42 protein-coding genes are annotated in these 50,156 nt (G+C 58.8%); 30 read left to right on the top strand and 12 right to left on the bottom strand.

Annotated features, from left to right (window positions below; genetic code table 11):
- The 9 genes from IJL83_05925 to IJL83_05885 form a co-directional block, all read right to left on the bottom strand.
- Nucleotides 1-791: NAD(P)H-dependent oxidoreductase subunit E (locus tag IJL83_05925; protein ID MBQ6553135.1), on the bottom strand; the 791-nt coding region annotated here is incomplete at its 3' end.
- Nucleotides 792-855: 64 nt separating this feature from the next.
- The gene (locus tag IJL83_05920) at nt 856-1,227 is read right to left on the bottom strand and encodes a (2Fe-2S) ferredoxin domain-containing protein (GenBank protein MBQ6553134.1); all 372 of its coding nucleotides are present in this window, start codon (nt 1,225-1,227) and stop codon (nt 856-858) included.
- Nucleotides 1,228-1,250: 23 nt separating this feature from the next.
- Nucleotides 1,251-1,814 carry a sensor histidine kinase gene (locus IJL83_05915; GenBank protein ID MBQ6553133.1) on the bottom strand — a complete coding sequence of 188 codons (564 nt, stop codon included), beginning with the start codon at nt 1,812-1,814 and terminating at the stop codon, nt 1,251-1,253.
- Nucleotides 1,811-2,545: a PHP domain-containing protein gene (locus IJL83_05910; GenBank protein MBQ6553132.1), complete on the bottom strand. Its 735-nt coding sequence runs from the start codon at nt 2,543-2,545 to the stop codon at nt 1,811-1,813. The genes IJL83_05915 and IJL83_05910 overlap by 4 nt, the downstream gene beginning before the upstream one ends.
- Nucleotides 2,542-2,868 (bottom strand): hypothetical protein, encoded by a 327-nt coding sequence (locus IJL83_05905; protein MBQ6553131.1) that lies wholly within the window; start codon nt 2,866-2,868, stop codon nt 2,542-2,544. Before IJL83_05905 ends, IJL83_05910 begins: the two co-directional genes overlap by 4 nt.
- Before the next feature lie 17 nt (nt 2,869-2,885).
- Nucleotides 2,886-4,223: a 4Fe-4S dicluster domain-containing protein gene (locus IJL83_05900; GenBank protein MBQ6553130.1), complete on the bottom strand. Its 1,338-nt coding sequence runs from the start codon at nt 4,221-4,223 to the stop codon at nt 2,886-2,888.
- A 34-nt stretch (nt 4,224-4,257) separates the two neighbouring features.
- Nucleotides 4,258-4,683: an ATP-binding protein gene (locus tag IJL83_05895; GenBank protein MBQ6553129.1), complete on the bottom strand. Its 426-nt coding sequence runs from the start codon at nt 4,681-4,683 to the stop codon at nt 4,258-4,260.
- Nucleotides 4,680-5,033: a hypothetical protein gene (locus IJL83_05890; GenBank protein ID MBQ6553128.1), complete on the bottom strand. Its 354-nt coding sequence runs from the start codon at nt 5,031-5,033 to the stop codon at nt 4,680-4,682. Before IJL83_05890 ends, IJL83_05895 begins: the two co-directional genes overlap by 4 nt.
- A 25-nt stretch (nt 5,034-5,058) precedes the next feature.
- A complete protein-coding gene (locus IJL83_05885) occupies nt 5,059-5,562 on the bottom strand; it encodes an NAD(P)H-dependent oxidoreductase subunit E (GenBank protein ID MBQ6553127.1) in 504 nt (167 codons plus the stop codon).
- A 354-nt stretch (nt 5,563-5,916) separates the two neighbouring features.
- On the opposite strand from IJL83_05885, the gene mraZ reads away from it, so the two are divergent.
- The 20 genes from mraZ (at nt 5,917) to tig (ending at nt 28,059) form a co-directional block, all read left to right on the top strand.
- Entirely contained in the window at nt 5,917-6,390 is a 474-nt protein-coding gene (mraZ, locus tag IJL83_05880; GenBank protein MBQ6553126.1) for a division/cell wall cluster transcriptional repressor MraZ, read from the top strand.
- A gap of 3 nt (nt 6,391-6,393) precedes the next feature.
- Nucleotides 6,394-7,326 (top strand): 16S rRNA (cytosine(1402)-N(4))-methyltransferase RsmH, encoded by a 933-nt coding sequence (gene rsmH / locus IJL83_05875; GenBank protein ID MBQ6553125.1) that lies wholly within the window; start codon nt 6,394-6,396, stop codon nt 7,324-7,326.
- 2 nt (nt 7,327-7,328) lie between these two features.
- Nucleotides 7,329-7,733, top strand: a complete 405-nt coding sequence (locus tag IJL83_05870) for a hypothetical protein (protein MBQ6553124.1) — start codon at nt 7,329-7,331, stop codon at nt 7,731-7,733.
- 201 nt (nt 7,734-7,934) lie between these two features.
- Entirely contained in the window at nt 7,935-10,148 is a 2,214-nt protein-coding gene (locus tag IJL83_05865) for a PASTA domain-containing protein (GenBank protein ID MBQ6553123.1), read from the top strand.
- A 36-nt stretch (nt 10,149-10,184) separates the two neighbouring features.
- Nucleotides 10,185-11,624, top strand: coding sequence for a UDP-N-acetylmuramoyl-L-alanyl-D-glutamate--2,6-diaminopimelate ligase (locus IJL83_05860; protein MBQ6553122.1), 1,440 nt, complete (start codon nt 10,185-10,187; stop codon nt 11,622-11,624).
- A 21-nt stretch (nt 11,625-11,645) separates the two neighbouring features.
- Nucleotides 11,646-13,007 (top strand): UDP-N-acetylmuramoyl-tripeptide--D-alanyl-D-alanine ligase, encoded by a 1,362-nt coding sequence (locus IJL83_05855; protein ID MBQ6553121.1) that lies wholly within the window; start codon nt 11,646-11,648, stop codon nt 13,005-13,007.
- 21 nt (nt 13,008-13,028) lie between these two features.
- Entirely contained in the window at nt 13,029-14,018 is a 990-nt protein-coding gene (locus IJL83_05850; protein MBQ6553120.1) for a phospho-N-acetylmuramoyl-pentapeptide-transferase, read from the top strand.
- Nucleotides 14,019-14,035: 17 nt separating this feature from the next.
- The gene (gene ftsW / locus IJL83_05845) at nt 14,036-15,172 is read left to right on the top strand and encodes a putative lipid II flippase FtsW (GenBank protein ID MBQ6553119.1); all 1,137 of its coding nucleotides are present in this window, start codon (nt 14,036-14,038) and stop codon (nt 15,170-15,172) included.
- A gap of 25 nt (nt 15,173-15,197) precedes the next feature.
- Nucleotides 15,198-16,310: an undecaprenyldiphospho-muramoylpentapeptide beta-N-acetylglucosaminyltransferase gene (gene murG / locus IJL83_05840; protein MBQ6553118.1), complete on the top strand. Its 1,113-nt coding sequence runs from the start codon at nt 15,198-15,200 to the stop codon at nt 16,308-16,310.
- 66 nt (nt 16,311-16,376) lie between these two features.
- Nucleotides 16,377-17,681 (top strand): UDP-N-acetylglucosamine 1-carboxyvinyltransferase, encoded by a 1,305-nt coding sequence (murA, locus tag IJL83_05835; protein MBQ6553117.1) that lies wholly within the window; start codon nt 16,377-16,379, stop codon nt 17,679-17,681.
- Nucleotides 17,632-18,549 carry an FtsQ-type POTRA domain-containing protein gene (locus tag IJL83_05830; protein ID MBQ6553116.1) on the top strand — a complete coding sequence of 306 codons (918 nt, stop codon included), beginning with the start codon at nt 17,632-17,634 and terminating at the stop codon, nt 18,547-18,549. Before murA ends, IJL83_05830 begins: the two co-directional genes overlap by 50 nt.
- Before the next feature lie 30 nt (nt 18,550-18,579).
- Nucleotides 18,580-19,782, top strand: a complete 1,203-nt coding sequence (gene ftsZ, locus IJL83_05825) for a cell division protein FtsZ (GenBank protein ID MBQ6553115.1) — start codon at nt 18,580-18,582, stop codon at nt 19,780-19,782.
- A 78-nt stretch (nt 19,783-19,860) separates the two neighbouring features.
- Nucleotides 19,861-21,138 (top strand): galactokinase, encoded by a 1,278-nt coding sequence (locus IJL83_05820; protein MBQ6553114.1) that lies wholly within the window; start codon nt 19,861-19,863, stop codon nt 21,136-21,138.
- A gap of 18 nt (nt 21,139-21,156) precedes the next feature.
- A complete protein-coding gene (gene obgE, locus IJL83_05815; protein ID MBQ6553113.1) occupies nt 21,157-22,422 on the top strand; it encodes a GTPase ObgE in 1,266 nt (421 codons plus the stop codon).
- On the top strand, nt 22,400-22,810 hold the full coding sequence (locus tag IJL83_05810) for a ribonuclease III (protein MBQ6553112.1): 411 nt from the start codon (nt 22,400-22,402) through the stop codon (nt 22,808-22,810). The genes obgE and IJL83_05810 overlap by 23 nt, the downstream gene beginning before the upstream one ends.
- Before the next feature lie 31 nt (nt 22,811-22,841).
- Nucleotides 22,842-23,765, top strand: coding sequence for a YitT family protein (locus IJL83_05805; protein MBQ6553111.1), 924 nt, complete (start codon nt 22,842-22,844; stop codon nt 23,763-23,765).
- 93 nt (nt 23,766-23,858) lie between these two features.
- A complete protein-coding gene (locus tag IJL83_05800; protein MBQ6553110.1) occupies nt 23,859-24,593 on the top strand; it encodes a YebC/PmpR family DNA-binding transcriptional regulator in 735 nt (244 codons plus the stop codon).
- A gap of 85 nt (nt 24,594-24,678) precedes the next feature.
- Nucleotides 24,679-25,386, top strand: coding sequence for an ABC transporter ATP-binding protein (locus IJL83_05795; protein ID MBQ6553109.1), 708 nt, complete (start codon nt 24,679-24,681; stop codon nt 25,384-25,386).
- On the top strand, nt 25,383-26,966 hold the full coding sequence (locus tag IJL83_05790; GenBank protein ID MBQ6553108.1) for a hypothetical protein: 1,584 nt from the start codon (nt 25,383-25,385) through the stop codon (nt 26,964-26,966). The genes IJL83_05795 and IJL83_05790 overlap by 4 nt, the downstream gene beginning before the upstream one ends.
- 13 nt (nt 26,967-26,979) lie before the next feature.
- Nucleotides 26,980-28,059: a trigger factor gene (tig, locus tag IJL83_05785; protein MBQ6553107.1), complete on the top strand. Its 1,080-nt coding sequence runs from the start codon at nt 26,980-26,982 to the stop codon at nt 28,057-28,059.
- Between the two features lie 95 nt (nt 28,060-28,154).
- Here the strand turns inward: tig and argH are convergent, their stop codons facing one another.
- A complete protein-coding gene (argH, locus tag IJL83_05780; protein ID MBQ6553106.1) occupies nt 28,155-29,528 on the bottom strand; it encodes an argininosuccinate lyase in 1,374 nt (457 codons plus the stop codon).
- A 179-nt stretch (nt 29,529-29,707) separates the two neighbouring features.
- Here argH and IJL83_05775 point away from each other — a divergent pair, with 179 nt between their 5' ends.
- From IJL83_05775 to IJL83_05755, 5 genes are all read left to right on the top strand, one after another.
- Nucleotides 29,708-34,630, top strand: a complete 4,923-nt coding sequence (locus tag IJL83_05775) for a hypothetical protein (protein ID MBQ6553105.1) — start codon at nt 29,708-29,710, stop codon at nt 34,628-34,630.
- Between the two features lie 158 nt (nt 34,631-34,788).
- Nucleotides 34,789-36,072 carry a UDP-N-acetylglucosamine 1-carboxyvinyltransferase gene (locus tag IJL83_05770; protein MBQ6553104.1) on the top strand — a complete coding sequence of 428 codons (1,284 nt, stop codon included), beginning with the start codon at nt 34,789-34,791 and terminating at the stop codon, nt 36,070-36,072.
- Between the two features lie 72 nt (nt 36,073-36,144).
- Entirely contained in the window at nt 36,145-36,930 is a 786-nt protein-coding gene (locus IJL83_05765; GenBank protein MBQ6553103.1) for an MBL fold metallo-hydrolase, read from the top strand.
- 11 nt (nt 36,931-36,941) lie between these two features.
- Nucleotides 36,942-39,335, top strand: a complete 2,394-nt coding sequence (locus IJL83_05760; protein ID MBQ6553102.1) for a UvrD-helicase domain-containing protein — start codon at nt 36,942-36,944, stop codon at nt 39,333-39,335.
- A gap of 1 nt (nt 39,336) precedes the next feature.
- Nucleotides 39,337-39,909, top strand: coding sequence for a DUF1273 family protein (locus IJL83_05755; GenBank protein ID MBQ6553101.1), 573 nt, complete (start codon nt 39,337-39,339; stop codon nt 39,907-39,909).
- A gap of 370 nt (nt 39,910-40,279) precedes the next feature.
- Here the strand turns inward: IJL83_05755 and IJL83_05750 are convergent, their stop codons facing one another.
- Both IJL83_05750 and IJL83_05745 read right to left on the bottom strand, forming a co-directional pair.
- Nucleotides 40,280-42,256 (bottom strand): hypothetical protein, encoded by a 1,977-nt coding sequence (locus tag IJL83_05750; protein ID MBQ6553100.1) that lies wholly within the window; start codon nt 42,254-42,256, stop codon nt 40,280-40,282.
- Nucleotides 42,257-42,661: 405 nt separating this feature from the next.
- Nucleotides 42,662-44,203 (bottom strand): hypothetical protein, encoded by a 1,542-nt coding sequence (locus tag IJL83_05745; GenBank protein MBQ6553099.1) that lies wholly within the window; start codon nt 44,201-44,203, stop codon nt 42,662-42,664.
- 1,031 nt (nt 44,204-45,234) lie between these two features.
- Here IJL83_05745 and IJL83_05740 point away from each other — a divergent pair.
- The 5 genes from IJL83_05740 (at nt 45,235) to IJL83_05720 (ending at nt 50,083) form a co-directional block, all read left to right on the top strand.
- Nucleotides 45,235-46,005 (top strand): S24/S26 family peptidase, encoded by a 771-nt coding sequence (locus tag IJL83_05740; GenBank protein MBQ6553098.1) that lies wholly within the window; start codon nt 45,235-45,237, stop codon nt 46,003-46,005.
- Complete coding sequence (locus IJL83_05735) at nt 46,002-46,832, top strand: signal peptidase I (GenBank protein MBQ6553097.1); 831 nt, start codon at nt 46,002-46,004, stop codon at nt 46,830-46,832. Before IJL83_05740 ends, IJL83_05735 begins: the two co-directional genes overlap by 4 nt.
- Nucleotides 46,833-46,891: 59 nt before the next feature.
- Nucleotides 46,892-47,524: a hypothetical protein gene (locus IJL83_05730; protein MBQ6553096.1), complete on the top strand. Its 633-nt coding sequence runs from the start codon at nt 46,892-46,894 to the stop codon at nt 47,522-47,524.
- A 58-nt stretch (nt 47,525-47,582) separates the two neighbouring features.
- Nucleotides 47,583-48,758 (top strand): hypothetical protein, encoded by a 1,176-nt coding sequence (locus IJL83_05725; GenBank protein MBQ6553095.1) that lies wholly within the window; start codon nt 47,583-47,585, stop codon nt 48,756-48,758.
- A gap of 155 nt (nt 48,759-48,913) precedes the next feature.
- The gene (locus IJL83_05720) at nt 48,914-50,083 is read left to right on the top strand and encodes a hypothetical protein (GenBank protein ID MBQ6553094.1); all 1,170 of its coding nucleotides are present in this window, start codon (nt 48,914-48,916) and stop codon (nt 50,081-50,083) included.
- Nucleotides 50,084-50,156 lie beyond the last annotated feature (73 nt).

The following is a 50,156-nucleotide window of genomic DNA, read 5'->3' as shown; positions in this document are numbered from 1 at the left end:
TTCTTGCCGAGCAGGCCGTATTCACGGGCCTGGTCAATGGCTATCTGCAGGCGCTGGACGGCGATGGGGTACTCGGCGCGGACGTAGATGAAGCCCTTGTCGGCTCCGATCGCGTAGCCGCAGATCGCCATGCCTTCGATAACGCAGTGGGGGTCGCCTTCGAGGACGGAGCGGTCCATGAACGCGCCCGGGTCGCCTTCGTCGGCGTTGCAGACGACGTACTTCTGCGGCGCCTGAACGGGCGCGCAGAGCGACCACTTTCTGCCGGTCGGGAAGCCGCCGCCGCCTCTGCCGCGGAGTCCGGAATCGCTGACGCACTTGATGACGTCGTCGGGGGTCATCTCGGTGAGGACCTTGCCGAGGGCGGCGTAGCCGTCCATGGCGATGTATTCGTCGATGTTTTCGGGGTCGATGACTCCGCAGTTTCTCAGCACGACGCGCTCCTGCGATTTGTAGAAGGCGGTGTCGCTGAGGGCGACGTCCTTCATGATCTCCTCGGCCTTGCCGGTGTCGTTGTAGACGAGTCTTTCGACGGGTCTGCCCTTGAGCAGATGCTCGGTCACGATCTCCTCGACGTCTTCCGCCGCAACGCGGCTGTAGAAGGTGCCGTCCGGATAGACGATGACGACCGGGCCGAGGGAGCAGAGTCCGAAGCAGCCGGTCTGTACGAGCTTGATCTCGTCGGAAAGGCCGTTCTTCTTTATGCTTTCCTCAAACGCTTCGCGAACCGCTTTGCTTCCGGAGGACGTACAGCCCGTTCCGCCGCAGACCAATACCTGTGCACGAATCATAGTGTATATCATCCTTTCTTAAAATACGGGTTTGATTATTCCGGCATCCGCCGGAGCCGGCGCGTCAGAGCTGGTGCGCCGCTATCGTGTATTCGGTGACGGGTTTGCCGCCCTTGAGGTGCTCTTCGACGACGCGCTTCGCCTTTTCGGCGGTCATCTTGACGTAGGTGATCTTCTCCTTGTCGCCCTCGAAGACTTCGACGACGGGCTCGAACTGGCAGATGCCGATGCAGCCGGTCTGGATGACGGATACCTTGTCGCTGAGGCCCTCCTTGTTGACCTCCTCGACGAAGGCGTTGAGCACGGGGCGCGCTCCGGCGGCGATGCCGCAGGTGGCCATGCCGACTACGACGCGGATATCCGCGACTCCGTCGCGCAGTACGACCTTGTCCTTCATCTTGTCTCTGATCGCTTTGAGTTCTTCCAATGACTTCATAGCTTTTTTCCTTTCTGAATGATTTATGCCGTCGGTTCTCCGGCGTACTGCTCGCGCAGACTGCCTTCGATCCATTTTATGACCTCGTAGCTGTTGAGGGGGATATCCTCCCCGAGAACTTCGCGCAGCTCCCGCGTGTCGAGCTCGACGGCTCCACCGCCGGGCAGGGAGTGGCGAAAGAGGAAATCCGTGTCGGGATGCCCCTGTATCAGCGTCGTGACGCTGGAAACGAGGTCTCCCGTCGGAGTGAAATCGATGTGGTTTTTGAAGAAGCTCGCCCTGACGACCGTGCCGTGATCGTCGGGGAAGTCCTCCTCGCAGCGGGACTCGACCGAAAGCTCTCCGCCCGTCTGCTCCGCCGCCAGCTTCAGCAGGGGAAGCCCCATACCGACCTTGCGGGTCGTGCGGCTCGTGCAGAAGGGGTCGGTCACGACGGCGACCGTCTCCGGCTTCATTCCGCAGCCGTCGTCGGTTATCGTCAGCACGAGGACGTCGTCGGTTTCGTCGATCTCGATCTCGGTCAGCGACGCGCCGGCCTTGACGGAGTTCTCCGCTATATCGAGTACGTTGAGTGAAAGCTCCTTCATTTGTGACGCTCCAGAAGCTCGAAGAGGCGCTGTCGGACGAGCGCGCCGCTGTACGGCTGATCGTCGAGCTCAAAATATTCGCGTTTCTCCTTGACGTCCCAGAGGTAGTGGGCGTCGGAGCTTACGATGATATGCTTGCTTTCGAGGTGATGGAGCCGCGTGAGCTCTTCGACCTTCTCCGGGCGGTTTATCTCCACGCAGGCGAAGTCGGGCTCCGGCGGCAGCGTCCCCAGCACGGCGAGTATGCCGTTCGCCTCGCGGTCGATATGCGCCGGGTAGCAGAGCGCGCCGTATTCGCGGGCGAGGGGAAGCGTTTCTTCTATCGTTATATCGGTCGCGTTGGAGAGGAAGAACTCCTCCGTGCCGACCGTCTCGTCGTTTTCGTTCACGATGAACTGATCGCCGAATATGTCCGTGCGGTTGGGGATGCGCGGCTTGCGCGAGGCCACCAGTTTGTCGAACTCCAGCGCGGCCTCGAGCTCGCGGAAGAGGAAGACGGCGTGGATGTCCTCGGCGGTCGTCAGCTCCATGCCGGCGATCGGCACTATGCCGTACCGCTTCGCCGCCGCGAAGAAGGCGGGGCAGTTGCGGCTTGTGTTGTGGTCGGTCAGCGCCATTATGTTCAGCCCGTTCAGCACACCCATCCCGATCAGGTTGCCCGGCGTGCATTCGTTATCGGCGCAGGGCGAGAGGCAGGAGTGCATATGCAGGTCGTAATAATAGCGGTTCATATCAGTTCGTTCAGCTTGCAGGCCGCGGCGTATGCGCCACAGGGGGCTGAAAGCACGTTGACTCCCTTCGCCTCGGCGGTGGCGGAGACCTTTTCGTCGAGCTCCACGCCTTCGGCGAGTATCACGCAGGCGGCGTCCGCGAGGGAGGCGACGGCGACGATGTTGATGTTGGACATTATCGTTATCCACGCGTCGCCGGTGGTCGCTCTGCCCATCACCCAGCTCAGAAGGTCGCCGATATAGGCGCCGGTGATCTCTCTGTCGCCGTCGGGCAGCGTTATCGGGGCGAAGCCGCTTTTTTCGGAAAACTCTTTAACAGTCATATCGCAGTCCTTTCGGATCAGTCGAACGAGTGGAAATCGTCGGGCAGGGAGGGCTTGTCGGCTTCGGCGCATTCGGCGCAGTTCCCGCCGCAGAGCATATTCTCGAGCTGCGCGACGCGCAGGTTGACGCAGCTTTCCTTCGTCGTCTTGCCTTTGACGACGTCCTCCGCGAAGGCGCGGCAGGTGGGCGCTCCGCAGGCGCCGCAGTCGATGCCCGGCAGCTCCTCGCGGAGCTTCTGGATATCCGCCATCATACGCAGGGACTTGGCCATGTCGTTGCTCAGGCGGGAGATCGGGCGGTACTTCGGCAGGTCGTTGAAGAGGTAGCCGTCGGGGATGTACTTCTCGCCGTTCTTGCCGATGAAGTTGCGCGAAACGGGCAGGTAGCGGCGCAGCGTCTGCAGACGCGCCTTCGCGATGAAGGGGTTCTGCATCGTCAGAACGCCGCCGACGCAGCCGCCGGTGCAGGCGTTCAGCTCTATGAACTCGAGCGGGGGGATGTTGCCGTTCTCGATCTGGTCGAGGATGCGGATGACGTTGTCGATCCCGTCCGCCGCGAGGTAGTTGTCGTTGAAAAGGGCGGTCGCTTCGCCGCCGGTGGACGCCCAGCCGATACCGATCATGCCGGATTCGGAAAGCTGGTCGGTGTTTTTAGAGTGCTTCATCTCGTTGATGAGCAGGAAGTATATGTCGCTGATGGAGACGACCGCGTCGACGGCGCTCTTGTAGTCCGCGAAGCCGTTTTTGACGTAGCTCGCCTTCGCCGGACAGGGGGAGATGAAGCAGACGCCGATCTCCTCGTCCTTCAGCTCGGGGTGGCTCTTCTTGGCGCGTTCCCTTGCGAGACGCGCGGCGACCTCCATCGGCGGGAGCAGGTGGATGATGCTGTCCTTCAGCGAGGGGAAGCGCAGCCCGATAAGGCGCAGCACGACGGGGCAGGCGGAGCTGATGGCGGGCTTCTTGACGCCCTCCGTCTGCAGGTACTGCCGCGTGTAGGCGGAGACGAGCTCCGCGGCGGCGGCGACCTCGAAGACGTCGTCGAAGCCGATCTTCAGCAGTCCGTCGAGGACGTAGTCGACGTCGTCGAGGTTGTCGAACTGCCCGTAGAGCGTCGGCGCGGGCAGCGCGATCTTCCACTTGAAGCCGTCCATCGCGTCCAGCTTGGAGCAGACGGCTTTCTTCGCCTTGTTGGGGCAGACGCGTATGCATTCGCCGCAGTCGATGCAGCGTTCCTGGTTGATGACGGCGTGGCCGTCCTTGATGCGTATCGCTTCGGTAGGGCAGTGCTTGAGGCAGGTCGTGCATCCGTTGCACTTCTCGACCTCGAGGCATACCGAATGTTCGTATTCGTTCATACCGCACTGCTCCTTTCCTGAAGTAATTATTGAATCAACCTATGTTGACTCTCATGGTGATCGTTGTTCCCTTGCCGAGCTCGGTGTCGATCTCCATCGAGTCGGTGTAGCGTTTCATGTTTGGCAGCCCCATGCCGGCGCCGAAGCCGAGCGAACGAATGCTGTCCGAAGCGGTGGAGTATCCCTCCTGCATCGCGAGGTCTATATCCGCGATGCCGGGGCCGTTGTCGGAAAGCACTATCTCGACGGCTTCCGGCGAAACGGTCACGTCCGCGGCTCCGCCGTGGGCGTGGATTACCATGTTGATCTCGCCTTCGTACATTGCGATGGAGACGCGCCTGATTATCTCGGGATCGATCCCGAGCTGACGCAGGTTCTTCTTGATCTGCACCGATGCCTGACCGGCCGAGGTGAAGTCGGTGCCGTCGACGTCGTAATGGAAGGTTATGGCGTTGCTCATTGCTTCACCCTGTTGCCGACCAGCCCGTTCTCGTAAAGGTGGCCGCAGGCCTCGTACATACGCATTTTGGTCGCGAGCAGGACGATCTTGTCCTCCTTCGCCAGCGCCACCATCTCTTCGGTGGGGCGCTTTGAGCGCACGAAGACGATGCAGTTCATGTCCATCATCTCCGCGGTGCGCACGACCTGCGAGTTGACGAGCCCCGTCAGCAGGACCGCCTGGTCCTTGACGTAGGCGAGCACGTCGCTCATCATATCGCTTCCGCAGGCGGAAAAGACGTCTCTGTCGAGCCACTCCTCGCCGCAGATGACTTCCGCGTCGAGCAGCTCCTTAATGGTAGAGGTTTTCATCTGGCGCTTCCTTTCGGTGCAGGCGTTACTTGCCGAAGCCGTACTTGGCGAGTATGCCGTCAAGCTGATCGACGGTGAGGCGTCCGTAGACGTCGTCGTTGACCGTCATAACGGGGGCGAGGCCGCAGGCGCCGACGCAGCGGCAGGCGTCCAGACGGAACTTGCCGTCGGGAGTGCATTCGCCGTTGTCGACTCCGAGCTTCTCCTTGAGCTTTTCGAAGATGTCGCCGGAGCCCTTGACGTAGCACGCCGTGCCGAGACATACGGAGATGTTGTATTCGCCCAGCGGCTGCAGGGAGAACTGCGCGTAGAAGGTGACGACCTCGTAGACCTTCTCCATGGAGACGTTCAGCTTCTCGGCGATCATCTTCTGGACCTCATAGGGCAGATAACCGTAGATCTTCTGCGCTTCCTGCAGGACGGGGATCAGGGCGCCGCTCTGGCCGCTGTACCTGTCGATTGCCTTGAAGAGCTCTTCCTGCTGTTCTTTCGTTCCCTTGAAGGGGATTTTGGTGATGGTGTTTGCCATTGTCTGAATGACCTCCTTGTGATTGTCGGGGAGAATTTTTCTCAAACAAAGGTATTATACCAAAACAGACACTCAATTGCAAGAGAAAATACGCCCGTTCGACAAAAAAATTATTGGTAGATTATTGAGAGGCGCCGATGCTCCGGCGATTGAAAAAAACGACGTTTCGCCGCGGCGGAAAATGCGGGAGGGCGTCGATTGTCCAAAGAGGGCGGCTTCTGCGGAAAACCGCGGGGAAACCGCGAAAAACGCCGCGTTTCCGACGTCCGCCCGAATACGAAAAATTTTTTGAAAAAATATCAAATTAGGGGTTGATTTTTTTGAAATTATAGGTATAATTGTGAGTATAGTGGTATGAAATCCCATACAGTGGTAACAAATCCCATAAATCGCGGACGAAAGGAGGCCGGACTTATGCTTATAGGACACTACAACCACACGCTCGATCAGAAGGGCAGAGTCTCGGTCCCCGCGAAGTACCGTGACGAGATGGGCGCGACCTTCGTGGTCTCGAAGGGCTACGGCAACTGCGTATCCGGCTACCCGCTCGACAGGTGGGACGCGTGGCGCGAAAGCGTCGAGAAGCTCCCCGTCAGCAAGAGCCGCGTCAAGAGGTTCTTCCTCGGCTCGGCGTTCGAGGTCGAGGTGGACAAGCAGGGGCGCATAATCCTGCCGGCCGACCTTCGCGAGTTCGCGGGACTTGAGACCGACGTCGTCGTCGCCGGCATGAGCGACCATATCGAGATATGGAACCGCGACAAGTGGCTCGACGAGGAACGCAGGGACGACGAGGATATCGAGGAGCTGCTCGGCAGCATCGAGATATAACAGATGGAGTTCAAGCACTATTCGGTACTCCTGAATGAAACCATAGAGCTGCTGAACGTCAGACCCGACGGCGTGTATGTCGACCTGACGACCGGAGGCGGAGGGCACTCCCTCGCGATCGCCGAACGCCTCGGGAAAGGCGGCAGACTGATATGCTTCGACCGGGACGCCGACGCCCTTGAAGCCGCGAAAGCGCGCTTGAAGGACTACGCCGACAGGACCGTGTTCGTCAGAAGGAGCTTTGGAGAGGCCGCGGAAGTCATTTCGGAAATGGGTGTCCGGGCTGACGGCGTTATCGCCGATCTGGGAATCTCCTCCTTCCAGATCGACAATATCGCCCGCGGCTTCTCTTACGCCTCTGACTCGCCGCTGGATATGCGTATGGACGCGAGCGGCGGCGTAACGGCGGCCGACCTGGTCAACGGAGCCGACGAAAGGGCGCTCGCGCGGATAATAAGCGAATACGGGGAAGAGAAGTTCGCCTCCCGCATCGCGCGTTTCATCTGCGAGGAGCGCAAAAGAGAACGCATCGAAACAGCCGGACGGCTGACCGATATAATCAAGAGCGCGATCCCCGCCGCCGCGAGAAGAACGGGCGGAAACCCCGCGAAGCGCACCTTCCAGGCGCTACGCATCGAAGTCAACGACGAGCTCGGCGAGCTGAAGCGGCTGATGGAGACCTTCTGCGATATGCTGAACGTCGCGGGCAGGACTGCGGTGATCTCCTTCCACTCGCTCGAGGACCGCATAGTAAAGCAGTCCTTCGCGGAGCTGGCGCGGACCTGCACCTGTCCGCCCGACCTGCCGGTATGCGTATGCGGCACGGTGCCGAAGGTCAAGGTGCTTACGAAAAAACCGATACTCCCGTCCGAAAGGGAGCTTGAAGAAAACAAAAGATCGCACAGCGCGAAACTTCGCGCTGCGGAAAGGATATAGCCATGGTAAGAGAAAACCTCGCCTACGACTTCTCCCGTTTCGAGGAGCGTAAGCCGACCGAGCACGCCGTACAGCTGAAGCTCGTTGAAAAAAAGAATAATTCGAAAAAAGCCATGGCGAAATCCGTCTGGGCTAATCTCGCCGTATTCGCCGTCGTTGCGGCGTTCGTCGTCGGCCTGCTCTTCTCGTATATGCGCTCGAACGAGCTTTCCTCGGCGATAAAGGCCGCCGAAAAACGCAACCGCGAGCTGACCTCGCAGAACACGCTGCTGCAGGTAGAGATCGACCAGACCTTCTCGATGAAGAAGGTCAGCGAGCTTGCCGAAAGCTACGGCATGGTCAAGGCGGAAAAGTATCAGTATAAATATTTCACCGTCGCGGAGGGCGACAAGGTCTCCGCCGACTGAGCCGTGGCGCGCCCCCGGGGCGCTCGCGGCAAACAGCTTGATTCGGATTTGCGGGTTGTGAGGGGCATAGAGCCGTTCCGAGCCGCATTTTTCGATATAACGGGGCATTTTTTCGCGCCGGAGTAATAGTCGCAAACGGCGATAAGTATTATGATTTGAGGACAGTATTTCAGCCGCTTCGGGCGGCGTCAGAGGTATATTATGGCTAAGAAACCGAGCAAGCGAATGGGAGTTCGCGCCACCGCCGTGGCGCTTATTATCGCTGTGCTCGGTTCCGTCGCTTTAACGGGAGTTCTCGCGAAGGCGCAGCTTATCGATCACGATTTCTACAGCAAGAAGGCGCTGGAGCAGCAGACGACGGACAGCGCCATCCACGCCAAGCGCGGAAACATCCTCGACTGCAACGGAGTCGTCCTCGCGCAGAGCGCGACCGTCTGGGACATCGTTATCAACCCGTCGGACATCAAGAGCGACGACAAGCGCGCCGAGCTGGCGTCCGGACTCGCCGAAATACTCGAGCTTGACTATGACACCGTCTACGCGCAGACTAAAAAGAACAACAAGTACGAACGCGTGAAACGCCGTGTCGAGAAGGACGTGACCGAGCGGGTGCGCGAATTCGTTTCGGAGAAGCGCATAACCTGCGTCACGTTCGAAGAGAATACCAAGAGGTATTACCCCTACGGCAATTTCGCGTCGCACCTTATCGGCTTTACCGGTGCGGATAATCAGGGGCTAGAGGGAGTCGAAGCGTACTACGACGGCTACCTGCGCGGAACGGACGGCAGGGTGATGTCCTCGCGCAACACGCTCACCGGCGAGATGACGAGCAAGTACGAGACCCGCATCGAGCCGATAAACGGCTACGACCTTTATCTTACGGTGAACCAGGGTGTTCAGAACTTCTGCGAGAAGCATCTGAAATGGGGCGTCGAGCGCGCGAAGGCCGCCGAGGGCGGCTGCGCGATAGTGATGGACGTCAAGACGGGCGCGGTGCTCGGCATGGCGGTTTACCCCGATTACGACCCGAATCAGCCATATGAAATCACCGACGAAGCCGTGCTCGAGGAGCTCGGCAAGCTCACGGGCGACGAATACGACGACCTGCGACGCAGGACGCTGACAGCGATGTGGAACAACAAAGCGGTCACGTCGACCTACGACCCCGGCTCCGTCTTCAAGATGTTCACCATGTCGATGGGGCTCGAGGAGGGCGTGGTCAACCTCAACTCCACGTTTTACTGCGGAGGCGGCGTGACCGTCGCCGACCGCCATATCGGCTGCTGGTACACCGCCGGACACGGTTCCGAAACGCTCACGCAGATACTCGAGAACTCCTGCAACCCCGGCTTCATCAAGCTCAGCAGCTTGCTCGGCGTGACGAAGTTCTGCGAATACGCCAAGGCGTTCGGCTTCCTCGGCAGGACGGGGATAGACATCTCCGGCGAAAGCGCCGGCGTCTTCTTCGATCCGAAGACAATGGGCGCTGTCGAGCTTGCGGTCGCTTCCTTCGGCCAGACCTTCACCGTTTCGCCGCTGCAGGTGATAACCGCGATGTGCGCCGTCGCCAACGGCGGCTACCTCGTTCAGCCGCATATTCTCGGCAAGGTAGTCGACTCCGACGGCAAGACGATAGAGGCGGCGCAGACGATAATCAAGCGGCAGGTCATCTCTAACGAAACGTCAAAGACCGTCTGCAAGATGCTCGAATCCGTCGTCACCAACGGCACCGGCAAGAACGCCTACGTCGCGGGCTACCGCGTCGGCGGCAAGACCGGCACCAGCCAGAAGATACAGAAGCAGAACGAAACGGGCAGAGACGACCTGCGCATCGCGTCCTTCGCCGCCATCGCGCCGTCGGACGATCCGCAGATCGCGATCCTCGTGATGATAGACGAGCCGAACACGGCGAACAGAGGCGGTTCCGCCTGCGCCGCGCCGGTAGTCGCGAAGATACTCGAGGATTCGCTGCCTTACCTCGGCATCGAGCCGTCGTATACGGAAAAGGAGCTCGCGAAGCTCGACAAGACCGTCCCCGACACCATCGGCTTCACCGTTTCGGAGGCGAAAAGGACGGTCGCGGACGCCGGCTTCAGCTGCAAGGTGCTGGGCGACGGCGAGCGCGTTATCGAGCAGATGCCGCGCCAGGGCGACACCATCCCCGCGAAGGGGCAGGTCGTGCTCGTCACCGAGGGCGCGCAGCTCGAAACGGTCAAGGTACCGGACCTCACCGGCATGACCTCGCGCGAGGCGAACGGCGCGCTGACCAACGCCGGACTCAACATACGGATAAAGGGCACGGACGTTTCAAAGAGCGGCACGACGGTGAACACCCAGAGCGTTTTGCCCGGCACGGAGGTGCCGATGGGAACGGTCGTCAGCGTGACCTTCCTGCACTACGATCAGGTGCAGTAGCTTCTCCAACCACTTATTACATCGGGAGACATGAAAATGACTGTCAGAGAACTTCTTGAAGGAATTGAATACAGAACGGAGATCGACCTCGACGCCGAGATAACCGATATAACCGCAGATTCGCGCAAGGTCACGGCAGGCAGCGTCTTCGTATGCGTCAGCGGAACGCGGGTGGACGCCCACGTCTTCGCCGCCGACGCGAGGAAGGCGGGAGCCGTCGCCGTCATCGGCGAACGTGATACCGGCGACGGAAGCGTCAACGTCTTCGTCGAAAGCTGCCGCAAGGCGTACGCCGTCGCCTGCTCCAACTTCTACGGCAAGCCGCAGAAGCGGCTGAAGCTCGTCGGCGTCACCGGCACGAACGGCAAGACCACCACGTCGGTACTGATAAAGAACATCCTCGAATACGCCGGTCACAGCGTCGGTCTTATAGGTACGATCTCCAACGTAATAGGCGGCAGGGAAGTATCCGCGAACTACACTACTCCGGAGGCGAAGGAGTTCTTCTCGTTACTCCGTCAGATGGCGGATTCAGGCGCCGAATACGTCGTAAGCGAGATATCCTCCCACGCGCTCGATCAGAGCAGAGTCGAGGGCTGCGTGTTTGAGGTGGGAGTTTTCACCAATCTCACGCAGGATCACCTCGATTATCATATAACTATGGAAGCGTACGCCGCCGCGAAAGCGAAGCTGTTCGCCGTTTCCCGTATCGCAGTCGTAAATGCCGACGATCCCGCGGGCGCGCAGATGCTTGAAGCGGCGAGGGGCGAAACGCTGACCTATTCCGCCCGATCGGACGACGCCGACCTGACGGCGAAGAACGTGGAACTTAAGAGCACCGGCGCCGCTTACGAGCTCGTTACGCGCGGTGATATCGCGCGCATCATCACCCGTATGCCCGGTATGTTCAACGTGTATAACACGCTTGCCGCCGCCTCCGCCGCCTACGCGCTCGGCATCCCGCTCGCTACCGTTAAGGAGGCGCTTGCGGTTTCCCGCGGCGTCAAGGGCAGATTAGAGGTCGTCCCGACGGATACCGATTACACCGTAATAATCGACTACGCGCATACGCCCGACGGAGTCGAAAATATCCTCCGCGCCGTGCGCGACTTCGCCGAAGGAAGAGTAATATGCCTCTTCGGATGCGGAGGCGACCGCGACAAGACGAAGCGGCCGCTGATGGGCGAGACCGCCGCCGCGCTCGCGGATTATCTTTTCGTCACCTCCGACAACCCGCGCACTGAGGATCCGGAGGCGATAATCGCGGATATCCTCGAGGGCGTGAAGGACGCCGGAACGCCCTACACGGTCATCACAGACCGCACGGAAGCCATTGCCGCAGCGCTCGCCGAAGCGAAGGCCGGCGACGTCGTTATCCTCGCGGGCAAGGGGCACGAGACCTACCAGATACTCGGTACGGAAAAGATACACTACGACGAACGCGAGATCGTCGCCGATATACTCTCGAAAAATTAACTCGCGAGGGGAGGAGTCTTTATGATAAAGCTCACGGTTGAACAGGTCGCAAAGCTCGCCGGTGGCTTCGCAACGGGGAACGGAGAAGTCGTTTCCGTCGCGATAGACTCGCGCAAGGTCATCCCCGGCTCGCTCTATATCGCGATAAAGGGGCAGCGGCTCGACGGCCACGCCTTCATAAAGGAGGCGTGCGAACGCGGCGCTTCCGCCGTTATGGCGCACGACGACTGTGAGTGCGCCGTTCCGGTCGTGCGCGTGGACGACACCACTAACGCGCTTCTGCGCTTCGCGGGCGCTTACAGGGATATGTTCCATCCGTTCCTCATCGGGCTGACGGGCAGCGTAGGCAAGACCTCCACAAAGGATATGACCTACTGCGCGCTTGCCGAGAGCAGAAACGCGATAAAGACGGACGGCAACCTGAATAACCACATCGGAATGCCGCTCAACCTGCTCCGCCTCGACGAGAGCGTCGAAGCGGCGGTCATCGAGATGGGCATGAACGCACGCGGCGAGATCAGCCGCCTGACGCGCGCCGCGAAGCCGGACGCCGCGATAATCACCAACATCGGCATTTCGCATATCGGTCTTCTCGGCAGCAGACAGGAGATACTGAACGCGAAGATGGAGATCGTCGAAGGTATGAAGCCGGGCGGAACGCTCGTGCTCAACGGCGACGACGATATGCTTTCCACCGTGACGGAGCCCGAAGGCATAAGGATAATCCGCTACTCGCTGCTCGGCGACGCCGACGTCAGCGCGGAGATACTCCGCGAGGGCGATAATCACAGCGAAGTCAGGATAAAGACCGCTTCCGGCGAATACGATATGATCGTGCCGGTCAGCGGCAGACACAACGTCTACAACGCGCTCGGCGCATTCACCGCGGCGACTGTCGCGGGCGCGGAGCCGCTCTCCGCGATACGCGGCATCGGCAGCTTCCGCCCCGCCGCAATGCGCCAGACCGTCTACGAAAAGGACGGCGTGACCGTCATCGAGGACTGCTACAACGCGGCTCCGGACTCCATGTCGGCGGCGCTTTCGCTGCTGTCAAAGACGGGGGAGGGCAGGCGTATAGCGGTGCTTTCCGATATGGTCGAGCTGGGCGACTACTCGCCCGCCGCGCACGAACGCGTCGGCAGGGAAGCGGCGTCCGTCGCGGATCTGCTTATGATCTACGGCAAGTTCGCCGCGGATTACGAGCGCGGCTTCAACTCCGTTGCCGGCAGGCGCGGCAGCGTCGTGATATTCCCCGACAAGCCCGCGCTGACGCAGGGGCTGAAGGAAACGCTTCACGAGGGCGACGCCGTGCTTTTCAAGGCGTCCCGCGCGCAGCGTCTTGAAGAAGTAATAGAGGAAGTTTTTGCCGCAGGGCAGAAATAAACGGAAGAGAGAGGAATCGCGATGAGTGATTATTATATCGTTATCGCAGCGTGTCTGAGCTTCGCCGTTACGGCGCTGAGCGGACTCGTGCTTATACCGCTGCTCCGCCGGCTGCGCTTTGGGCAGTCGATAAGGGAGGACGGCCCGACCTGGCATGAGAAGAAGCAGGGTACTCCCACGATGGGCGGCATTATGTTCATCCTCGGCATCGGAGCCGCTGTCCCCTTCGCGCTCAGCAAGGCCGCTGACAGCGGCGAAAAATACGGCATAATCTATTGCGGACTCACCGCCCTGCTTTTCGGACTGGTGGGCTTTATCGACGATTTCATAAAGGTGTCGAAGAAACAGAATCTCGGCGTAACCGTCAGGCAGAAGCTGTTCCTGCAGTTTGCGGCGGCTATTGCCTTCACCGTTTCGATGGCGCTCAGCGGTCTGCTTTCCTCGCAGATAGACATACCGTTCACGAAGCTCAGTATTGACATCGGCTGGGCGATATATCCGCTGACCGTTATCGCGATGGTAGGCATAGTAAACGCCGTCAACATAACGGACGGCCTCGACGGACTCGCCTCCGGCGTGACGTGGATCGTCGGGGTGTTCTTCCTGCTGACCGCCTCGGCGTTCAAGCTGGAGGGCTATTCGATCATCGCCGCCGCGCTCGCCGCGGGCATGATGGGCTTCCTCGTCTGGAACTTCTATCCGGCAAAGGTGTTTATGGGCGATACCGGCTCGCTTTTCCTCGGCGGACTTGTCGGCACGCTTTGCTTTGCGCTGAAGATGCCGCTGATATTCCTCATCGTCGGCATAATCTATGTGATAGAGATACTTTCCGACGTCATCCAGGTACTGCACTATAAGCGCACGAAGCGCAGAGTCTTCCTGATGGCGCCGATACATCACCATTTTGAGAAAAAGGGCTGGTCTGAAATCAGGATCGTATTCACTGCCATGGGCATAACGCTGCTTTTCTGCGCAGGCGCGTTCCTGTGGGTGTACTTTGTTAAACTGTAAGGGGTAAACGGGCAGGTATGGGAACTTCCGCGGTCGCGAAAGCCGAAAAAGTGAATAAAGAAAAGCTTCCGCCGCTGGATCTGACCTTCCTCGTGCTCGTCGTCCTGGTGCTGATCAGCGGTCTGGTAATGCTGTTTTCCGCGAGCTACGCCGCGGGTCTTGCCGACGAGGGCGACAGTATGTACTACATCAAAAGGCAGCTTATCGCCGCGCTGCTCGGCGTCGGCGCAATGCTTGTGACCTCGCGCCTGGACTACCGCATCTACCGCAAGCTTTCGTGGGTGGCGGCGGCGGTTTCGGTGCTGCTGCTCATCCTCGTTTTCCCGATGGGCGTAACCGTCAACGGCGCGCGCCGCTGGCTCTATCTCGGTCTGCGCTTTCAGCCCTCCGAGATAGCGAAGATCGGAATGATCCTCGTGCTGGCGCACGTCATAGCCAAAAACTACGACAAGATGTCGACCTTCACGAGCGGGATAATGATCCCGCTGGGAATAACCGGCGTCTTCGCTCTGCTCGTCATTATCGAGCCGCACCTCTCCAGCGCGCTGCTGCTGGTGATAATCGGCGTCGTGATGGTCTTCGTCGGCGGCGCGAACTGGAAACACCTGCTGCTGTGTTTCCTTGTAGTACTGCTGCTCGTCGTTCTGGTCGTCAGTATGACGAGTTATATGGGCAAACGCGTCAACGCCTGGCTCGATCCGTGGTCCGATCCGCAGGGAGAGGGCTATCAGATAATCCAGTCGCTTTACGCGATCGGCTCCGGCGGCCTCATGGGGCTCGGCCTCGGAAACTCACAGCAGAAATACGGATACCTGCCGGAAGCGCATAACGACTATATCTTTTCGATCGCCTGCGAGGAGCTCGGCTTCATCGGGGCGGTGGTGATAATCCTGCTCTTCGCGCTGCTCGTCTGGCGCGGCTTCCGCATCGCGCTGAAGGCGAGGGATAAATTCGGCTGCCTTATCTGCGTCGGCGTAATGACACAGATCGGCGCGCAGACGCTGCTCAACATTGCCGTCGTCAGCAACGCCATCCCCAGCACGGGCATTTCGCTCCCGTTCTTCAGCTACGGCGGCACCTCGCTCGTTCTGCTGCTGCTCGAAATGGGCGTCGTGCTCAATATTTCCCGCTATTCCAACACCGAAAAAGGTTGATTTCAATACCGGAAGGAAGATGAAAATGAGGATAGTATTCGCCGGCGGAGGCACCTCCGGCCACATAAACCCCGCGATCGCGGCCGCGAAATACATAAAGCGCCGTATGCCAGACGCGGAAATACTTTTCATCGGCACCGAGAACCACATCGAAGCGAAACTTGTGCCCGAAGCGGGCTTCAAAATAGAATTCATTGACATCAGGGGCTTCAGACGCAGTCTTTCGCCCTATAATCTCGGCACGCTCCGCCGCATATTCACCTCGCGCCGCAGGTGCAAGAAGATATACAGGGAGTTCAAGCCGGATATCGTCGTCGGCATGGGCGGCTACGTCAGCGGCCCGACGCTGCTCGCCGCGCACAAGCTCGGCATACCCTGCCTCATCCACGAGCAGAACGCCGTCGCCGGCATGACGACGAAGCTCGCCGCGAAGTACGCCTCCGCGGTCATGCTGACTTTCCCGGAGGCCGCCGCGCAGCTGCCGGAGGGAACGCGCAGCGTAGTCACGGGCGTACCGATCTACGAGGACCTGCTGAAGCTCGACAAGGCGGAGTGCCGCCGCGAGTTCGGCTTCGACGACCGTCCGCTGCTGCTCTGCTCGGGCGGCAGTCTCGGCGCGCGCACGATCAACGACGCGATGCTCGCCTACATCATCAGACACCACAAGGAAGAGAAGATACAGATCGTCCACGGCATCGGTAAGTTCTATTACGAAGAATTCATGAAGGCGCTCGCCGACGCGGGCGTCGAGACGGGCGGGAGCATCCGCGTCTTCGAGTACATAAAGGATATGCCGAAGTATATGACCGCCTGCGACGCGGTCGTGTGCCGCTGCGGCGCGAGCTCCCTCGCGGAGATGAGCGCGGCCGGCAAGCCCGCGATAATCATTCCTTCGCCCAACGTCACGGATAACCACCAGTTCCACAACGCCAAGCACCTCGCGGACGCCGGCGCGGCGATCCTTGTCGACGATAAGGACTACAACTGCAAGGCGCTCGAGGACGGGCTTGAAACCATTATCTTCGATAACGCGAAAAGAAACGAAATGACCGAAAACCTGAAAAAAGCCGCCGTTTACGACTACGGCGAGCGGGTTTTCGACTGCATAACCGCCGAACTGGAGAGAGCCGGCAGATAAGCGCGCTTCACTCCCGCTTCCGAAAAGGCATAGAATGGCACGTAAATGCTTTTTCGGAGGTCGCGGATGGAAACCCTTATTATTGACGGAGGAAATAAGCTTCACGGAGGAATAAGGGTGCAGGGCGCGAAAAACGGCGCGCTTCCGGCGCTTGCCGCGTCCGTACTCGGCGGTAGGAGCGTGATACGCAACTGTCCGCGCCTGACCGATACCGACAGCTCCGTTGAAATACTGCGGCTGCTCGGCTGCGAAGTCGAACGCGACGGAGATACGGTGGCGGTTGACGCGTCGCGGACGCCGCGGTGCGACATACCTCCGGAGCTTATGAGCCGTATGCGGTCGTCGGTGATATTTCTCGGCGCGGTGCTCGCACGCTGCGGCAGGGCGGTCGTTTCCGCTCCCGGCGGCTGCATGCTGGGGCGGCGTCCGATAGACCTGCACCTCGAGGCGATGCGCCTGCTCGGAGCCGACGTTACCGAGCGCCGCGGACTTATGTTCTGCGAATGCGCGGGGCGGCTTAAGGGCGCCGAGATCGTGCTTTCTTATCCCAGCGTCGGCGCGACCGAGAACGTCATAATAGCGGCTTCGACGGCAAAGGGCAGAACGGTGCTCGTCGGAGCGGCGAGGGAGCCGGAGATAACCGAGCTCGCCGATTTCATAAACGCAAAGGGCGGCAGGATAAGCGGAGCCGGCGGCGACGTTGTGATAATCGACGGAGTTGAAGCGCTCGGCGACTGTGAACATGTCTGCATCCCTGACCGGATAGCCGCCGCGACGTATATTGCCGCGGCCGCCGCGACCGGATCGGAGCTTACGCTTTACGGCGCGGAGCCGAAGCATATGACGGCGGTGATATCCGCCTTTTCGGAAACGGGATGCCGTTTTCGCGAGTCCGGCAGCGGTCTTACCGTGACGGCGCCGGAACGTCTGAAGGCCGTGCGTTTCATACGCGCCGCGCCGTATCCGTGCTTCCCGACGGACGCACAGCCGCTTCTCGCGGCGGCGCTCGCCTTCGCGGACGGTGTGAGCGTGATCAACGAGACCGTCTTCGACGGCCGCTTCCGCTATCTGCGCGAGCTCGCGAAGTTCGGCGCGGACGTAAAAGCCGAGGGCTCGCTGGCAGTTATACGCGGCAGGCCGTTTTTGACCGGCGCGAAAGCCGAATGCACCGACCTGCGCGGAGGTGCCGCGCTGCTCACAGCCGCGTTCGGAGCGCGGGGAAGAAGCGAAATCTCGGCAATAAGACATATAGACAGAGGGTATGAAAGCGTCGAAACGGCGTTCGCCGCCGCAGGCGCAAAAATATACAGGAACGTGAAAAATGAAACAGCGCACGCAGGCGGCGGCTTCCGAGAAGCTTCGGGAGTATAACGCCAGACGCAAAAAGAAATACAGGCGCAGACGCAAGACGGCGGTATATCTCATACTGCTGCTTTTGGTCTGCGTCGTTTGTCTTATCCTGTCGCTGACGGTATTCTTCAACGCTTCGCAGATAAAGGTCAGCGGTAACAGCCGTTACACTGAGGCGCAGGTGGTGAAGGCGTCGGGAGTCGAAACGGGCGACAACCTGCTGCGTATGAGCAAGTCGGCAATAAAAGAGAAGATACTCAAGGCGCTGCCTTACGTTTCCGAGGTGCAGGTCGTTCGCGAACTGCCGTCGACCGTGACGATAAAGGTCGTCGAGGCGGAGCCGTCATGCTGCTGTCTCGTCGGCGAACATCGCTGGGCGCTGCTTTCAAAGGAACTTCGCGTTATGGAGATAACCTCCGTCGAGCCGGAAACGACACCTGTTTTAAGCGGTATAACACTCGATATTACGGATGAAGGGGAGACTGCGAAGGCAGATTCCGAGATTTCAGAAAAAATATTGCTTGACTTATTGACGATATTGAAAGAAAATGATATAATAAATATCAATAATATTGTCTTCACCAGTCCGATAAGCGTAAATATGAAGCTCGAGGGCAGGGTCACGGCCAAACTCGGCGGCGATTCCGACCTCGATTATAAGGTGCGGATGGTCAAGACGTGGATCAACGGTTCGCTTCCCTCGGTGGGCGAGTGGACCATCGACGTCACGTCGGGGGACAAGCTCTACGCCGGCAGGGGCTCGCCCTCCTCGAGCGAGGGAAGCGGCTCCGAAGGCGAGGGCTCGTCGGAAGGCGACGCCTCGTCGGAAGGCGACGCCTCGTCGGAAGGCGACGGCTCGTCCGAAGGCGAGAGCGAAGGCAGCGAATAATAAACTATAATAAACGGGAGGTTCTCGGTAATGGCGATGGAACTTATCAACGACGACGAACAGATAGTATGCATAAAATGCGTGGGCGTAGGCGGAGGCGGCGGCAACGCGGTCAACCGAATGATCAAGTCGGGCGTGGAGAGCGTTGAATACGTGGCAGTGAATACGGACGCGCAGGCGCTGCTTATGTCCAAGGCGCCCACCAAGATACAGATAGGCGCGAAGACGACCATGGGCAGAGGCGCGGGCGCCGACGCCGAAAAGGGCCAGCGTTCCGCCGAGGAGAGCCGCGAGGAGATCGCGAACGCCCTGCGCGGTGCGCAGATGGTGTTCATCACCGCCGGAATGGGCGGCGGCACCGGCACGGGCGCTTCTCCGGTCATCGCGGAGGTCGCGAAGGAAATGGGCATTCTCACCGTCGCGATCGTGACCAAGCCCTTCGGCTTTGAAGGCGCGTACAAGATGAGCCAGGCGGAGACCGGCATCAGCGCGCTCATGGAGCACGTCGACTCCCTCGTCGTCGTTCCCAACGACAGACTCAAGCTCGTCAGCGAGCAGAAGATAACCCTTCTCAACGCGTTCGATATGGCGGACGACATTCTCCGCCAGGGCATACAGAGCGTTTCGGACCTCATCAAGCTGCCCGACGCGCTGATAAACCTCGACTTCGCGGACGTCTGCGCGGTCATGAAGGACGCGGGTCTCGCGCATATGGGCGTGGGACACGCCAACGGTCCGGAGAAGGCCGTTGAGGCCGCGAAGGCCGCCATTTCCTCTCCGCTGCTTGAAACGTCCATCAACGGAGCGAGAGGCGTCATCCTCAACTTCGCCGCCTCGCCCGACATCTCCCTCGACGACGTCGAGACCGCCGCGAATATGATCAAGGAAGCGGCTCACCCCTCCGCGAACATCATCTGGGGTTACACCGTCGACGAGAATATGGAAGACGAGATGCGCGTGACGGTCATCGCCACCGGATTCAGCGGCGGAGTGCCATCGGGATCCTCTTCCTCTTCGTCTTACGTCGATCCGTTTGAGGATCTGACCTCTCCATTCGTTTTCTCGATGGGCAACAAGAGCGCGAGTCAGTCCGCTGTTCCGGCACCCGCTCCGGCTCCAGTTCCTGCGCCTCGCGCCGCGAAGCCGAAGGAGGAGGACAACGACGACATTTCCTTCACCGACTTCCAGGCGGTCATGGACATCGTCAACAAGCGCAATCGTCCCGAGGAATGATCGGAGCGAAGTGAATAACATCGGCGGCTGCCCGTTTTAAGGCAGCCGCAAACTATGTAAAACGACAGGGTGATACCTATGACCAACGAAAGATTACGCCTCGCGGTCCTCGCGGGAGAATACGACGCGCTGCTCTCCGGCTTTTACGGCACGGCGGCGCTCAATTACCAGCGAGCGCGCTACGCCGAGGCGCTCGGGGAGTTCGGAAAGCTTTACGGCGAGCGCGAAGTGAACGTCTTTTCCGCACCCGGCAGAAGCGAGATAAGCGGCAACCACACTGACCACAATCACGGCAAAGTCATCGCCGCCGCGGTCGACCTCGACGTCATCGCCGTAGTCGCGAAAAACGGCGGAAACAAAGTTACCGTCAAGTCAAATGGCTTCGACAGCACCGACGTTATTGATATAGCAAAGCTCGCCGAGTTCAAGAAGGGCGTTTCCTGCTCGCGTTCGCTCATCGCGGGAATGCTCGCGCGCTTGAGTTCGGACGGATACGCGATCGGCGGTTTCGACGCATACACGACCTCCGACGTCATACGCGGCTCCGGACTATCCAGCTCCGCGGCGTTCGAGGTGCTTATCGGCACGATAATAAGCTGCCTCTTCAACGGCGGCTCGCTCGATCCCGTCTATATCGCCGTCGCGTCGCAGTACGCGGAGAACGTCTACTTCGGCAAGCCCTGCGGACTTATGGATCAGACCGCCTGCTCCGTCGGCGGCTTCATCGGCATAGACTTCGGCGACCCCGCCGAGCCGAAGGTGAGCAAGATTGATTTCGATTTTGCCAATTGCGGACACGCGCTCTGCGTCGTCGACACAGGCGGGAGCCACGCCAACCTGACGGACGAATACGCCGCCATCCCCGCGGAGATGAAGTCGGTCGCCGGATACTTCGGCAAGGCCGTCCTGCGCGACGTGAACGAGGCGGAGTTTCTTGCCGCGATTCCCGAACTGCGCGAAAAAACCGGCGACAGAGCTGTGCTCCGCGCGCTGCACTTCTTCAACGAGAACCGCCGCGTCGACGCCCAGCGCGCCGCGCTCGAAAGCGGCGACTTCGATTCGTTCCTGCGCCTGCTGAACGAGTCCGGCAGATCGTCTTATATGCTTAACCAAAACGTTTTCTGCGGCAGCCGTCCGCGCGAGCAGGGCATAGCCCTCGCGCTCGCGCTCGCGGGCGAGCTGCTCGGAGACAGAGGCGGCTGCCGCGTGCACGGCGGCGGCTTCGCCGGTACGATGCAGGCCTTCGTGCCGCTCGATCTGCTCGAAAGGTACAAAGAAGGAATGGAAAAGGTCTTCGGCGCCGGAAGCTGCAAGGTGCTTTCGGTGAGGAAACAGGGCGGAGTCCGCGTTATCTGACCCCTGCGGAGAAAAGATATGTTTACCGATTATTCAAAAATCCAGATCGCGTCCGGCAAGGGCGGCGACGGCGCCGTTTCCTTCCACCGCGAGAAGTATATCGCGTCCGGCGGTCCCGACGGCGGCGACGGCGGCAAGGGCGGAGACGTGGTCTTCGTCGTTGACGAAAACCTCGCCACGCTGTCAGACTTCCGTTACAAGCGCAAGTACGCCGCCGAAAACGGCGCGAACGGCGCTTCCGCGCGCTGCACCGGCAAGAGCGGCGCGGACCTCGAGATACGCGTTCCGCGCGGCACGCTCATCCGCGACGCCGAGACCGGCAGACTGCTCGCGGATATGTCCGCCTGCGACCGCTTCGTCGCCGCGAAGGGCGGCAAAGGCGGCGCCGGCAACCAGCACTACGCGACCTCTACGCGCCAGACGCCCCGCTTCGCGAAAACGGGCGAGGAGGGCAGGCAGCGCGTGCTCGAACTCGAGTTGAAGCTGCTCGCGGACGTCGGGCTCGTCGGCTTCCCGAACGTCGGGAAATCGACGCTGCTTTCGCGCGTCAGCAACGCGCGTCCGAAGATCGCGAACTACCATTTCACCACGATAAATCCCAATCTCGGCATCGTCGATATCGGCGACTACAGATCTTTCGTCATGGCGGACATCCCAGGTCTCATCGAGGGCGCGGGAGAAGGCGCCGGACTCGGTCACCGCTTCCTGCGGCATATCGACAGATGCCGCCTCATCGTCCATCTCGTCGACGCCGCAGAAACGGAGGACAGGAGCGCGATAGAGGATTTCGAGAAGATAAACGCGGAGCTCGAGGTCTACGACGCGGAGCTCGCGAAGCGTCCGCAGATCATCGCCGCCAACAAGATCGACGCCGCGATCCCCGAGCAGCTCGAGCTGCTCCGCGAGTACGCGGATAAGCACGGCTACGAGCTTTATCAGATCAGCGCCGCGACGGGCGAGGGAGTCAAAGAGCTCCTTGCCGCGATCGTTCGCAAGCTTGACGAGCTCCCGCCGATAAAGGTCTACGAGCCGGATATCGAGCCGGAAGAAGAATTCGTCCCGATGAAGCCCATCGAGGTCAAGGTCGTCGGCGGAGTTTACGAGCTGACCGGCGGCGGACTCGAGAAGGCGATAGGCAACACCAACTTCAGCGACTACGAATCGCTCCAGTACTTCCAGAAGCTGCTGGTCGACAGCGGAGCGATAGATATGCTCGAGAGAGCGGGCATAAAAGAGGACGATACCGTCCGCATAGGAGAGTATGAATTTGATTATATCAAGTGACGCGCCGCTTTCGCGCGAAAAGCTCGCCTCTGTACCGACGCAGGCGCTCGCCTTCGTCGGAGACGCGGTCTATTCGCTGCTCGTCAGGGAATTTCTTGCGGAAACGCACCCCGACCGCCGCAACCTGCATAATCTGTCTGTGGCGGAGGTCAACTGCCGCGCGCAGAGCGAGGCCGCGGAGCTTCTGCTCCCGCTGCTGACGGAGGAGGAGACCGCCGTCTACAAGCGCGGACGCAACAACACCGCGTCGACGCCGCCGAAGAAGGCGGAGGTCACCGACTACCGCCGCGCCACCGGCGTCGAAGCGCTTTTCGGCTGGCTTTATCTCGCCGGAGAGGGCGAACGGATAAACGAATTGTTCTCCGTAATAAAGGGAAAACTGTTATAGTTATTATTTCATTCCGAAAAGGGAGGTTGTAATGAACAAACTCGATAAGATACTCAATAGAAAGACCGGAATAGTCGATATTGCGTATTTCATAGTCGGAGCTATCATCTACTCTCTCTCTATGAACGTATTTATCCTGCCGCACAGGATCGTTCCGGGCGGCGTTTCCGGCATCGCTTCAATATTGCAGAATACGGTTGGCTGGGACGCGGGTATAATGTACTTTGTGCTGAACGTGCCGCTTTTCATCGCCGCTTTCGCCTGCTTCGGCTTCAAGTTCGTGTCAAAGACGTTCATCGCGATGACGCTTGTTTCGGTATTCACCGAGCTGATCGCGAAGGTCTTCCCGAATCTCAAATACTTCCCGACGAATAACGAGCCGGCGATCGGGCTTATCGCGGCGCTTTGCGCCGGAGTCACCAGCGGCATCGGCCTCGCGATAATCTTCCTGCGCGGCGCGACGACGGGCGGCTCCGAGATCGCGGCGAAGCTGATGCGCCTGAAGTTCCCGGGTGTTTCTTTCGGCAGGATGATGTTCATAGTCGACCTCGTAATAATCGTTGCCGGCTACGTTGTCTTCCGCCTCAACGGCGTTACCGCCGCGGAAAACTCCGCGATATTCTCGCTTATCGTCGTTTATCTGACCAGCGCGGTCATCGACACGGTGCTCGACGGCAACTCCGTTGCGCGCGTGGCTTTGATAGTCAGCAACAATACCGACGGGATCAAGTCCGCGCTGATGGACGGCCTGCACAGAGGCGTCACCGTGCTGCGCGGTTCCGGCGGCTACACCAATAACGCTATGAACGTCATCATGTGCGCGATACGTCGTCAGCAGGTGCAGGAATGCCGCAGGATCGTCAAGGAATGCGACGAAAACGCGTTCGTCATAATCCTTCACGCGACAGAGGTGCTCGGCCAGGGCTTCGACGACGTCAACAAGGAGCCCCTTTGATTTAGAGAGAATCTGCCAAAAAAATATTGCATAATGCTTCTGTATGGTGTATAATCATACGGAAGCATTTTTATTGCGGAAAGGGAGATTTGTATGTCCGGACATTCCAAGTGGAAGAACATAATGCACAAGAAGGCGAAGGGCGACGCCGCCCGCGCCAAGATATTCACCCAGATCGGCAGAGAGATATCCGTCGCGGTCAAGGAAGGCGGCGGCGATCCGACCTCCAACTCCAAGCTGCGCGACCTGATCGCGAAGGCGAAGTCGAACAACGTCCCGAACGACAACATCGACCGCATGATCAAGAAGGCGGCCGGCGGCGACGACAAGAACGACTATGAGAAGCTGACCTACGAGGGCTACGGCCCCTGCGGCGTCGCGATCATAGTCGAAACGCTGACCGATAACAAAAACCGCACCGCGTCCGAGGTCCGCCACTGCTTCGACAAAAACGGAGGCAATATGGGACAGACCGGCTGCGTCGGCTGGATGTTCACCTCCAAGGGCGTTATCGTCACCGACAAGGCGAAGGGCGAGCAGACGCTCGACGACGCGCTTGAGCTCGGCGCCGAGGACTTCACCGAAGAGGACGAGGCCTACGTCATCTCCACCGCGCCGAACGACGTCACCGCCGTCCGCGAAGGGCTTGAAGCCGCGGGATACAACGTGCTTTCCGCCGAGAGCGAGATGGTGCCGTCCAACTACGTCACCGTCAACGGCGAGGAGGAGCAGAAGCTTATGCGCCGCCTGCTCGAGATGCTGGATGACGACGATGACGTCATCAACGTCTACCACAACCTCGAGAACGAAGACGAGATAATGGAGTAATTTTTACAAAAAAGCGAGAAATAACGGAGTGATCCTCGGATCACTCCTTCTCATAAAGAGGGAAAACACGTATAAGGAGAAGACTATGTTAAGGATCGAACACTTTTCCAAATCCTACGAAAAGGGCGTCTACGCCGTGAGGGATCTGTCGCTGCATATCGAAAAGGGCGACGTTTTCGGCTTCATCGGCCACAACGGCGCGGGCAAAACGACCACGCTCAAGGCGGTCGCCGGCGTCCACGACTTCGACGAAGGCGAGATATATATAGACGGCGTTTCGCTGAAGGAGCGCCCCGTCGAGTGCAAGCGCAAGTTCGCCTACATCCCCGACAACCCCGAGCTTTATAACAACATGAAGGGCATAAAGTACCTCGATTTCGTCGCGGACGTATACGGCGTTTCCGCCGCCGACCGCGCCGAGCGGACGGAGAAATACGCGCGTATGCTCGAGCTTTACGACGATCTCGGCAGCGTCATTTCGTCCTATTCGCACGGAATGAAGCAGAAGCTCGTGATAATCTCCGCGCTGATCCACTCGCCGAAGCTGCTGATAATGGACGAACCCTTTGTGGGCCTCGATCCTAAATCGGCGTTCACGGTTAAGGAACTGATAGCACAGCTCGTCGCCGACGGCGGCGCGGTGTTTTTCTCCACCCACGTGCTCGACGTCGCGGAGAAGATATGCAACAAGATGGCGATAATCAAAAACGGCGCGCTCATCGCCTGCGGCGCGACCGCCGATATCAAGGGCGACAACTCCCTTGAGGAAGTATTTTTGGAGCTGACGGAATGAGAAACATCTGGACTTTGTTTCGCGCCGAGGCGTCGGAAAGTCTGAATCCGCGCCGTCTCGTCGAACGCAGGAGCAAAAACAAGGGGAGCGCGGCTAACATGCTGTTCGGCGTCCTCGTTGTGCTTCTGATGCTCGGCGCCTCCGCGTTTTACGCCTTCACGATCGCGAAGGCGGCGCAGGGGATGAACGCCGGTTACATCTCCGTGCTGCTCGTATTCATCTGCGCCGACGCGCTGCTGACGCTGATAACCGCGGCGTCGACCGGCTCGGCGCGTATGTTCCGCGCCACGAACCTCGAGGTGCTGATGTCGATGCCGTTCACCGGCTTTCAGATCTACGCGGGCAAGCTTTGCGCCTTCCTTGCGGAGAATTATCTTTATTCGGCGATAGTGCTCGTTCCGGCGTTCGCCGTTTACGCGTATTTCGCCGCGCCGCCGCTGCTCTTCATCGTCGCGGCACTCGTTATGTTCATATTCGTCCCGATGATACCCGTCGGGCTCGGACTGCTGATCTCGGCGGCGTTCAGCCGCTTCTCCTTCGGCGGAAAGAGCAGGATGATCCGCAACGTCATAGGCGTCGCGCTCTTCGTCGGCGTCTATCTCTGGTTCATGTCGGAGTCGGACGGCATTATGACGCGCCTGCTGCTGGACCCCGACGGGGCGGTTCGCGCCGCGGGAAGGTTTTTCCCGCCTCTGCGCTGGTGCCTTGACGGCGCGGCGCTGAAATGGGGTCCGCTGCTGCTTTTCGCGGCGGTATCCGCGGCGTTTATCGCGCTCGTCGCCTTCATCGCGTCGCTGCGCTTCAACCGCAGCGTGAGCAAAGTGAACGCATCCGCCTCCGCGAAGGGCGGCGCCGCGCACAGCGCGCGGGCGAAGTCGGTTTTCGCCGCGCTGTTCCGCAAGGAGGCGGCCGGCTATTTCTCGTCCTTCGCGTATTTTATGAACACCGCGTTCGCGCCGCTGATGCTGATTATCGGCGCGGTCTACGCGGCGGTAAAGCTTCAAGGCGCCGCGTTGTACGGACCTCTTGAAGCGGCGCCCGTCGTGATGATGGCGGTCTTCTTCTGCATATCTATGAGCAGCACGACCGCGTCCTCGATCTCGATCGAAGGGCGCCGTCTCCCGCAGCTGAAGGCGATGCCGCTGCGTCCCCGCGACGTCTTCGCCGCGAAGATCGCGCTCAACCTGCTCGTCTGCGGAGCGCCGGTGCTCGCGGCGTCCGCGGTCGTCGCGGCTGTCGGCGTGATTTCGCCGCTCGATTGGGCGGTCGTCTTTATTGCCGCCGCGTGCTATACGCTCTTCATATCCGCCGCGGGACTGCTTATCAACCTGCGCCACCCGAAGCTCGAATGGACGAACGAAAACGCCGTCGTCAAGCAGAGCGCGTCGGTCGGTCTCACGATAGGGCTCGGTTTCATATTCAGCGCGCTTTTCGGAGTGCTGTTCTATCTTATCATCTTCAAATTCGAGCTCGGCGCAAACGCCTTTATGCTCGCTTCGGCGGGGATTTCCGCGCTCGCGGCCTGCGCCGCGATGCTGCTGCTGAAGGCGAAGGGCGAGAAGCTCTATAACGCGCTGTAAAGGAGATATTATTATGAAAAAAACGCTTGCGATATTGCTCGCCGCGCTCGCGCTCTGCGGCTTTTCCGCCTGCCGCGGCGAAGGCGAAACCGCCTCCGGCGGCTCGGGCGAACCGCTCGGCAAATACGACTTTTACGACTACGACCTGAACGAATACGTCGAGCCGGGCGAATTCAAGGGCATCGAAATTTCCGCCGCCGAGATCGCCGTCACGGACGAAGAGGTCATCGAAACGGTACACGAGTTCCTGCTCAACAACAACGCGCTTGAAAAAGCGCCCGTGACCGACCGCCCCGTGCAGAAGGGCGACTTCGTGAACATCGACTTCGAGGGCCTGCGCGACGGCGTCCCGTTCGAAGGCGGCACCGCGCAGGGCTACGACGGGCTCGAGATCGGCGCGGGGCAGTTCATCCCCGGCTTCGAGGACGGGCTCATCGGCGTGGAGATAGGGCAGACGGTCTCGCTCGACCTCAACTTCCCCGACCCGTACCCGAACGATCCCGACCTCGCGGGCGTGCCGGTCGTCTTCAACGTGAAGGTCAACTCCATCCAGGCGTACACCTACCCGGAGATAACCGACGAGTACGTCGCCGCGAACTTCGGCGACTACGACAGCGCCGAGGCGTTCCTCGCGGACGTGAGAACGGATAACGAGACGAACAAAAAGTGGACCGCCGTCCGCGAAAAGCTGCTCGGCGGCGCGAAGGTGCTGAAGTATCCGCAGAAGGAGATCGACTCCTTCAAAAAGGAGATAACCGATAACTATCAGAAGTACGCGGACGCCTACGGCTTAACGCTCGAGGGCTTCGTGCAGCAGTATATGAGCATGAGCTACGAGACCTTCCTGCAGCAGACGGAGGAATACGCGCAGGGCGAGGTGAAAACGCAGATGGTCTGCGTCGCGCTCGCGCGCCGCGAGGGGATAGAGCTGAGCGAGGAGGAGTTCAACGACTACGTGGCATACTACGCGAAGCAGTATAACTGCGCGAGCAACGAGGAGTGCCTGCAGAAGTACGGCAGAAGCAACATCACGATATGGGGCCTCGTCGACACCGTCATCCAGACCGCCGTCGACTCCGCCGTGGTGAAGTAGGGGCGAGCTTGATCGCCCGCAAAAAAACGTAAGCCGGAGGCGATTGCCTCCGGCTTTGTCGTACGATTCATTTACTGTTGAATAAATATTGAGGGTTACCCTATTTCTTCCCTCATCGCCTTTATCTGCGCCTTTACGCTGTCGGGGGCGGTGCCGCCGAAGCTGGTGCGCTTCGCGACGCAGACGTCGAGGTCGATCGCGTCGAAGACGTCCTGCTCGAAGACGGGGGAGAAGCCCTTATATTCCTCAAGCGTCAGCGTTTCCAGCGTTTTGCCCCCGTCGATGCAATACGCGACGAGCCCGCCGGTGAGCTTATACGCTTCGCGGAAGGGGACGCCCTTCTTCGTCAGATAGTCGGCGCAGTCGGTGGCGTTGATGAAGCCCTCCGCCGAAGCTTTGCGCATCGCGGCGCGGTCCACCTTCATCGTGCGCAGCATCGGCGCGTAGAGCCGCAGGCAGTCGCAGACGGTGTCCACGCTGTCGAAGATCGCCTCCTTGTCCTCCTGCATATCCTTGTTGTATGCGAGGGGAAGCCCCTTGAGCAGCGTCAGCAGCGTCGTCAGATCGCCGTAGACGCGCCCCGTCTTGCCGCGCACGAGCTCGGCGACGTCGGGGTTCTTTTTCTGCGGCATTATCGAGGAGCCGGTGGAGTAGGCGTCGTCCAGCTCGACGAAGCCGAACTCGCGGGAGCACCAGAGGATCGTCTCCTCCGCGAGCCGCGAGAGGTGCGCCGCGATTATCGCGCAGTCCGCGGCGAGCTCGACCGCGAAGTCGCGGTCGGAAACGCCGTCAATGCTGTTCGCGCAGGGCGCGTCGAAGCAGAGCAGTTCCGCCGTCATCGCGCGGTCGATCGGGTAGGTCGTGCCCGCGAGCGCGCAGGAGCCGAGCGGGGAAACGTTCATGCGCCTGCGGCAGTCGGCGAGCCGCCCGAGGTCGCGCAGCAGCATCTGCGCGTAGGCGCAGAGCTGGTGGCCGAAGACGATCGGCTGCCCGCGCTGGAGGTGCGTGTAGCCGGGCATAACGGCGTCGGCGTTCGCCTCCGCGACGTCGAGCAGCGCGGAGATAAGCTCCTTCGCCGCTTCGGAAAGCTCGTCTATGCGCCCGCGCAGATAGAGCCGCAGGTCGAGCGCGACCTGGTCGTTCCTGCTGCGCGCGGTGTGCAGGCGCTTTCCCGCGTCGCCGATGCGCTTGGTCAGCTCCGCCTCCACGAAGGAGTGTATGTCCTCCGCCTCCGGCGAGGGCGCGAGCGCGCCGCTTTCCATATCCGCGAGTATGCCTTCAAGCCCCGCGACAATCGCGGCGCCGTCCGCTTCCGATATTATGCCGCATGCCGCGAGCATCTTCGCGTGCGCGATCGAGCCGGTCACGTCCTCGCGGTACATCCGGCTGTCGACCGATATCGACGCGTTGAAGGCGTTCGCCGCCTCGTCGAGCGTTTTTTTGAACCTTCCCGTCCAAAGTTTTTCCATACCAAAACCTCATAATTATACGCGATTTTTTATATTTTATCTCATTATTTCCCCGTTGTCAAGAGGAATATGAAAAAATATACACAAAAGTTACAAAAAAGTTACAAAACTGTAACTTTTTGTAATCGCTTTTTTGCTTACAGCGTGATATAATGCAATCGTAAAAGGAGGGGAGAGATATGAAAATCTTTTCTTCGATTGGCAAATGGATATCAACGCACAAGGCGATAAGCGTATCCGTCGCCGCCGCGCTCGTCGCGATAACGGTCGGCGCGGTGCTGCTTTTCGCGCTCAAGCCCGCGGTTTCGGACCCCGTGGCGATAAGCGCGGAGATAACTCCGACGGCAGCGGACGTCAACGGCGTTTTCACCGAGTCGCAGTTCCTGATCGCCGGTGAGCGCTTTGCGGACGCCGACGACCTGCGCACGCAGCTTTCCGCGGGTGTTGAAACGCCTTACGAGCTGGAGAAGACGGAGCAGGGCAACTACCTGCTCACCTTCGACGAGCCGCTCGAGCCGGATTCGATCCTCACGTTTATGATAGACGACGGCAAGGGCAACGATCGCTCCTACGCCTTCCAGACGCGCTCGGAGTTCGGCGTGCGCTCCTTCTTCCCGAAGAACGGCGGCGTCGCCGAGCCGAACACCGGCATTGAGATAACCTTCACACGCGACGACTTCACCGACTGGGAGAGCTTCATCACCGTCGAGCCGTCGACCACGCCGTACAGGATGGAGAAGGTCGGCAACCGCGTCGTCATCATCCCCGAGAAGCGCTGGGAGGAAATGACGACCTACGTCGTCACCGTCAAGGCCGGGTTCAGAACCGCATCCGGCGATGAATTAGAGGAAGACGCGACCGCGACCTTCAACATTGACAGGGACTACGATACCAACTACCTGATCGAACGCGCCGGAAGCATTGAGGAGACCTTCCTGACGACCGACGTGCCCGTCATCGAGCTGAGCGCGGATACCTATTCGGACAGGGGCCGCATCACCAAATACAGCGAAATACCCTTCGACGTCACGGTGCACAAGGTGGCGTCCGCGGACGCCTACGCGGAACTCATCCGCGCCATTGAGGTCAAGAACCTCTACAGCCGCAGCTACTACTATGAGAACCGGGGCTACGATATTGTCGACACCGCGGGTATGAATCAGCACGCTCAGGCGACGCTCAATCTTATACCCGAAGGATCCGGCAGTTATTCAAAATGTTTCCTTGTCCTGCCGGAAGAACTGCCGGAGGGCTATTACGTCGTGACCGCCTCTGCGAAGATCGGCGGCAAAGACTACGTCATCCAGAAGCTTATCCAGGTCAACGACACAGTCGTTTATATGCGCAGCGAAAACAAGCGCCTCCTCGTCTGGGTGAACGACGCGAAGACCGCGACTTCCGCCTCCGGCGCGACCGTGACGGTCGACGGCGAGAGCGCGGTGAAGACTTCCGGTAACGGCAGCGTTTCCATTCCGCTGACCGGTGACGCCCGCGCCGCTGTCGTGAAGATCGAGAACGGCAGCCGTCAGCCCTTCATCGGCTCGGTGCTGCTCGTTCCGGCGGAGGAGCTTCCGGCGTCTGACAGATACTATTCTTACATCTACACCGACAGGGAATCCTACCTGCCGACCGATACGATAAACGTATTCGGCGTTCTGCGCGGTAGGTACTCCTCCGCGCTGCCCGCGAAGATCACCGTCGCGCTCGGCGAGGTCGAATACACCTACGACTACGTATCGGACAGCAGCCGCAGCGATATACCCGCCGAAAACCGCGTTATCTCCGTCGAGGCGGAGGTGAACGAGAACGGCGTGTTCACCGCGAAGCTGCCGCTCAAATCCTTCAAACACGATTACTACGGCATAGCCGCGATCGTCGGCGACGAAGCCGTCTTCGTCGATTATATACAGGTCGAGGATTACACCAAGCCCGCCTTCAACGTCACCTTCGACAAGCTGAAGGATTACTACAAGGTAGGCGAGACGGTACACTTCGGAATGACCGCGGAGTACTACGGCGGCATCCCCGCCGCGGACGAGGAGTTCATCATCGACGGCAACACCTACACCACGGATTCTAAGGGCAGGATAACGGTCGATTTCCCGGTGACCGCGGGTGATAACTACAGCTACTGGAGCCCGAGTTACAAATACATCACCGTCAAGGATAACGTCACGCTCGACAAGGTCAACGAGTTCGGACTGAGCTACAGATACCTACGCTCTTCAGCAATGATAACCGTCGAGGCGAAGGGCGGGGACGGCGTTGCACACGTCGCCGCGAAGGTCAATCGCTTCAAGGATAACCTGACCGCCGATGTGCTCGATAACTACTATATCGATTACGAACCGCTCCGCGGCGCGCCCTACGATACCGACGTCCGGATCACAATCAAGAAAAACTATTACGATCCGCCGACGGAATACACATATTACGATTACATCGCGAAGAAGACGGTCACGGCGAAGAGGTACAACTATAACAGACATGAGGAAACCGTCTTCGATTCGGTCTTCACCGCCGCGGGCGGCGTAGTCGAGACGGACGTCTCTCTCGAGCCGCTCGAATACGGCTACTATATGGTTGAGGCCTCCTGCACCGACGACAGCGGCAGGTTCATAAAAAGCGCGACCGCCGTCGACGAAAGGTATTACTATTACGTCGGCAGCGAGAGTAACGTCAAACGATTCGGTCTGTCCGAAAGCGACAGAGAATACGACGGCATCGGCTGGTATGACTCTGTCAAACGGATGAAAGCACGAAGGATAGGCGAGACCTTCACGCTCGACCTGCTCGGCAAGGACGGCGTTCGTCCGGAAGGCGGCACGCTCATGCTCGGTATCGTCAACGAGGGATTCAGCGAGGAGCGCGTTTGCGCCTCCTTCCCGTTCGAGTTCACCTTCAAGGAGGAGTACGCCCCCGACGTCTACCTTGTCGGCGCGTTCTTCGACGGCAGGCGCATCTACAAGCTCAACGACGCTGTCGTGCCTTACGACTATGCGGAGAAGAAACTGAACGTAGACATAACAACGGATAAGAAAGAATACAGACCCGGCGACGAGATGAAGATAACCGTTTCCGTCAAGGACGAGAAGGGCGCCGGCCACGCCGGAACAGTGAACGTCAGCGTCGTTGATGAGGCGCAGTTCGCCGTCGCTCCGCAGAACGCCGACCTGCTCGGCTCCGTTTATGACAGGTGGCTCGGCAGCGGCGTCAGGGATACCTTCGTTTCTTTCACGCAGCATTCATTCAACGGCGACGACGACGGCGGTGCCGAAGGCGGCGGAGGGGGAGACGAAGGCGGCGTCAGACAAAACTTCGTCGATACCGCGGCGTTCGAGACCGCGCGCACGGACAAAAACGGCAATGCCGAAATAACGATAACGCTCCCCGATAACGTCACCGACTGGCGCATAACCGTCAACGCGATCTCGGACGATCTCTACGGCGGCAACGGCAAAAAGAACGTCAGCGCGTCGCTGAGCTTCGTGACCGACGCGGTCGTGGCGAAGACCTACCAGACGGGCGACGACGTCTCCTTCGGCGTCCACGCGTACGGCAAGGGAGTTTCCGTCGGCGAGACCGAGTTCACCGCGAAGCTCGCGAAGCCGGACGGCTCCGAGCAGACGCTCACGCAGTCCGCAAAGGGCAACGCCTTCACCTACTTCAACTTCGGGCAGCAGCCCGAGGGCGTTTACACCGTCACCGTCAGCGGAAAGAACGGATCCGAAAGCGACGCGATCGCCGAGACCTTCAGAGTCATATCGAACGCCGACGAGCTCCCGCTCTTCAAGGAGTTCGACCTCGCGGGCGGAGTCGACGTCAACGCGCTGCGCTCGCCCGTGACGCTCGTTTTCAGCAATGGTAACGCAAAGTATATCGCCTCTGCGCTTTACAAGCTTTATTACTCCGTCGGCGGCAGAGCCGACCAGCGCCTCGCGGCTGCGGTCGCGGGCAGGATGCTCGCGTCCTTCGCGCCGGAGGAGGAGAAGGCGTTCTACGCCGTTTCCGAAGCGGAGCAGGGCGAACTGCAGGAGACGAACGGCGGTATGGCGATATATCCCTACGCCGAAACGGATCCCTTCGTGACCGCGTTCGCGGTCTGGGCCGATCCGGACGCCTTCAACGCCGCGCGCGTCAGAAGCTACGCGCAGTCGCTTGACGAAACGGAGAAGTACCTCGTCCTCGCCGCGCTCGGCGATCCGGTACTGCTTGAAGTCCGCGCCAAGCTCGCGGAATCCGATGTGTCCGACCTCTACTCGCGTATGCTTTACGCCTGCGCGCTCGCTGCGCTGGGCGATGACTCCGGCGCGGAAGCGGAGTTCAACGCGACCTTCCGCCCGCTCGTTTCCGAGAGCGTAAGCGGCAGCGCCTTCATCAAGGCGGGCGACGACGGCGATATAAATGACCGCCTCACCGCGATGGCGCTGACGATCGTTTCCCGCACCGACAGAAACATCGCCAAGCGCCTTATGAAGCATATCTGCGACATAGAGAAGCCGACCGACTTCTACGGACTGCAGCAGGTTATATACGCCGCCAATATGCTCCGCGGCGCATACGGCAGCGCGTCCTTTGAATACGCCGGCGGCTCCGTAACGCTCAACGGAACGGCGACGAAGACGCTCAGGATCACGACGGATGAGCTCGCCGCCGCGAACTTCGCGGTGACCGAAGGCAGTGTCGACGTGACCGCTTACTACACCGGCGGCGCCGACGAGCTCGACGTTTCCGGCGCGACCTACACCGTCTCCAAGCGCGTCGAATCGGTGCGCGGCGGAAAGATTTCCGTCGGCGACAAGGTGCGCGTGACGATCGACGTTTCCGGCGTGAAGAACAAGCAGAGCGTCAACGTCATGGACTACATCCCGTCCGGCTTCCGCTTCTCCGAGTACGATTACAGCGCGAGCAACCACGCCTGGCTCTGCGATCAGGACGGCCAGCGCGTCACGATCTGCGCCTGGTCCCAAGGCGGCAGCGCCCGCGCGGTCTTCTACGTCCGCGCCGTAACGCCCGGAACCTTCGCCGTCAACAGCGCCTACGCCTGCGACTCCGGGAACGCCTGGGGCTTCAGCGGACGCTCGACGGTTACGGTCGAATAAAACCGCATAACAAAGCCGATTTGCGGCCGATACACCGTATCGGCCGCAAATTTGACAAAAAAATCAAATTTCCTCTTTTATTTTTACTAACTGTGTGTTATACTATAACAAGTGTAATTTGCGAAAATACCGATTCCGGACACGGAGGGATATTTCACTTGGACAGCATCATCGTAAGAGGCGGCAGGCGCCTGAAAGGTGAAGTCAATATCAGCGGCGCGAAAAACGCCGCCATAGCGGTCATTCCGGCGGCGATCCTTTCCGACGGCGTGTGCCACATAGATAACATACCGAACATATCCGACGTCTTCACGGAGCTCGAAACGCTCACCAGCATGGGCGCGACGGTGACTATGCGCACCGCCAACAGCTTCGACATAGACACGCGCGGACTGCGCAACGTCGCTCCGCCTTACGAGCTCGCGCGGAAGATGCGCGCCAGCTACTACTTTCTCGGCGCTCTTGCCGGGCGCTTCGGCGAAGCGTCCGTTCCGATGCCGGGCGGCTGCGATATCGGCGTGCGCCCGATCGACCAGCACATCAAGGGCTTCGAGGCCCTTGGCGCGACGGTCGACACAACCGGCGGAATAATCAATCTGAAGTCGGACCGGCTCCTCGGCTCGTCCGTATACCTCGACGTCGTCTCCGTCGGCGCGACGGTGAACATCATGCTCGCCGCCGTGAAGGCGAGGGGACTGACCGTCATCGAGAACGCTGCGAAGGAGCCGCACATCGTCGACCTCGCGAACTTTCTGAATACGATGGGAGCCGACGTGCGCGGCGCCGGTACGGACACTATCAAGATCCGCGGCGTCCAGCAGCTCCACGGCTGCAGCTACGCGCTGATCCCCGATCAGATCGAAGCCGGCACCTACATGGCGGCGGTCGCGGGCGCGGGCGGCGAAGTGCTGATCAACAACATCATCCCGAAGCACCTTGAATCCATCAGCGCGAAGCTGGAGGAAATGGGCGCGGAGATCCGCGAATACGACGAAGCGGTCTACGTCGGCAGGACCGGCCCGCTGAACAAGGTCAACATCAAGACGATGCCGCACCCCGGCTTTCCGACGGATATGCACCCGCAGATCGCGGCGGTGCTTTCCATCGCCAACGGCACGAGCATCATCAACGAGAGCGTGTGGGAGAACCGCTTCAAATACGTCGACGAGCTCAAGCGCTTCGGCGCGAACATCCAGGTGGACGGCAAGATCGCGGTCATCGAGGGCGTGGAGAAGCTGAAGGCGGCTCCGGTCCGCGCGACCGACCTGCGCGCCGGCGCTGCGATGATAATCGCCGGACTCATGGCGGAGGGCGAGACCGAGATAACCCACATCCACCACATCGAGCGCGGCTATGAGAATATCATCGAGAAGCTCCGCGCGCTCGGCGCCGACATAAGCTTGAAAAAGGACTATACCGACACGGAAAACGTCGCCGGATAAAACGGAATAGAATAAAAAAGCGGGGTGGGCGCGGCGCCCGCCCCGTTTTCGATAAAAGGAGAAGTGAGCGCCTTGCGGTTTTTCAGCATCGCATCCGGAAGCAAAGGCAATTGCATATGCGTCGAAAGCGGCGGAACCGCCGTCCTCATAGACGCGGGAGTTCCGTCCCGCCGCGTAGCCGAAGTGCTGCACGGCTTCGGCATTGCGCCCGCCGCGGTGAAGGGCGTCTTCATCACGCACGAGCACTCCGATCATGTCAAATGCCTGCCTTACGTCATCCGCGCCGTCAAGGCGCCGGTCTTCGCGAATATGAACACGATAAACGCGCTGAACTTGCGCGCCGCTTCGGACGGCTGCGCCTTCTACGAGCTGCCGACGGGCAGGGAGGCGGATATGGGCGCGCTCTCGCTGTGCTCCTTCCGCACGTCCCACGATGCCGCCGAAAGCGTCGGCTACGTTGTTTCCGACGGCAAAACGCGCCTCGCGGTCTGCACCGACACCGGCAGGATGACGAAGGAGGCTTCTGAGGCGATCGCCGGCTGCCGCCTTGTCTACATAGAATCCAACCACGACGAGGAAATGCTCATCAACGGCCCGTACCCGGCGTATCTGAAAGACCGCATCCTCAGCAGCCGCGGCCACCTGTCAAACACCGAGTGCGCCTGCTCCTGCCGCGCCTTCGCGGCGAGCGGCGCTGAGCACTTCGTCCTCGCGCACCTGAGCGAAGAGAACAACACGCCCGAGCTCGCGGTCACCACCGTCGGCGGCATCCTCGCCGCGGGCGGCGTACGCGTAGGCGAAGACTGCACGCTCGAAGCGGCGGGGCAGTACGGGCCCTCGCGCGTGTACGAAATATAAAGGAAGAAACAATGAGCGTAAAGACCGATTTCCTGCGGCTGCGCAGGGAGTACATCGAATCCGAATACGAACGCCTCAACGCCATGCAGCGCAAAGCGGTGCTCGCTTCGGGCAGCCCGCTTCTCATCCTCGCGGGAGCCGGCAGCGGCAAAACGACCGTCATAGTCGAAAAGATCGCCTGCCTGCTGCGCTTCGGCGACGCCTATAACAGCGACGAAGTCTGCTTCGACCCGACCGCGGACGACGTCGCGGAGCTGGAAGCCGCGCTGAAGCTGAAAGCGCCGCTTTCCGAGCGCCTGCGCCGGATGCTCTCCGTCGACGCGCCGAAGCCGTGGCAGGTGCTGGCGATAACCTTCACCAACAAGGCGGCGAACGAGCTGAAGGAGCGCATCGCGCTCTCCTGCGGCGCCGACGCCGCGCAGGACGTCTGGGCGTCCACCTTCCACTCGGCATGCGTGCGCATCCTGCGCCGCGAGATCGAAGCGCTCGGCTACTCGAGCGCCTTCACCATCTACGACGCGGACGACACCAAGCGCGTGATAAAAGAAGCCGTGAAGTCCCTCGGGCTCGACGGCGACTACTACAAGCCCGCCGCGGTCGCGGCGCGCATCTCCGCGGCGAAGTCCGCCTTCATCGGCGCCGACGAATACGCGAAGGACGCGACCGGCGACGTCTTCCTCGAGAGCGTCGCGAAGATCTACGCCCGCTACGCCGAAACGCTGAAAAAAGCCAACGCCGTCGACTTCGACGACATCATCAACCTTACCGTGAAGCTCTTCCGCGAGTTCCCGGACCGCCTGGCGTACTGGCGCGAAAAGTTCCGCTTCGTCCTCGTCGACGAGTATCAGGACACCAACGCCGCGCAGTTCCTGCTCGTCTATCTGCTGACGAAGGAAACGCGCAGCGTCTGCGTCGTCGGCGACGACGACCAGAGCATCTACAAATTCCGCGGAGCGACGATCCGCAACATACTCGACTTCGAGAAATACTACCCCGAAGCCGTCACCATACGCCTCGAGCAGAACTACCGCTCGACGGGCAACATCCTCGCGGCGGCGAACGCCGTCATCGCGAACAACCTCGAGCGCAAGGGCAAAAACCTCTGGACCGAGAAGCCGCTCGGCGAAAAGATCACGCTCTGCACCTGCGCGGACGAGCGCGGCGAAGGCGACTACGTCGCGGCGTGCATCCTGAAGCATCAGCGCGAGGGCGGCAAGCTTTCCGACTGCGCGGTGCTCTACCGCACGAACGCGCAGGCGGCGCAGATCGAGCAGAGCTTAAACTACTTCAAGATCCCCAACCGCGTCATCGGCGGCACGCGCTTCTTCGAGCGCCGCGAGATAAAAGACGTGATTTCCTACCTCTGCGTAATAGCCAACCCGAGCGACGACCTGCGCCTTAAGCGCATAATCAACCTGCCCAAGCGCGGCATCGGCGACACGACGGTGGAAGCCGCCGAACGCATCGCCGCGGGGCTGGGCGAGCCCATCATAAACGTAATACGCGAAGCGGAGAACTACCCCGACCTCGAGCGGTCGAAGGCGAAGCTCGCGGAGTTCTGCGCGCTGCTGGACGAGCTTACCGACGCGGCGCTGAACGCGCCCTTCGAGGATATCGTCAAGACCGTCGCGGAGAAGAGCGGCTATATGGCGATGCTCGCGGCGGAGCGCGACCGCGACGGACTCGACCGCGCGGATAACGTCCTCGAGCTCGGCTCGATGCTCATCCGCTACAAAAACGACAAGACCGCCGCCGGCGAAGAAGCGACGCTTACCGGCTTCCTCGAGGATATGTCCCTCGTCACCGACATCGACGACTACGACAAAAACGCCGACGCCGTCGTGCTCATGACGCTGCACAACGCCAAGGGGCTGGAGTTCAACGTCGTCTTCATAACCGGCCTCGAGGAGGAGCTCTTCCCGTCGATGCGCTCATACGACGACGGCGAGATCGAGGAGGAGCGCCGCCTTATGTACGTCGGCGTCACACGCGCGCGGGAGAAGCTCTACCTGACCCGCGCCGAGCAGCGCCTGCTCTACGGCGCGACGCGCTTCAAGAGGCCGTCCCGCTTCCTCGAGGAGCTGCCGCGCGAATACGTCGAGAAGACCGATACCCTCCCGAAACGCACGGTGAAAGCCGACTTCGGCGACTTCTTCGGCGTCGCGCGCTCGACCTACGCGCCCAAGCGCCCGCCCGCGGGACGCCCGCCGCGTCCCTCGGCTTCCGCCTCCGCGCCGAAGGCGGGGAAGACCTTCTCCGTCGGCGACCGCGTGAAGCACGCGGCCTTCGGCGAAGGCACGGTCGTCTCCGCGATCCCGATGGGCAACGACACGCTGCTCGAGGTCAATTTCACGGTCGGCAAAAAGAAGATAATGGCGAACTTCGCCCCGATAGAGAAGATATAATATGAACGATATTCATATTTCAAGCGCAAAAAAGCCGTACGCGATGCCCGAAGGGCTGACGCTCCTGCCGGAGCGCACCTGCTGCTTCACGGGGCACCGCCCGGCGGCGCTCGGCTTCGTGGAGGACAGCGCGGAGGCTGTGCGCGTCAAGGCGCGCCTGCGCGAAGAGATCCTGCGGCACGCCGCGCTCGGCGTGGACGTCTTCATCACCGGCATGGCGCAGGGGATCGACACGTGGGCGGGGGAGATATGCGCCCGCCTGCGCGGAGAGGGAACTCCGCTGCGGCTGATCGCGGCGCGTCCGAGTCCGGCGCAGATGTCGAAGGCGTCGGGCGAGGCGAAGCAGCGTTACGAAGCGCTGCTGGAGCAGTGCGACGCGGTGGTGACCGTTTCGGAGAAATACACCCCGTGGTGCAACCACGACCGCGACCGCTTCATGGTGGAAAACTCGGCTTACGTCATCGGCGTCTACAACGGCGCCGACTCCGGCGGCACGTATTACACCCTGCGCTACGCGCGAAAGCTCGGCCGCGCCATCACGCTCATCACCACCGGCACGATACTGGACCTCTGAAGGCTCCCCTGTGCAAGGTAGCGGAGCGAGAAACGCGGCAGTGAATGACAGTCCAGTGGACTGTCAGAGCCGCGTTTCTGACCGAGCCCGCAGGCGAGAAAGCTGTCATTTTTGCGGAGCAAAATGACTGAGGGGTTGTTGGTTTCCTCAAAGCGAACCTGTGATTGCACAACCCCTCCGTCTCGCCTCGCTTTCACCTCGGCGATCCACCTCCCCTTGCACAGGGGAGGCGTAACCCCGCCGTGCGCCCCTCGCGCGCGGCTTTGAATTATAAAAAACCGATTTCTGAAAAAGCACGGTAAAAGAGCGCACGCGTTTGGCGTGCGCTCTTTCGATGATTTAGCTTTACGGGCGATAGCTTCTATTCGCCTTATCTGTCCATGTGAATAGTGTATCCCTCGTAAATATTGCTGATGGCCGCGAAGGCGGCGTCGCCGACCTTGCCTTCCATATTTATCAGGTTGGCTTCCGGAACGTCGGCGTAACCCGGATTCCTGGCGTAAAGAGTACCGGTGTAAATATCGCTGACGGTGCTGTTATACGGAATATTCAGCGTACCGCTGCTGACGCAGTTATCAAAGGAGAGATAAGTGCCGCCGACCAGCTGCCCGATGAACGGAGCGACATACAGGTATCCGGCTCCTTTATTGCACGGCTCCCAGTAAATATCCGCGCTCACGGTGCAGTCTTTGAACAGCGAGTGGTAGTTTGATTTCGTTTCCCATGCAGCAACTGTAATTCCGCCGATATTGCCGGACTTAGAGCGAATCGTACCGGAAACGGTGACGTTATCGAACTGTGCGCCGTAGTAGGTATATGACGACAGAACGCCGGTATCGAGGCCGGTCACGATATTGCAGTCGACCTTCAGATTCTTAATCGTGCCGTTGCAGACTTCGCCGAACAGCGCGATGGCTGAAGTCTCAGGCATCGCTGAATCATCGTTCCAGTTGAAACGGATGGTATGATTGCCGCCGTCGAAAACGCCGAAGTAAACGCCCGAATAAGAGTCGTGAGCAAATTCGCCCTTCATTACGTAGATGACGTTCATGCACCAGTTTTCAATCGTGATGTCGCTTGTAAGCTTGTAGCAATACTCATTCAGGCTCTGCTCCCAATCGGCGTCATACTCATAATCGTTCGCAATGGCGCGGAAGTCCTTCGCGCTCGAGATGAGATAAGGATAATCCTCGTCGCCGAAGCCGCCGGAATACTTAATCTCGGCGGTGAAGGGACTGAAGGAATCGGTGATGAAGGTGATGACTCCTTCAACGGGATCGTAGTAATACTTATTCAGCGCAAGATCGGCGATATCATCGACCTCGGTAAGCGCGGTCGAGTTGTGATAGAATCCCTGAATATCGACCTGACCGATTTTCATTTCGACAGTGATGCCGGTCGAGCTCGAGACCTTCTGCCCGTTCTGATTCACGAGGGAAACGTCGTAGGTTATCGCGTTGTTGCTGTTATTGATAACCACGGAGGCGTCGGTGCTCGTGGGCGTGACGGTAAGCGTCAGGACGTCGCCGGGAGCGGCATTTTCGGAACCGGCGGGAACCGTGGCGGTGTTTTCGCCAGCAGTGATGACCGTTTCACCGGTCGCGGGAACAGTCGCGTTGGAAATCGCCTGTCCGGGGAACTCGGAGAGGGCGTCGTAAGTGTTGCTGAAGCTGTCGCTCTCGACGGTGAACTGAGTCGCAAGGGCGTTCAGGCCGAAGCTGATCTCGGGCTTCGCGTTCGGCAGCGGGTTTGCTTCATTGCCGGTATTGCTCGGCAGATAAATAACGAGCGCGATAACGCCGGAGGTAGTTTTCTTCTGCAGATTCGCGGTGGGAACCAGCTCGGTATCAGAGATCTTACCGGCGGTGCCGATAGCGCTAATCGCGTCTTCGCGGGTGGCGAAAGGAGCGGTAACGTTCTGCGCCTGACCGAACTTCAGGTAATTGGAGAGCTTATAGGTAACTCCGACCTGATTGGTTCCTTCCTTCTCTTCATAAACCTTCGCGGCGAGACTGTACTTGAACGCGAGATCGCCCTCGTTCTTAACGCGGACGTACGCGACCTGTACCGCGCCGGGCTCGAAGGTAAGCGCGCCGGCAGTCTCGTTGAAAATCTTGGTCTGATCGGTCACGGTTACCCAATTGTCCTCATTGGAGAAACCGCCGTCATTTTCGCCGGTGTACTTCTCAATCACCATTTCCAAGCTGCCGGAGACGATCTTGTTTCTGCCGCTGGTGACGCTGTCGTTATACCACGCGTAGGTGGTGCCGGCGAACATCGTGAAGCACAGCACGAACGACAGGAAGCTGCTCAGAAACGCACGCTTGGCTGATTTCTGTTTTTTCATTGTGTCTCCTCCTTTGTGTTTTGGGGGGTAATTAACATTTCGGATCAAAAGCGGCGATATGCGCCTCTTATGATTTATAAATATGTAACCTTTCCGCCTTTCCGGCGGTGGAGCTCCCTCAGACGAGGGAGCTGTCGAGAAGGGCAACGCCATTCGAGACTGAGGGAGGGAAAACCCTGCCTCTTTCGCGAACGGAGTGTTGAAGGAGAGGCCTTTCACTCCCTCCGTCATCCTCGGCTTCGCCTCGGATGCCACCTCCCTCGTCTGATGGAGGTGTTCAACGCTCTGTGGTCGCCTTTCCGGCGGTAGAAGGACGCAACCTGCGTCGTGTCCTTCTACCGCCGCCCGTTCGCAAACGGGCGGCAATAAGCTTAGTTAGCTGTGCGTGTTGTCACGCGGGGGTGATTACGCATAAATGTTGCTGTAATCAATGCCGGTGCACTCAGGAGCAACATAGAACTTCTGTGCGCCGCCATTTATGATGTTGAACGTACCACCGGTTACGCTGACCTTAACCTTACCAGTGTAGTCAGTGCCATTCGGGTTGACAATGTACAGAGGAGTATAACCGCTGATGTTACCATTAGTGATACTCACATCGATAGTCGCGTTTCCGTAATAAGAAACACCAACGCCAGCGCCTGCGGTAGACGTTCCGCTACCATTGTAATGGTTGCTGGAGGGCTGCGCAGTACCAGTGATGGTACCGCCTTCAACTGTCAGCTTACCAGCGCGGACTTCGATACCGGTGGTGCCGGTAATCTTGGCGCCTTCTTTAACGTTAACAGTAGCTTTACCATTCAGAGCAACCGCAACGTCATCATTTTCGATTTCGCCATAGATATTAATGACGGTGTCGCCGGTCTTCATATTGCCATCGACAAAGAGTATACCTTCAACCTTGCCGTAAATATCAACTGTAGCGTTTCCTTCAGCTTCGGTGTTCGTGCCATAGGACTTTCTCACAAAAATGGGGTAGTCGCCTTTAACAGTAACGCCTTCGCCGATAATTACATGGGGGTTCTTATCGGTTGTTGCACCCGCGACAAGGATTCCGAAATAATCGGCGTCGATTGTGCCGTTCTTCAGAGTAACAGTACCGTCATAAACAAAGAAGGCACCGTCGGAATCACCGGTTATCGTGTTACCACCGAGGTCAATGGTGATTTCCTTATCAGTATTAATAACGATGTAATCATCGATATCGCCGGTAACCGTAATGATATCTCCGTTTTCTGCATCAGCAATAGCGGTTCTCAATGCAGAAGTGTCAGCCGCCTTGATGACAGGGAATTCGGCAAGAGCATCATACTGATTGCCAAAACTGTCTTCTTCAACAGTCGCCTGAGTCGCAACCACGGCAACATCAATAATGACGTCCTTTTCCTGATACTCGTTGCCCGCGAGTTCGTCCATATGGACGGCGAGAGCGAAGTAATCAGTTTCGCCAACATCGAGTTTGCCATTGGGGGCGGCAGTGATTGTACCCGCAACAACGGGAGCAGCATCGGCCTTAATGTCATCCCACTTAGTGGCCTGAACATTATTATACTCAACGCCATCAGCAAGAACATACTGAAGGGCTCCCGCAAGACCGCGATCGGCTATGCTGAGAATGATGTTGTACTTGAGAGCGAGGTTGCCCTTGTTCTCAACGCCGAGGTAGACGATCTGAGTTTTGCCGGGCTCCCAAAGGGTAACGGTGCTGTTGTTGGCAGTAGCCGCTTCCTTGAAGATATCGCCCTGTCCGTCAGCGATGGAAACATAGCCATTGCCGCTGTTCATAACCAGATCGACCTTCAGCTTACCGGCAAGAATGCGGTTGTTGCTGCTGGTTACGCTGTCGGTAAACCACGCGAAAGTGGTACCGGCCAGCATGGTGAAGCACATAGCAAGGATAAGCAGGGAGCTTATCAGAGCGCGCTTCGTTGACTTTTTCTTTGTCATGATGTTTTCCTCCTAAGATTCTTTATTTTGCAAAATATATAAAAGAGCCATGACACTCTTTTATACACCTATTCGGCTTCCCCTCGAGGGTAGCGAAGCGGAGGGCGCGGTAGTGAATGACAGCCCGGTGGGCTGTCAGAGCCGCGACCTGACCGAGCCCGCAGGCGAGACAGCTGTCGAGAAGGGCAACGCCCTTCGAGACTGATGAGGTGTTATTCAATAATAACCGTGCGCGTATGTGCTGCGCCTCATCCGCCTTGACGCCGCCTACGGCGGCTACACCTCATCCGGCGCTTCGCGCCACCTTCTCCTCAAGGGGAAGGCTTATTATCCCCTCGCGCTCCGCCGCGAACATTAAACAACATAATCAGTATTATGTTGTTTAATTTCGGCGCGCCGCCTCAGAGAGCTTCGTCCGCGCGGATCGCGGAACGGCGCCCGGCAGGCCTTCTGCCGTGAAACCAAACAGTCGTCGCGAAAACCTCTCGCTTTCGCGGTTTTCGCGCGCCGCCTGACAACAATTTCTTATCATAAGGCGATAATAGACTATTCAATCAAACGCTATTATAAACGCTCCGAATGAAAAATGCAAGAGTTTTTTGGAAAAAAATTAATAATTCAGCTGACTTTTTTTGCTTTTCGAGGCAAAAAGCCGTTCGCGGACGGTGTTTTCGGCGAAAGCGGCGCCGCGGACCGCGGTCCGGCGCGGGAGCGTCACGCAGACTCCGGTCGCGCGAAAAGGGATCCGCCGCGGGCGTGTACAGGCGGTCTTTTACATTTACCGCGAATTGCGTTTACGCCGTTTCGGTATGGCCTTGCTATCGAAACGCGCTACTATTTTATTATGTAGATTGTTTCGCGCCATCCTGCAAATTAAACAACATAATACTGATTATGTTGTTTAACCAAAATTAATAAATACGTCTACGTCGCGTGAGTTTAAGCGTGCACTTCTCAAATAAATTCACGGGCTTTTGGTGTTAGATTAAGTTTGAAATCAAGCGCATTTGCTTCGTTGAAGGGGTAATTTTATGAAGAAAGCTCTCAACATCACGAAAAAAGTCTTCATATGGCTGCTTGTTGTGTTCTCGGTAGCGATGATCGTGTTCACGCTGATATCGGTAACGACCTTCAATCAGAATGACCGCGGCATTTTCGGCTACCGTTTATTCGCGGTAAAGACGAATTCGATGGCGGCAACCGACTTCAAAGCGGGCGACGTTGCGATAATCAAAAAGCTTGATTCCGAAGGCCTTGCGCAGCTGAAGGAAGGCGATATCATCGCCTTCATCTCGCAGAACGGCGAGAGCTACGGCGAAACGATAACCCACAAGATCCGCCGCTTGACCACGGACGCGGAAGGCAACCCCGGCTTCGTGACCTACGGCACGACGACCGACACCGACGACGAGACCGTTGTGACTTACCCATACGTGATAGGACAGTATAAAGGCCGCATCGCGTGCATAGGCTCGTTCTTCCTGTTCCTCAAAACTACGCCGGGCTTCATCACCTGCATATTCGTGCCGCTGACGTTGCTCATCCTCTATAACGGAGTAAAGCTGATAATCCTATTCCGCCGCTACAAGCGCGAACAGCTCGAGAGCCTCGAGAAGGAGCGCAGCGAGGTTGAAGAAGAGAAGAAGCGTTCCGCCGAGATGATGCGCAAGCTCGAGGAGCTTCAGGAGCAGCTCCGCGCGAGCGGTATAAATATAGATAATGTAGAAACTTCCGCAAAAGCACCGGAAACGGAATCCCCCGAGGCTGAAGGCGAAACGGAAGCGGACGGAGCCGACAAATGAGCGAAACCGTAAAAAAAAACGATTCCGGCGCGCATCTTCGCGAGAGCGAGGAGTGCCCGAAAAAGAAATGGCCGGCGATTGTCAGAAGAGTACTGCTTATTCTGATTGTCGCGCTTGCCGTAGGCATGGTAGTATTCACAATCTTCTCGGTGACCGTTTTCGATCAGAACGACCGTGGCATATTCGGTTTTAAGTTCTTCGTTGTCCAGACGGATTCGATGGCGGCGACCGATTTCAAGGCGGGCGATGTCGTGATATCGAAAGAAACAGACCCGGAGACGCTCAAGCCCGGCGATATAATTACATTCATCTCTCGCGACGGTTCCAGCTACGGCGAAACGATCACGCACAAGATCCGCCGCCGCACGACCGACGCGGAAGGCCGTCCCGCTTTTGTTACCTATGGTACGACGACGAATTCGGACGACCGCTCGACGGTTTCGTATCAATACATAATCGGCAAATACGTTGGGCGCATACCGGGCATCGGCGACTTCTTCGCGTTTATCAAGACGCCGCCGGGCTATATGATATGTATCTTCGTGCCGTTCATCCTGCTGATAATGTATCACGGATTCAACGTTATCCGCATGTTCCGCAGATACAGACGCGAGCAGAAGGAAGAAATGGAAACGGAGCGTCAGCAGCTCGAGGATGAGCGTACCGAAACGATGCGGATGCTCGAGGAGCTCCGCAAGCTTCAGGCGAAGCTCGGGGAGCAGGGCGTCGACGTCGGCGCTTCACCCGCCGCGTCCGCCGAAGAGGAGCCCGCCGTCGACGGCGGCGCCGAAGCCGGGGCTGAGGAGCTCCGTGAAGAGGGTTCTTAACAGCTTTTGCTGTATAGAATAGATCGTCATAATAATTAAATATAAGGAGGAAAACCAAAATGACGAAAAACAAGACCAAGAAAACAATTTTGGTAAGCCTTGTCGCTATGCTTGTCTGCGTTGCGATGCTTACCGGCGTGACCTACGCGCTGTTCTCGAAGACTGTGACTTCCGCGAACAACGTAATCACCGTGAGCAAGTATGATGTGGCGGTTCAGTGGTCTAGCGCGGCTGACAGCGGTTATGCCGAACTCACAGAAGCAGATTCGATTTTCAAGTCTACAGATGCAGATACAACGGGCCTTACGTCTGGCTCCCAGGTCGTTAGGTACATCAAGCTCATCAACAACAATAGCTATGATGTAACTGTGAATATTAGTATTGCGTATACTTCTGGAGAAACTAATACTCTTGCCGAGTATCTGAAGGTATACAAAACCGCAACTTCAGCCGACACTACCGGTGCCACGGAGGTTACTTTCGCCGACGCGCAACTCATAGCCGCGACCGACAATACGTTAAACCTTGTTGTAGCTGCTTCTACTCCTAACATTGCTTCTATAGCTGTACCCGCCGGCAAATCCCGCTACGTTGGTATCGGCTTCAAGGTCGCTGATCTTTCGGGGGCCCCAACAACGGATCTCGCAGCTAACTTCGGCCTTACTATCGACCTTGCTCAGGTTTCGGCCTAACCCCCTTTCAACACAACGTTTATAAACCCTACTTTTGCAGAAAGGAGGAAAACAACCTATGAAAACAACAACCAATAAGCGCGCCAAAGGCGACAGATCCGTGAAACACGCTCTTTACGTCAGCATCGGAGTTATGGTGCTGAGTCTGGTAATGCTCGTCGGCATGACCTTCGCGTGGTTCACCGCGCAGGTGGAATCCGATACAAACTTCATCAGGACCGGCTCTGTCAGTGTCGCTATGGAGTGGAAAGAGAACTGGGCCGATAATTGGACGAGTTTCACTTCTTCGTCGAAGCTTTATGACGTGACCTGGATTCCGGGTGAATACGGCGTGCGCTATATCCACGTAAAGAACAACAACGCGTTCCCCGTTTCGCTCGACGTTACCATCGGAGCGATTTCGGACGTTGAAAACTCCGCTGCCCTTAAGTCCGAGCTCAATATTTACAAGAAGACTGAGGGCGTAGATGCTGCCGTCACGTCGCTTGTCGCTATGGGCACTCCCACGCAGATGGACGCCGCGAACGCCGGCAAGATCGTTGAGAACAAGGTCCTGGCGGCCGGCGAGGAAATCGTCGTAGCGCTTGCGATCGAACTCAAGTCTACCGCTACCGTGGAAAACGCCGCTGTTCAGTTCAAGGTCATCATCGGCGCATCCCAGCAGGCGGCTACGACTCCCGATGCCACGCTCACGAGCCTGACTTCCGCGCAGATAGAGGCGACAGGCTGGCCCGTGGATTCCGCGGATCCCACGAATCCCGCGACAAATGGCATTGACAGCTTTGTAACAAATCCGCCTGTGCATTGTAACGAGCTCGATATGGCTGCTTCTTTCTCCGCGAACGAGACTGCCGCGGAGGTAGCTGAGAAGGAGTATAAAGATTGGCGCGTAGACTTCCTGCTCTCCTTCAACAAGGACGTTGCGGCCACCGACATCTTCATCGCCGGGCAGATGGATAGCTTTGGTCCCTACTGGATTGGAGATATTATCGGCAAGGATCTCACCGCGGGCGAAAAGCTTGCGATAATGTACGACTGGATCGCGCCCGCGTTCGGAAACCAGCCCTTCGTGATTTCTTACGAAGATGTTGTCACTACAGTCGGCGTCTTCAACTGCGGAATATCCAGACTCGACGATACCGTCACTGATCTCGTTGCAACTCTCGAGCTCGTCATGTATGACGAAAGCAACAACCCGCACGTGATCAGAACCACGACTTACACTTTTGACTGATGAAGGGCCATTTAGGGCGCGAAACAACCACTTAAACGCGCGGGCGCACGGCGCGTGCTCGTTGCGCTCGCGCAAACCAAAGCATCAAACGGCAAGACGGGGGTCATGACCCGTCGGACCCTTTTGACGAATAAACTTTTTACAGGAGGAAAACAATGACTAAATCCAAGAAGACAAAAAAAGCGTTGTTGAGCAGCTTCATGGTTCTGATGCTTTGCTTCACGATGCTTGTCGGAACCACTTTTGCATGGTTCACCGATAGCGTTACTGCCGGCAATAACAGGATCATCGCCGGCAACCTCAGCATCGATCTCTTGATCAAGACCAAGGGCGATACTGATTACGTCTCCGTCAAGGAAGACGCCACCAAAGCCGCGTTCGATTACGACCTTTGGGAGCCCGGCTACACTGAAGTCGCGAATGCCAAGGTTATGAACACCGGCAACCTCGCGCTCAAGTACACCATGAGACTTGTTGCCAACGGCGACGTTTCGATCCTCGCCGACGTCATCGACGTCTACTACGCTGCGAGCGAAGTCGCTGTTGCTGACAGAACCCTCGGCGGTCTGACCCGCCTCGGCACTCTCGCCGAAGTCATCGGCGGCGGCGCTCAGTACAATATCAACGACAACCTGCTCGCCGGAGAGTCCGACTTTGCGACCATCGCCCTGCACATGCAGGAGACCGCCGGCAACGAGTATCAGGGCCTTTCCATCGGCTCCAGTTTCGCGCTGCAGATCCTCGCCACGCAGTACACCTACGAGGCCGACAGCTTCGACAATCAGTATGACGCTCTCGCTGAGTATGATGAAGTTCCCGTTGCGACCGTGACCGCGATCAATCCCGGCACGATCGACGTGAGCGACAACGGCGGTATCATCGCTGACGACATCGAGCTCGACAAGGCGTATGAGTTTGCTGCCACCGAAGCCACCGCCGACCCCGACTATGCCGGTTATCACGCCGACTTCGTCATTAGTGCCGACAACGCCATCCCCGCGAATGCCCTGCTTGTTGCGGGCCAGTATGACACTTTCGGTGCCGGTTGGTACGGTCAGGTGCTCCCCGCGACAGCGGCTGACACCGAGATCCGTCTGCTGAAGGACGGTATGGGCGTTTCGATCACCTATGATGAGCTCTGCAATCTCGTCAAGACGTTCGATTGCGGCGCCAAGGATGTTTCCGGGACCAACGCTCTCGCCGGAACGACCGTCAAGGTCGAGCTCCGCCTCTATAAGACGGATACGACTCTCGGCGCGCTCTCCAGCTTCGACAGCGAGACCGGCTATTACATCGTCGCCGGATCCTTCACCTACACGTTCTGATGAAACGTGACGTCATCGGCGCCTTGCGCCGTGACGATTGAGAAAGCCACAACGCCGGCTGACGCGATATCGC

This window comes from Clostridia bacterium (assembly GCA_017438525.1).
Taxonomy (GTDB): Bacteria; Bacillota; Clostridia; order Oscillospirales; family RGIG8002; genus RGIG8002.
This window is presented reverse-complemented; position numbering and strand designations above follow the sequence as displayed.

Coding starts and splice junctions, on each gene's coding strand:
- IJL83_05915 (MBQ6553133.1), bottom strand. CDS start 1,814: ATGAAGGAGCTTTCACTCAACGTACTCGATATAGCGGAGAACTCCGTC.
- IJL83_05745 (MBQ6553099.1), bottom strand. CDS start 44,203: ATGACAAAGAAAAAGTCAACGAAGCGCGCTCTGATAAGCTCCCTGCTT.
- IJL83_05810 (MBQ6553112.1), top strand. CDS start 22,400: ATGAATTTGATTATATCAAGTGACGCGCCGCTTTCGCGCGAAAAGCTC.
- IJL83_05800 (MBQ6553110.1), top strand. CDS start 23,859: ATGTCCGGACATTCCAAGTGGAAGAACATAATGCACAAGAAGGCGAAG.
- IJL83_05790 (MBQ6553108.1), top strand. CDS start 25,383: ATGAGAAACATCTGGACTTTGTTTCGCGCCGAGGCGTCGGAAAGTCTG.
- IJL83_05855 (MBQ6553121.1), top strand. CDS start 11,646: ATGATAAAGCTCACGGTTGAACAGGTCGCAAAGCTCGCCGGTGGCTTC.
- IJL83_05830 (MBQ6553116.1), top strand. CDS start 17,632: ATGAAACAGCGCACGCAGGCGGCGGCTTCCGAGAAGCTTCGGGAGTAT.
- IJL83_05805 (MBQ6553111.1), top strand. CDS start 22,842: ATGAACAAACTCGATAAGATACTCAATAGAAAGACCGGAATAGTCGAT.
- ftsZ (MBQ6553115.1), top strand. CDS start 18,580: ATGGCGATGGAACTTATCAACGACGACGAACAGATAGTATGCATAAAA.
- IJL83_05900 (MBQ6553130.1), bottom strand. CDS start 4,223: ATGAACGAATACGAACATTCGGTATGCCTCGAGGTCGAGAAGTGCAAC.
- IJL83_05920 (MBQ6553134.1), bottom strand. CDS start 1,227: ATGAAGTCATTGGAAGAACTCAAAGCGATCAGAGACAAGATGAAGGAC.
- IJL83_05910 (MBQ6553132.1), bottom strand. CDS start 2,545: ATGAACCGCTATTATTACGACCTGCATATGCACTCCTGCCTCTCGCCC.
- IJL83_05885 (MBQ6553127.1), bottom strand. CDS start 5,562: ATGGCAAACACCATCACCAAAATCCCCTTCAAGGGAACGAAAGAACAG.
- IJL83_05795 (MBQ6553109.1), top strand. CDS start 24,679: ATGTTAAGGATCGAACACTTTTCCAAATCCTACGAAAAGGGCGTCTAC.
- murA (MBQ6553117.1), top strand. CDS start 16,377: ATGGAAACCCTTATTATTGACGGAGGAAATAAGCTTCACGGAGGAATA.
- murG (MBQ6553118.1), top strand. CDS start 15,198: ATGAGGATAGTATTCGCCGGCGGAGGCACCTCCGGCCACATAAACCCC.
- IJL83_05870 (MBQ6553124.1), top strand. CDS start 7,329: ATGGTAAGAGAAAACCTCGCCTACGACTTCTCCCGTTTCGAGGAGCGT.
- tig (MBQ6553107.1), top strand. CDS start 26,980: ATGAAAAAAACGCTTGCGATATTGCTCGCCGCGCTCGCGCTCTGCGGC.
- ftsW (MBQ6553119.1), top strand. CDS start 14,036: ATGGGAACTTCCGCGGTCGCGAAAGCCGAAAAAGTGAATAAAGAAAAG.
- rsmH (MBQ6553125.1), top strand. CDS start 6,394: ATGGAGTTCAAGCACTATTCGGTACTCCTGAATGAAACCATAGAGCTG.
- IJL83_05905 (MBQ6553131.1), bottom strand. CDS start 2,868: ATGACTGTTAAAGAGTTTTCCGAAAAAAGCGGCTTCGCCCCGATAACG.
- IJL83_05895 (MBQ6553129.1), bottom strand. CDS start 4,683: ATGAGCAACGCCATAACCTTCCATTACGACGTCGACGGCACCGACTTC.
- IJL83_05860 (MBQ6553122.1), top strand. CDS start 10,185: ATGACTGTCAGAGAACTTCTTGAAGGAATTGAATACAGAACGGAGATC.
- IJL83_05775 (MBQ6553105.1), top strand. CDS start 29,708: ATGAAAATCTTTTCTTCGATTGGCAAATGGATATCAACGCACAAGGCG.
- IJL83_05820 (MBQ6553114.1), top strand. CDS start 19,861: ATGACCAACGAAAGATTACGCCTCGCGGTCCTCGCGGGAGAATACGAC.
- IJL83_05725 (MBQ6553095.1), top strand. CDS start 47,583: ATGAAAACAACAACCAATAAGCGCGCCAAAGGCGACAGATCCGTGAAA.
- IJL83_05730 (MBQ6553096.1), top strand. CDS start 46,892: ATGACGAAAAACAAGACCAAGAAAACAATTTTGGTAAGCCTTGTCGCT.
- IJL83_05720 (MBQ6553094.1), top strand. CDS start 48,914: ATGACTAAATCCAAGAAGACAAAAAAAGCGTTGTTGAGCAGCTTCATG.
- IJL83_05740 (MBQ6553098.1), top strand. CDS start 45,235: ATGAAGAAAGCTCTCAACATCACGAAAAAAGTCTTCATATGGCTGCTT.
- IJL83_05755 (MBQ6553101.1), top strand. CDS start 39,337: ATGAACGATATTCATATTTCAAGCGCAAAAAAGCCGTACGCGATGCCC.
- IJL83_05735 (MBQ6553097.1), top strand. CDS start 46,002: ATGAGCGAAACCGTAAAAAAAAACGATTCCGGCGCGCATCTTCGCGAG.
- mraZ (MBQ6553126.1), top strand. CDS start 5,917: ATGAAATCCCATACAGTGGTAACAAATCCCATAAATCGCGGACGAAAG.
- IJL83_05750 (MBQ6553100.1), bottom strand. CDS start 42,256: ATGAAAAAACAGAAATCAGCCAAGCGTGCGTTTCTGAGCAGCTTCCTG.
- argH (MBQ6553106.1), bottom strand. CDS start 29,528: ATGGAAAAACTTTGGACGGGAAGGTTCAAAAAAACGCTCGACGAGGCG.
- IJL83_05850 (MBQ6553120.1), top strand. CDS start 13,029: ATGAGTGATTATTATATCGTTATCGCAGCGTGTCTGAGCTTCGCCGTT.
- IJL83_05865 (MBQ6553123.1), top strand. CDS start 7,935: ATGGCTAAGAAACCGAGCAAGCGAATGGGAGTTCGCGCCACCGCCGTG.
- IJL83_05760 (MBQ6553102.1), top strand. CDS start 36,942: ATGAGCGTAAAGACCGATTTCCTGCGGCTGCGCAGGGAGTACATCGAA.
- obgE (MBQ6553113.1), top strand. CDS start 21,157: ATGTTTACCGATTATTCAAAAATCCAGATCGCGTCCGGCAAGGGCGGC.
- IJL83_05890 (MBQ6553128.1), bottom strand. CDS start 5,033: ATGAAAACCTCTACCATTAAGGAGCTGCTCGACGCGGAAGTCATCTGC.